The organism is Pseudomonas sp. SCPG-7 (genome assembly GCF_002156405.1).
Lineage (GTDB): Bacteria > Pseudomonadota > Gammaproteobacteria > Pseudomonadales > Pseudomonadaceae > Aquipseudomonas > Aquipseudomonas parakoreensis.
On record NZ_MVOO01000018.1, the window covers coordinates 1 to 55,627 of the forward strand.

At 58.8% G+C, this 55,627-nt stretch carries 55 protein-coding genes, 5 tRNA genes, 1 pseudogene and 1 riboswitch (1 of these 62 cut by a window edge); of the genes and pseudogenes, 40 read left to right on the forward strand and 21 right to left on the reverse strand.

The window, feature by feature from the left end; genetic code table 11:
- Positions 1-59 precede the first annotated feature (59 nt).
- The 3 genes and pseudogenes from B1722_RS30195 to B1722_RS24330 all read right to left on the reverse strand — a co-directional run bounded on the left by B1722_RS30195 (position 60) and on the right by B1722_RS24330 (position 2,219).
- Entirely contained in the window at positions 60-554 is a 495-nt protein-coding gene (locus tag B1722_RS30195) for a methyl-accepting chemotaxis protein (RefSeq protein ID WP_371851402.1), read from the reverse strand.
- A 51-nt stretch (positions 555-605) separates the two neighbouring features.
- Positions 606-1,460: pseudogene (locus tag B1722_RS30200) on the reverse strand (PAS domain-containing protein); the annotation flags it as partial.
- 150 nt (positions 1,461-1,610) lie between these two features.
- Entirely contained in the window at positions 1,611-2,219 is a 609-nt protein-coding gene (locus B1722_RS24330) for a TetR/AcrR family transcriptional regulator (RefSeq protein ID WP_086794662.1), read from the reverse strand.
- A gap of 217 nt (positions 2,220-2,436) precedes the next feature.
- Between B1722_RS24330 and B1722_RS24335 the strand changes: the two genes are divergently transcribed.
- The gene (locus tag B1722_RS24335) at positions 2,437-3,492 is read left to right on the forward strand and encodes an MBL fold metallo-hydrolase (protein WP_086794664.1); all 1,056 of its coding nucleotides are present in this window, start codon (positions 2,437-2,439) and stop codon (positions 3,490-3,492) included.
- Positions 3,493-3,503: 11 nt separating this feature from the next.
- Here B1722_RS24335 and B1722_RS24340 read toward each other — a convergent pair whose 3' ends face one another.
- From B1722_RS24340 to B1722_RS24355, 4 genes are all read right to left on the reverse strand, one after another.
- Entirely contained in the window at positions 3,504-3,824 is a 321-nt protein-coding gene (locus B1722_RS24340; protein WP_041066483.1) for a helix-turn-helix domain-containing protein, read from the reverse strand.
- Positions 3,811-4,179 carry a type II toxin-antitoxin system RelE/ParE family toxin gene (locus tag B1722_RS24345; protein WP_041066486.1) on the reverse strand — a complete coding sequence of 123 codons (369 nt, stop codon included), beginning with the start codon at positions 4,177-4,179 and terminating at the stop codon, positions 3,811-3,813. The genes B1722_RS24340 and B1722_RS24345 overlap by 14 nt, the downstream gene beginning before the upstream one ends.
- Positions 4,180-4,221: 42 nt before the next feature.
- Entirely contained in the window at positions 4,222-4,536 is a 315-nt protein-coding gene (locus B1722_RS24350) for a hypothetical protein (protein WP_086794665.1), read from the reverse strand.
- 93 nt (positions 4,537-4,629) lie between these two features.
- Positions 4,630-5,397 (reverse strand): helix-turn-helix domain-containing protein, encoded by a 768-nt coding sequence (locus B1722_RS24355; protein WP_086794667.1) that lies wholly within the window; start codon positions 5,395-5,397, stop codon positions 4,630-4,632.
- Between the two features lie 112 nt (positions 5,398-5,509).
- Here B1722_RS24355 and B1722_RS24360 point away from each other — a divergent pair, with 112 nt between their 5' ends.
- Both B1722_RS24360 and B1722_RS24365 read left to right on the forward strand, forming a co-directional pair.
- Positions 5,510-6,325 (forward strand): sulfite exporter TauE/SafE family protein, encoded by an 816-nt coding sequence (locus tag B1722_RS24360; protein ID WP_086794669.1) that lies wholly within the window; start codon positions 5,510-5,512, stop codon positions 6,323-6,325.
- A 63-nt stretch (positions 6,326-6,388) separates the two neighbouring features.
- Positions 6,389-7,525 carry a hypothetical protein gene (locus B1722_RS24365; protein ID WP_086794671.1) on the forward strand — a complete coding sequence of 379 codons (1,137 nt, stop codon included), beginning with the start codon at positions 6,389-6,391 and terminating at the stop codon, positions 7,523-7,525.
- A 3-nt stretch (positions 7,526-7,528) separates the two neighbouring features.
- Here B1722_RS24365 and B1722_RS24370 read toward each other — a convergent pair whose 3' ends face one another.
- Complete coding sequence (locus B1722_RS24370) at positions 7,529-8,512, reverse strand: hypothetical protein (protein ID WP_086794672.1); 984 nt, start codon at positions 8,510-8,512, stop codon at positions 7,529-7,531.
- A 261-nt stretch (positions 8,513-8,773) separates the two neighbouring features.
- On the opposite strand from B1722_RS24370, the gene B1722_RS24375 reads away from it, so the two are divergent.
- Positions 8,774-9,586, forward strand: coding sequence for an HNH endonuclease (locus tag B1722_RS24375; RefSeq protein WP_041066501.1), 813 nt, complete (start codon positions 8,774-8,776; stop codon positions 9,584-9,586).
- On the opposite strand, the gene B1722_RS24380 is transcribed toward B1722_RS24375, so the two are convergent.
- The 3 genes from B1722_RS24380 to B1722_RS24390 all read right to left on the reverse strand — a co-directional run bounded on the left by B1722_RS24380 (position 9,552) and on the right by B1722_RS24390 (position 12,523).
- Positions 9,552-10,112: a Bro-N domain-containing protein gene (locus B1722_RS24380; protein WP_084234155.1), complete on the reverse strand. Its 561-nt coding sequence runs from the start codon at positions 10,110-10,112 to the stop codon at positions 9,552-9,554. The genes B1722_RS24375 and B1722_RS24380 overlap by 35 nt on opposite strands.
- Before the next feature lie 346 nt (positions 10,113-10,458).
- Positions 10,459-11,709, reverse strand: coding sequence for a ribonucleotide-diphosphate reductase subunit beta (locus B1722_RS24385; protein WP_027612630.1), 1,251 nt, complete (start codon positions 11,707-11,709; stop codon positions 10,459-10,461).
- Between the two features lie 553 nt (positions 11,710-12,262).
- A complete protein-coding gene (locus B1722_RS24390; RefSeq protein ID WP_003227290.1) occupies positions 12,263-12,523 on the reverse strand; it encodes a DUF2790 domain-containing protein in 261 nt (86 codons plus the stop codon).
- Between the two features lie 475 nt (positions 12,524-12,998).
- Here B1722_RS24390 and acs point away from each other — a divergent pair, with 475 nt between their 5' ends.
- The 14 genes from acs (at position 12,999) to astE (ending at position 29,329) form a co-directional block, all read left to right on the forward strand.
- Positions 12,999-14,954 carry an acetate--CoA ligase gene (gene acs / locus B1722_RS24395; RefSeq protein WP_086794674.1) on the forward strand — a complete coding sequence of 652 codons (1,956 nt, stop codon included), beginning with the start codon at positions 12,999-13,001 and terminating at the stop codon, positions 14,952-14,954.
- 731 nt (positions 14,955-15,685) lie between these two features.
- The gene (locus B1722_RS24400) at positions 15,686-16,459 is read left to right on the forward strand and encodes an ABC transporter substrate-binding protein (RefSeq protein ID WP_027612633.1); all 774 of its coding nucleotides are present in this window, start codon (positions 15,686-15,688) and stop codon (positions 16,457-16,459) included.
- Between the two features lie 91 nt (positions 16,460-16,550).
- A complete protein-coding gene (locus B1722_RS24405) occupies positions 16,551-17,240 on the forward strand; it encodes an ABC transporter permease (protein WP_003227287.1) in 690 nt (229 codons plus the stop codon).
- Positions 17,237-17,935, forward strand: coding sequence for an ABC transporter permease (locus B1722_RS24410; RefSeq protein ID WP_086794676.1), 699 nt, complete (start codon positions 17,237-17,239; stop codon positions 17,933-17,935). The genes B1722_RS24405 and B1722_RS24410 overlap by 4 nt, the downstream gene beginning before the upstream one ends.
- A gap of 1 nt (position 17,936) precedes the next feature.
- On the forward strand, positions 17,937-19,049 hold the full coding sequence (locus B1722_RS24415) for a M14 family metallopeptidase (RefSeq protein ID WP_041066513.1): 1,113 nt from the start codon (positions 17,937-17,939) through the stop codon (positions 19,047-19,049).
- 27 nt (positions 19,050-19,076) lie between these two features.
- Complete coding sequence (locus tag B1722_RS24420) at positions 19,077-19,841, forward strand: ABC transporter ATP-binding protein (RefSeq protein WP_003227281.1); 765 nt, start codon at positions 19,077-19,079, stop codon at positions 19,839-19,841.
- A gap of 246 nt (positions 19,842-20,087) precedes the next feature.
- A complete protein-coding gene (argR, locus tag B1722_RS24425) occupies positions 20,088-21,080 on the forward strand; it encodes a transcriptional regulator ArgR (protein WP_041066519.1) in 993 nt (330 codons plus the stop codon).
- Between the two features lie 410 nt (positions 21,081-21,490).
- A complete protein-coding gene (locus B1722_RS24430) occupies positions 21,491-22,711 on the forward strand; it encodes an aspartate aminotransferase family protein (RefSeq protein ID WP_041066522.1) in 1,221 nt (406 codons plus the stop codon).
- A 203-nt stretch (positions 22,712-22,914) separates the two neighbouring features.
- Positions 22,915-23,934, forward strand: coding sequence for an arginine/ornithine succinyltransferase subunit alpha (aruF, locus tag B1722_RS24435; protein WP_025112905.1), 1,020 nt, complete (start codon positions 22,915-22,917; stop codon positions 23,932-23,934).
- 51 nt (positions 23,935-23,985) lie between these two features.
- The gene (gene astA / locus B1722_RS24440) at positions 23,986-25,011 is read left to right on the forward strand and encodes an arginine N-succinyltransferase (protein ID WP_086794680.1); all 1,026 of its coding nucleotides are present in this window, start codon (positions 23,986-23,988) and stop codon (positions 25,009-25,011) included.
- Entirely contained in the window at positions 25,008-26,477 is a 1,470-nt protein-coding gene (astD, locus tag B1722_RS24445) for a succinylglutamate-semialdehyde dehydrogenase (protein ID WP_174377357.1), read from the forward strand. The genes astA and astD overlap by 4 nt, the downstream gene beginning before the upstream one ends.
- 137 nt (positions 26,478-26,614) lie before the next feature.
- Entirely contained in the window at positions 26,615-27,961 is a 1,347-nt protein-coding gene (gene astB / locus B1722_RS24450) for an N-succinylarginine dihydrolase (protein ID WP_041066531.1), read from the forward strand.
- 57 nt (positions 27,962-28,018) lie between these two features.
- Complete coding sequence (locus B1722_RS24455) at positions 28,019-28,306, forward strand: hypothetical protein (protein ID WP_041066534.1); 288 nt, start codon at positions 28,019-28,021, stop codon at positions 28,304-28,306.
- 12 nt (positions 28,307-28,318) lie between these two features.
- The gene (gene astE, locus B1722_RS24460) at positions 28,319-29,329 is read left to right on the forward strand and encodes a succinylglutamate desuccinylase (RefSeq protein ID WP_041066537.1); all 1,011 of its coding nucleotides are present in this window, start codon (positions 28,319-28,321) and stop codon (positions 29,327-29,329) included.
- 155 nt (positions 29,330-29,484) lie between these two features.
- Here astE and B1722_RS24465 read toward each other — a convergent pair whose 3' ends face one another.
- Positions 29,485-29,994: a 6,7-dimethyl-8-ribityllumazine synthase gene (locus B1722_RS24465; RefSeq protein WP_041066540.1), complete on the reverse strand. Its 510-nt coding sequence runs from the start codon at positions 29,992-29,994 to the stop codon at positions 29,485-29,487.
- A gap of 101 nt (positions 29,995-30,095) precedes the next feature.
- Positions 30,096-30,267: riboswitch (FMN riboswitch) on the reverse strand.
- Positions 30,268-30,544: 277 nt separating this feature from the next.
- Here B1722_RS24465 and ltaE point away from each other — a divergent pair.
- From ltaE to B1722_RS24505, 8 genes are all read left to right on the forward strand, one after another.
- On the forward strand, positions 30,545-31,549 hold the full coding sequence (ltaE, locus tag B1722_RS24470; RefSeq protein ID WP_086794682.1) for a low-specificity L-threonine aldolase: 1,005 nt from the start codon (positions 30,545-30,547) through the stop codon (positions 31,547-31,549).
- A 146-nt stretch (positions 31,550-31,695) separates the two neighbouring features.
- On the forward strand, positions 31,696-34,314 hold the full coding sequence (alaS, locus tag B1722_RS24475) for an alanine--tRNA ligase (RefSeq protein ID WP_086794684.1): 2,619 nt from the start codon (positions 31,696-31,698) through the stop codon (positions 34,312-34,314).
- Between the two features lie 90 nt (positions 34,315-34,404).
- On the forward strand, positions 34,405-35,646 hold the full coding sequence (locus B1722_RS24480) for an aspartate kinase (RefSeq protein ID WP_025112914.1): 1,242 nt from the start codon (positions 34,405-34,407) through the stop codon (positions 35,644-35,646).
- Positions 35,647-35,835: 189 nt separating this feature from the next.
- Positions 35,836-36,024, forward strand: coding sequence for a carbon storage regulator CsrA (gene csrA / locus B1722_RS24485; RefSeq protein ID WP_002554426.1), 189 nt, complete (start codon positions 35,836-35,838; stop codon positions 36,022-36,024).
- Between the two features lie 62 nt (positions 36,025-36,086).
- Positions 36,087-36,177: transfer RNA gene (locus B1722_RS24490), tRNA-Ser, on the forward strand.
- Between the two features lie 107 nt (positions 36,178-36,284).
- Positions 36,285-36,361 (forward strand) — tRNA-Arg (locus B1722_RS24495).
- Between the two features lie 71 nt (positions 36,362-36,432).
- Positions 36,433-36,509: transfer RNA gene (locus B1722_RS24500), tRNA-Arg, on the forward strand.
- 72 nt (positions 36,510-36,581) lie between these two features.
- Positions 36,582-36,658: transfer RNA gene (locus B1722_RS24505), tRNA-Arg, on the forward strand.
- 18 nt (positions 36,659-36,676) lie between these two features.
- On the opposite strand, the gene B1722_RS24510 is transcribed toward B1722_RS24505, so the two are convergent.
- Positions 36,677-37,195: a hypothetical protein gene (locus B1722_RS24510; protein ID WP_041074276.1), complete on the reverse strand. Its 519-nt coding sequence runs from the start codon at positions 37,193-37,195 to the stop codon at positions 36,677-36,679.
- A 321-nt stretch (positions 37,196-37,516) separates the two neighbouring features.
- Here B1722_RS24510 and mgtE point away from each other — a divergent pair, with 321 nt between their 5' ends.
- Positions 37,517-38,959 (forward strand): magnesium transporter, encoded by a 1,443-nt coding sequence (gene mgtE / locus B1722_RS24515; protein WP_007963078.1) that lies wholly within the window; start codon positions 37,517-37,519, stop codon positions 38,957-38,959.
- A gap of 147 nt (positions 38,960-39,106) precedes the next feature.
- Here the strand turns inward: mgtE and B1722_RS24520 are convergent, their stop codons facing one another.
- Entirely contained in the window at positions 39,107-39,433 is a 327-nt protein-coding gene (locus tag B1722_RS24520) for an Arc family DNA-binding protein (protein ID WP_003178899.1), read from the reverse strand.
- A 112-nt stretch (positions 39,434-39,545) separates the two neighbouring features.
- On the opposite strand from B1722_RS24520, the gene B1722_RS29635 reads away from it, so the two are divergent.
- On the forward strand, positions 39,546-39,701 hold the full coding sequence (locus B1722_RS29635; RefSeq protein ID WP_174377054.1) for a hypothetical protein: 156 nt from the start codon (positions 39,546-39,548) through the stop codon (positions 39,699-39,701).
- Between the two features lie 120 nt (positions 39,702-39,821).
- Positions 39,822-40,391: a phosphonate metabolism protein/1,5-bisphosphokinase (PRPP-forming) PhnN gene (gene phnN / locus B1722_RS24525; protein WP_041074279.1), complete on the forward strand. Its 570-nt coding sequence runs from the start codon at positions 39,822-39,824 to the stop codon at positions 40,389-40,391.
- Here phnN and B1722_RS24530 read toward each other — a convergent pair.
- Positions 40,366-40,545, reverse strand: a complete 180-nt coding sequence (locus tag B1722_RS24530; protein WP_041074280.1) for a PA3371 family protein — start codon at positions 40,543-40,545, stop codon at positions 40,366-40,368. The two genes, phnN and B1722_RS24530, sit on opposite strands and share 26 nt — an antisense overlap.
- Before the next feature lie 20 nt (positions 40,546-40,565).
- The gene (locus B1722_RS24535; protein WP_041074282.1) at positions 40,566-40,796 is read right to left on the reverse strand and encodes a hypothetical protein; all 231 of its coding nucleotides are present in this window, start codon (positions 40,794-40,796) and stop codon (positions 40,566-40,568) included.
- Between the two features lie 294 nt (positions 40,797-41,090).
- Here B1722_RS24535 and B1722_RS24545 point away from each other — a divergent pair.
- A tRNA-Arg gene (locus tag B1722_RS24545) sits at positions 41,091-41,167 on the forward strand.
- Positions 41,168-41,249: 82 nt separating this feature from the next.
- Here B1722_RS24545 and B1722_RS24550 read toward each other — a convergent pair.
- Complete coding sequence (locus tag B1722_RS24550) at positions 41,250-42,707, reverse strand: lysozyme inhibitor LprI family protein (RefSeq protein ID WP_256198941.1); 1,458 nt, start codon at positions 42,705-42,707, stop codon at positions 41,250-41,252.
- Positions 42,708-42,839: 132 nt separating this feature from the next.
- Here B1722_RS24550 and B1722_RS24555 point away from each other — a divergent pair, with 132 nt between their 5' ends.
- The 4 genes from B1722_RS24555 (at position 42,840) to B1722_RS24570 (ending at position 48,015) form a co-directional block, all read left to right on the forward strand.
- On the forward strand, positions 42,840-44,444 hold the full coding sequence (locus B1722_RS24555) for a tetratricopeptide repeat-containing response regulator (RefSeq protein WP_003227240.1): 1,605 nt from the start codon (positions 42,840-42,842) through the stop codon (positions 44,442-44,444).
- On the forward strand, positions 44,441-45,133 hold the full coding sequence (locus B1722_RS24560) for a sensor histidine kinase KdpD (protein WP_041074288.1): 693 nt from the start codon (positions 44,441-44,443) through the stop codon (positions 45,131-45,133). Before B1722_RS24555 ends, B1722_RS24560 begins: the two co-directional genes overlap by 4 nt.
- A gap of 200 nt (positions 45,134-45,333) precedes the next feature.
- Entirely contained in the window at positions 45,334-46,575 is a 1,242-nt protein-coding gene (locus tag B1722_RS24565; protein ID WP_174377055.1) for a glutamine synthetase family protein, read from the forward strand.
- A gap of 69 nt (positions 46,576-46,644) precedes the next feature.
- Positions 46,645-48,015 (forward strand): MFS transporter, encoded by a 1,371-nt coding sequence (locus B1722_RS24570; protein WP_041074292.1) that lies wholly within the window; start codon positions 46,645-46,647, stop codon positions 48,013-48,015.
- Positions 48,016-48,245: 230 nt separating this feature from the next.
- Here the strand turns inward: B1722_RS24570 and B1722_RS24575 are convergent, their stop codons facing one another.
- From B1722_RS24575 to flgA, 4 genes are all read right to left on the reverse strand, one after another.
- Entirely contained in the window at positions 48,246-48,992 is a 747-nt protein-coding gene (locus B1722_RS24575; protein WP_041074294.1) for a flagellar brake protein, read from the reverse strand.
- A gap of 92 nt (positions 48,993-49,084) precedes the next feature.
- Complete coding sequence (locus B1722_RS24580; protein ID WP_027612275.1) at positions 49,085-49,552, reverse strand: flagella synthesis protein FlgN; 468 nt, start codon at positions 49,550-49,552, stop codon at positions 49,085-49,087.
- 48 nt (positions 49,553-49,600) lie between these two features.
- Entirely contained in the window at positions 49,601-49,927 is a 327-nt protein-coding gene (gene flgM, locus B1722_RS24585) for a flagellar biosynthesis anti-sigma factor FlgM (protein ID WP_041074296.1), read from the reverse strand.
- 160 nt (positions 49,928-50,087) lie between these two features.
- Positions 50,088-50,849, reverse strand: a complete 762-nt coding sequence (flgA, locus tag B1722_RS24590; RefSeq protein WP_081755196.1) for a flagellar basal body P-ring formation chaperone FlgA — start codon at positions 50,847-50,849, stop codon at positions 50,088-50,090.
- Positions 50,850-50,931: 82 nt separating this feature from the next.
- On the opposite strand from flgA, the gene B1722_RS24595 reads away from it, so the two are divergent.
- The 6 genes from B1722_RS24595 to flgE all read left to right on the forward strand — a co-directional run.
- Complete coding sequence (locus B1722_RS24595) at positions 50,932-51,864, forward strand: chemotaxis protein CheV (protein WP_041074300.1); 933 nt, start codon at positions 50,932-50,934, stop codon at positions 51,862-51,864.
- 46 nt (positions 51,865-51,910) lie between these two features.
- A complete protein-coding gene (gene cheR, locus B1722_RS24600; RefSeq protein ID WP_007963053.1) occupies positions 51,911-52,738 on the forward strand; it encodes a protein-glutamate O-methyltransferase CheR in 828 nt (275 codons plus the stop codon).
- 367 nt (positions 52,739-53,105) lie between these two features.
- The gene (flgB, locus tag B1722_RS24605; protein WP_025112931.1) at positions 53,106-53,513 is read left to right on the forward strand and encodes a flagellar basal body rod protein FlgB; all 408 of its coding nucleotides are present in this window, start codon (positions 53,106-53,108) and stop codon (positions 53,511-53,513) included.
- Positions 53,514-53,516: 3 nt separating this feature from the next.
- Complete coding sequence (gene flgC, locus B1722_RS24610) at positions 53,517-53,960, forward strand: flagellar basal body rod protein FlgC (protein WP_003227217.1); 444 nt, start codon at positions 53,517-53,519, stop codon at positions 53,958-53,960.
- A gap of 15 nt (positions 53,961-53,975) precedes the next feature.
- The gene (flgD, locus tag B1722_RS24615; protein ID WP_086794688.1) at positions 53,976-54,704 is read left to right on the forward strand and encodes a flagellar hook assembly protein FlgD; all 729 of its coding nucleotides are present in this window, start codon (positions 53,976-53,978) and stop codon (positions 54,702-54,704) included.
- A 30-nt stretch (positions 54,705-54,734) separates the two neighbouring features.
- Positions 54,735-55,627, forward strand: partial view of a flagellar hook protein FlgE gene (gene flgE, locus B1722_RS24620; protein WP_041075033.1) — the 5' portion only. It continues 424 nt past the right edge of the window; 893 of the gene's 1,317 nt are visible here — the first part of the coding sequence; its start codon is at positions 54,735-54,737; its stop codon lies off the right edge, out of view.

A 55,627-nucleotide genomic window follows, 5' to 3' on the forward strand; every position in this document is an offset into this window, starting at 1 on the left:
CACCCCTTCAAGTCTAAACATACAAGCGAGCCTGCTCGCGAAAGCCGCGACGCGGTCTCTCAGCCCGGCGCCCGCTCATTGGCAAACATGCTCACCGCCTGCACCGCTTCACTGGCGCCATCGCGGATCTGCAAAATCACACTGCCGGCCTGATCCGCCAGTTCAACGCCTTGTGCCGCCCGCCCGCGGGTGCCTTCCATGCTCTTGATCGCCTGCCGTGTCTCGCTCTGGATCAGGCCGATCATGCTGGAAATCTCCGCCGTCGAGCCGCTGGTGCGCGCCGCCAGTTGCCGCACTTCGTCCGCCACCACGGCAAAACCGCGGCCCTGATCCCCGGCGCGCGCCGCTTCAATTGCCGCGTTGAGCGCCAGCAGGTTGGTCTGGTCGGCAATCGCGCGGATCGTATTGACGATCGCGGTGATCTGCTCCGAGCGCTCGCCAAGTTGCGCGATCAGCGTTGATGACTGCGCGATGTCGTCAGCAATCTCGCGCATTTCACTGGCCGCCTGCTGGATCACCTGAGTGCCTTGCTCGGCGACTTTCCGGGTTTCCACGGAGATGTGGTAAGCGGCGCTGGCGCTACGGGCATCGTGCTCGTGCTGCTCGACGCGGGCGGTGACGTCCGTGGCGAATTTCACCACTTTGCACAAACGCCCGGCGGCGTCGTACACCGGATTGTAGTTGGCCTCCAGCCAAATACTCTGGCCGCGCTTGTCGACGCGTTCGAACTGGCCCTGGAACAGTTCACCCTGATTCAAGCGTCGCCAGAAGTCCTCGTAGGCACTGCTGTTGACCAGCTCCGCGCGGCAGAACAAACGGTGATGTTTACCCTTGAGTTCAGCGAGGGTGTAACCCATGCGTGTCAGAAAATTCTGATTGGCCGTGAGAATGCCGCCGTCGAGGTCGAATTCAATCACTGCCATCGCCCGGTCGATTGCCTGCAGTTTGGCGTTGGCCTCGCTTTCCTGCTGCACCTTGGTCGTCACGTTCATAGCGAACTTGACCACTTTGACCACACGTCCCGACGCATCCTTGATCGGGTTGTAATTGGCTTCCAGCCAGACCGGCTGGCCTTGGCTGTTGATCCGCTCGAAGGTGCCGGACTGGAACTGGCCGTTTTTCAGGCGCGACCACAGTTCGGTGTATTGCGCGCTGCGGCCAAACTCCGGAGTGCAGAACAAGCGATGCGGCTGGCCGATCACCTGTTCGGCGCGGTAACCCATGGTTTTGAGGAAGTTGTCATTGGCCTTTAACACCACACCGTCAAGGTCGAACTCGATCACCGCCATGGAGCGATTGATCGCTTCAAGCAGGCCGTTTTGTTCGGTGAGGGTGTGTTGAAGATCGTTGAGTTCGGCTTGGTGGCGTTTGAAAAACATAGGGGGCAGTACCTGGAAGTAGGGAAAGACGAGGTTTGTGTCCCTGTTTCCGCGCTGGCAGAGCAAATGCCGGGTCAGCATTTGTCATTGACTGCAAAGTGCCAGCATCCAGGCTGACGGCTCGATCTTATACAAACCGAATTAAGTTGTACAAGAAATTGCGCGTCGGTACGTTTCCGGTTTTTTCAAAGTTCGAGTCGGTGACTCCGGGCGGGTGACGAAGAGGCCGGTTCAGAGCTGATAACGTGCCAGAAACATCTCCAATGCCGACTCGGCCACGGCTTTTTGCGTGTCTGCATCCAGCGGCGGCAAACCCATGGAAATCTGCGGCCAGAAACCGAATGACTTCAACAGTCCCTGCACCTGTTGCGCGGCGAAATCGGCATCCACGGTTTTCAACCGACCATCGGCCAGCGCAGCGCGAATCCACACCGTCAGGCCTTCTTCGCGCTCGCCCATGCGCGCCACCATGTCCTGCGCGCGCTCCGGTGAATGAATGGTGGCAGCGATCGCCACCCGCGCCAGTCCGAGAAAATTGTCATCGGCCATCATCTGCAGTTTGGCCAGCAACATGGGCAGCAGTTGCTCGCGCAGCGGCTGATCGGCGCGGTAGCTCACCATCTGCTCTTCGGTAATCCGTGCCCAGAGTTGGTTGAGAATTTCGGCGAACAGCTCTTCCTTGCTGGGGAAATGGTTGTACACCGTGCGCTTCGACACCCCAGCGGTAGCCGCGATCTTGTCCATGCTGGTGATCTCGAACCCGGTGGCCCGGAATTCGGCAATCGCCGCCTGAATGATGGCTTCGCGTTTGCGGTCGGTAAGGCGCTGTGCAGCTGTCATAAGTACGCTTCGGCAGAGAAAGAGGGGGAATTACACTTGGCAGTTTACTTGTCATCCGGTTTGATGCAACCTAGAAACTACACCGTCGAGTGTAATGTTGCGTTAATCCGCGCAACCTAAAAACCAGACAGTTCGGCTGATGCGTGCGTGCCTTGGCCATTTATCGTCCCACCGTGAAAAACCGTGAATTGCGCGGTTTTTCTGGAGTCTCTCAGTCATGGCCAATTCAGATATTTCTGCGGATCAAATTTCCACGCCTGAAGCCTCTCGCCAGGATCAAGGGCTATTCCGTAACCATGCGCCGGTGCAACGTGAAGGTGGGCGCAAAATGCTGCGGATCATGTGGAACATGATTTTCAACAAGCCGCGCAATACCCGTCCCGCCGCTGCGATCCCGGTGCAGTCGCTGACAACTGAAGACCTGCTGGCCGCGCCTGACCACAGCGTCTATCGCCTCGGCCACTCGACCCTGCTGCTGAAAATGCGCGGCAAATTCTGGATCACCGACCCGGTCTTCGCCGAGCGCGCTTCGCCCGTGCAGTGGGCCGGCCCGAAACGCTTTCACCAGCCGCCGATCAGTATCGACCAGTTGCCGCCGATCGAAGCGGTGATCCTCTCGCACAACCACTACGACCACCTCGATTACCAGGCAGTGCTGAAACTGGCGGCCAAAACCAACTACTTCCTGACCCCGCTGGGCGTCGGCGATACTTTGGTCAAATGGGGCATCGATGCCAGCAAAGTCCGCCAGTACGACTGGTGGCAGGGCACCGAAATCGCCGGCATCCGCTTTGTCGCCACGCCCTCGCAGCACTTCTCCGGCCGCGGCCTGTTCGACAGCAACAGCACGCTGTGGGCCTCGTGGGTGATGATCAATGGCGACACCCGCATCTTCTTCAGCGGAGACAGCGGCTACTTCGACGGCTTCAAACGCATCGGCGAACAGTACGGCCCATTCGACCTGACCCTGATGGAAACCGGCGCCTACAACGTCGAATGGCCGCACGTGCACATGCAACCCGAAGAAACCCTGCAGGCGCACATCGATCTCAAGGGCCGCTGGCTATTCCCGATCCACAACGGCACCTTCGACCTGGCCATGCACGCCTGGCACGAACCGTTTGATCGGATCCTGTCACTGGCCTGGGAGCGCAGTGTGGCGATCACCACGCCGCAAATGGGCGAGGCGTTCAACCTGATGCAGCCGCAGCGCGGGAGTGCGTGGTGGTTGGCGGTTGAAGGGGAGAGTGAAGGGGTGGTGCAGAACGCCTGATCAGTTTCAGGTTAAGCAAATACCACTTCAATTCGGCCCTCTTTCCGTGACCGGGGGGCCGATTTCACTACGATCTGAACGTCTCGTCCAAGATGCGAGAGGCACTCCATCATCTTGGCTTCACTGATGCCGCGAAATTTCCCCCGCAGCATGTCGGATAGCTTGGGCTGAGATAATCCAAGAATTTCAGATGCCTGAATTTGAGTGAGATGGCGTGCCTTGATGATCTCGCCGATCTTCGCCGCGAGCTGCGACTTAACCTGCATTTCACTGGCATTGGGTAATTCGAGGTCTCGGTAGACGTTCCCGCTACCTTCTTCAATTTCTATCATTTTCTGATCCTTTCGCGTGATCCTGAGCGGCTCGAAGTCGGTTTCGGATCAGATCAATGTCGGACTGGGCGGTTTTGATTCCGGTATTCGACTTCTTCTGAAAGCAGTGCAATACATAAATGGCACTGCCGAAACGAACCGTATAAATGGCCCGGTAGGTGTTGGTGTCGAAGTCTTCGATCAGCTCCAGCACTCCCGCGCCTCCGAACCCTTTCAGGGGTTTTGCATCCGGATGCTTCAAGCCACTCTGGGCCAAATCCAATGCGTAACCAAATACATCCTGTACGTCTGTGGGCATCTGCTTGAGATCTTTCTTACTACTGCAGACCCACAAGAGCGGCTTCCTTGCACTCATGCGAAAATATACCTATTTAGGGATAAATATCAACTTGCCTGTTCATTCAGCCATCGCATAATCCCCACGCCCCACTGCATCCGATGGCGCACCCATACTCGCACTGCGCCCCGGCGCAAACCCCGGAAAAAACACCAACCCCTGCGCTTCAAACCGGTAAGCCAACGCCAGCCGCGCCGCGTCCGCCACGTCCTGCTGCGCTTCAAACCGCTGGATATCATCCACCGCAACCTGCGCCTCGCGCGACAGTTGTTCCACGCTCCAGCCCAGCATCGCTCGGGCCTGGACGCAGTGCGTCGGGGTGAACTGGAAAAGGGCAATGCGTTCGAGGATGTGGTTCATCGCAAGAGAGGCCATGGTGTGCTCCGGGCTCAAGAGTGCTGATTGAAAATGTACTGGGTTTTTGTACAGTTGTTTTCGACCGGGATCAAACGCATTTTTTGATTTGCCCTAGTTCGCCGCCTCCAACCAGACGGACGGTGCCTGGCCGAGGATGCGCCGGAACATCGTCGAGAACGCCGCCGGGCTCTCATAACCGAAATCCAGGGCGATCCGCGTCACCGCTTCACCGACCGCCAGCCGCGCCAGCGCCAGCACCACGCAGGCCTGTTGCCGCCATTGGCTGAAGCTCAACCCGGTCTGCTGCCGAAACAGTCTGTTGAAGGTGCGCAAGCTTATGTGCAACTGCCCGGCCCAGTGTTGCGGTGACTGATGGGCGTTCGGCTGATGCAGAAAGTTCTGACACAAAGCCAGGAGCTTTCCGTCAGTCGGCAGCGGAATGTGCAAGGGCAGGGGCGCACTGCGCGCCAGTTCATGCAGCAGCAAGTCGATCAGTACGCCATCGCGTCCTTCGAGGTCATAGGCCAGCGGCACTTCCACCGCCTCCATCAACAAGTGCCGCATCAACGGCGAAACGCTGATCACCTGGCAGCGCTGCCCCAAATCCACCGCCCCTGGCTCGATGTACAGACTGCGCGTGCTCACGCCCAGCATCAGCACCTCATGTGCCACTTCCGGCGGAATCCACACTGCCCGTTGTGGCGGCACCACCCAATTGCCGTCATGAGTACGAACCTGCATCACCCCGGTCGCGCCGTACAACAATTGCGCCCGTCGATGCGTATGAAACGGCAACAGATGGCCGTGGGAATAATCCGTTCCGATCGCCACCACCGGGCGCGGTGTGTGATCCAGCAGATTGATCGAAACATTGCGCATCGAGCGTTTCCCGGTAGTTGGCGTAAACGCAAACATTATTGGCTGAGTTGCTGAAGCAGGCCAAGTCGCGTCGCTTTATCGTCGACCGCTCGCCACCACCGGAAGACGCGCCATGTTCTACCTCCTGCTGACTCTCTTCGGCTGCCTGACCGGCATCACCGCCGTGCTCTTCGGTTTCGGCGGCGGCTTCGTCGTCGTGCCGCTGCTCTACCGCATGCTCTCCGCCAGCCACGGTGCCGACGACCCCATCGGCCAATCGGCGATGCACATCGCCGTCGCCACCTCGACCTGCGTGATGATCGTCAACGCCCTGATCGCCACCGACAAACACCGCCGCGCCGGCAACCTGATCCGTCATTACCTGTGGCCGCTCGGCGGCTTCATCGCCCTGGGCGCGATCATTGGTGCGATCGCCGCGGTGTGGGTCAGCGGCGAGGTCATTCGGTACGCCTTCATCGCCTACCTCGGCGTGACCATCATCGACTGCCTGCTCAGGCGCGGCTTCCTCACCCGCAGCGAAGGCGTCATCCCACGCCGACTCCGCAGTACAGAAACATCCGGCGGCGGTGTAGGCATCGGCGCCATCGCCACGTTCCTCGGTGTAGGAGGAAGCGTCATGACCGTGCCGCTATTGCGCCGCTGCGGGCTGAGCATGTCCCAGGCCACGTCCATGGCGAACCCGTTGAGCGTGCCGGTGGCAGTGGCCGGAACGCTGACCTACATGGCACTGGCCAGATTCAGTGCGACGGATCTGGGCGCGTGGTTTGTCGGGTATGTAGATTTGCTGGCGTTTGCAGTGCTGACGCTGGGGTCGTTGGTCGGGATTCGAATGGCCACGCCGTGGATCGGGCGGATACCGGATCGGGTGCATGCTTGGGTGTATATCGGTCTGTTAATCGTCGTGATGCTGGGCATGCTGCTCAAGTAGAGCCTCGATTCCTGCGCGCATCCTCTGCATACTCCGCAGCCTCATTCATTCAGGGATCGATCCATGCTCAAGGGACTGCTGCGCCTGGCGCCATACGCTGCGGCGCTGTTCACACTGATTTCCACCGCCCATGCCGAAGATGGCCGGCGCGTGTTCACCGGTACGCTGGGCAAGATGCCGATTGTGGTGGAGCTCAACACCACGCAGCAGGACGAAGTCACCGGCCGCTACTTCTACGAGAAGTATCACCGCGACCTAGAGCTCAGTGGCTCGCTGCAGGACAGCACGTTGAACCTGGTTGAAGGCAACAACCGCTATGACGACGACAAACCGCTGCCCACCCTGAAGTTGAAATCCATCGCCAATGGCTGGCAGGGCGAATGGCAAAACCCCAAGGGCAAGAAGCTGCCGGTGCAACTGACCGAAGCCAAACTTCCTGCGCCGAGCGCAACTACGCTGCCCTTTATTGCCACTTTGCCGAAGAGCGATCCCTACGAGTATTTGCGCTTACAGGGGCTCAAACTCAAACCGGAGAAGAAAGAAAACTTCATGGGCTACGACCTGCAATGGTGGACGGAGCCTGAGTCGAAGGTTTCGTTGTTCAGTGTCGAGTCCGGCTATACGAAAGAAGAGCAGCAGCGGATTAATAACCACCTGCTCGGACGGCTCTGGACTGAAGTCATCGACTATCACCGCTGCATGATGGATGGCGGGGAATATGCCGAGTTCGATCAAGGGGCTGCCCCCGAGTTTCTCTCGCCCGACGTGGTCAGCCTGGACATCTCCACCGGTTACAGCTGCGGCGGCGCCCACCCGGATTTCGGCAGTTCGCCAATCAACCTCGACGTCCACACCGGCGAATTGTTGAAACTCAAAGATGTGCTGTGGATTGGTGAACCGAATAGCGCGGTCACCGAATACGATCAGATGAAAGTCATGGCGCCGTGGCTGGTCAAACAGTTCACCACGCTCTATCCCGAAGAGATGAAGAAGCCCGCCGAAGACGATGGCAACTGCGATTACACCGATGAAAGCGTCTGGGGTTATTCCAACTGGCACCTCACACCGAAGGGTATTTACCTGGGCGCTTACTTCGCCCGTTACCAACGTAACTGCGACAACCCTGATTGGTCAGTGCTGCCGTACTCGCTGGTCAACCAGCACCGTGGCGCAGCCAAACTGCAATTGCCCAAAGGCTAACCATCACACCAACCCCGGCGCCTCCCGCACAATAAAGTGATCCAGGTTCTCGATGTTGGCACTGAACACCCCGAACGTCTGTTCGGGGTTCTTCTTGCTAGGCACCTGCTTCAACTCCGGCGTCACGCCATAGAAGAAACAGAACAACTCCTTGTCGCTGTCGATCGCATGCTTGATCTCTTCCAGAAACGCCTTGCGCTTGCGGTAGTTGTCGATCAACTTCTTGCTCAAGTAAACGTTCACCGAATACGGCTTCTTCTTCGCCTCATCCGCCTGCTTGAACCAGATCTTCTGCTCGAAATCGATGCGAAAACTCTGGGTGTAATCCTTGATCTCTTTGATCTTGCCCCAGTAAATCAGCCCCTTGTTGTCCGTCAGATACTCGATCTTCTTGAAGAACGAGCCATAAGGCGCCGTGTGCTCGCCGATCTTCAACGGCATGCGCTTGAGCAACTCCTTGTCGGCGAAGTTCGACACAAAACACTCCACCGGATGCGCAAACACACTGGTCTTGTCCGGCGCCGTCTCACGCCCCGGCGACTCCTTGGAACTCACCTGCGCCACCCGCACCGGATCATCGCGCAACACATCCGGCGCCCCCGCAGGCGCAGCAGGCTTGCGCACATACTCACGTCGCGTCAGCAACAACTCCGACGGAAAATGCTCCTCCCGCCCGTCACCCGTTTCTCCATCCACCGCCTCAACCCCGGATGCCGACGCCTTCAAACTCACATACGGACAACCTGCTACATGCTGCGTACCGGGCAAGTTCTTGAAGTGCGGCGTGCGCACGTAATTCACATTCTTGGCGTTGAACGTGCCCAACTCGTTGGAGGCATCAAACGCCGAACGACAGGCATCGTTGGGGCACTGGAAGTGTTCCTTCGCAGAATCGAACGCCACCGTCTCATCGAAATTGAGATCGCGAACGTCATAGATCGACAACTTGTCGTCGAGACTGAGGCAGTAGGCGAGATCGAATTTCATGGCAGGGCTCGGATCCTTGAGTGGGGGAGGGGTATTAATAGCGGGAGGCGCGTGGTGGTGCACCTACTAATTCTTTTTTTGGTGCAGTGATGCGGTCATTTTCTAGGCTCCGTCAAAGCAATTTAAGAGCGAGAGGTGGAACACATGTCTCACCGAAAGGCTGAAAACTTGGCTTGAGTCAGTTGTGAGAGCTTTCTGTAAGTCGTGTAGGACTTTTCTCTAGATTTGGTAATCTCTAGCCTCTGATAAGAGGATGAGTTGATGCCAGCCGTAATTGCCGAGAATGATTTGTCAAAATGGGCCGATCAAACTGGGGTTCTCTACCACTTCCCGAAGCGGTACAAGGAAATCCTTGTCCAGGGAACAGAAGTTCTCTACTACAAGGGGAAACTGAAAAATAAGGCTTTTGCAGCATTACGTTTGAGTTCTGCACCTCATTATTTTGGTTTGGCTCGGATAGGGAGGGTGTATGCAGACAAGAACAGTAAGCGAGGAGACCTGTTTGCCTCCATTGAGGATTTTCGTCAGTTTGAGTCGGCAATCCCAATAAAGCTCGAGGGGGAGTACCTTGAGCAAATTCCCTCAAATCTAAAGAACAATTACTGGCGTAACGGTGTTCGGTCCATTGATCAAACTGTGTTCGACCGGATCTCATCCAATGCTGTGCTGACGCAATCGCAGGCAGATGACTTCAGCCAGGTTGACGGTACAGAGGATTTTGAAACCGTAATCGTTGGTACTGAAGGTAAAAAATCCACTTATTACGGTGTGAGATACGAGCGTTGTCCCAAGCTTAGACGTCAGGCTATCGCTATTCATGGTCTTCTATGCAAAGCATGTGATTTTGACTTTGAGAAAGCCTATGGGGAGCACGCGAAGGGCTTCATTCATGTGCATCACGTGAAGCCCATTTCCGAATTTGAAGAGGAACAGGTTGTCGATCCAGTGACTGACCTTGTTCCTCTCTGTGCAAATTGCCACGCAATTGTTCATAGAAAGCCTCAGCAATTACTGAGTGTTGAGCAATTGAAAGGGCTTCTCAACGGTCGCTGGGTTTTCGATGATTTGACCTAAGTGAATGTGCAGATAACTGCAACGTATTTACGACCCGCCGCCACCAAGGATTAGCTTCGACCGTTCGTCGTCGCGGCTGATCATTTAACAGGTAAGGCATATCCCGAAGCCGAATCCAGCCCTCATCCTGCCAATGCAGCAAACTCAAAGACATCTCCGGCCAATCCAACAAGCTCAACATTGGCCGATTCGAATCTCCTGAATCCCCAGCATCGCGCAACGTCGGCACTACCTCGTTGGTCAGCCACTCACGCAACAAACGATTTCCCGGAACGTAGTGATAGACCAACAGCGCATACACCCCGGATTCACTAAGCATCAGCTGCTGTTCTGGCTCTCGAAAGTACTCAATCCACAAGACGCGACGCTGATCGTTATCCAGCTTGTTGACCACCCGATCATTCAGATGGAAACCCATCAAGCGGCCGACATCGCGAGCGGAGAACCAAGGCTGGTTTTCTAATAGAAGGGCATGGAGAGAAAGGTTGTGGCGAGAGAACACCATTACCGGGAGCGGATCAGACATATCTAGACCTCTACGTTAGATTTTGGGAGGGCCTGACCCCAACGTAGAGCGGACTTAAGAAATCCCAACGAGCAGAGCAGTTGTCACCGACGAATTACACGTCTGTGTCACTGACCGAGCTTTCTACGTTGGGCGTTTCTTAGGCACCTTTGATAGAGCTTAGTAGTGCTTGTAGCGGGCTTCAATGGGACGCAGCTGTAAGTGCTGTAGGAGATTGAGCGCTGTGACGTAGGCGTAAAAAACGATTACCAATCGTCCATAAAAAAGCCCCGATCAAATCGGGGCTTTTGATTTCTCGACTTTTCGACTCAGGCAGCAATCGTCAAAATCGTGCCAAGCGAGACCATTAGTCCCAGCTCAACGCACCACCAGTCTGGTATTCGATCACTCTCGTCTCAAAGAAATTCTTCTCTTTCTTCAAGTCCATGATCTCGCTCATCCAAGGGAACGGGTTAGTCGTCCCTGGGTACTCTTCTTTCAAACCAATCTGCGACAAACGACGGTTAGCGATGAACTTGAGGTAGTCCTCCATCATCGCCGCGTTCATGCCCAGTACGCCGCGAGGCATGGTGTCGCGGGCGTATTCGATTTCCAGTTGCGTACCCTGCAGGATCATTTGGGTCGCTTCTTCCTTCATCTCGGCATCCCACAGGTGTGGGTTTTCGATTTTGATCTGGTTGATCACGTCGATGCCGAAGTTCAGGTGCATGGATTCGTCGCGCAGGATGTATTGGAACTGCTCGGCGACGCCGGTCATTTTGTTGCGGCGGCCCATGGAGAGGATCTGGGTGAAGCCGCAGTAGAAGAAGATGCCTTCCAGAACGCAGTAGTAGGCGATCAGGTTGCGCAGCAGTTCTTTGTCGGTGTCCGGGGTGCCGGTTTCGAACTTCGGATCGGAGATCGAACGGGTGTATTTCAGGCCCCAGGCTGCTTTTTTGGCGACCGACGGGATCTCGTGGTACATGTTGAAGATCTCGCCTTCATCCATGGCCAGCGATTCGATGCAGTACTGGTAGGCGTGGGTGTGGATCGCCTCTTCGAAGGCCTGGCGCAGGATGTACTGGCGGCATTCCGGGTTGGTGATCAGGCGGTACACGGCCAGGACCAGGTTGTTGGCAACCAGGGAGTCGGCGGTGGAGAAGAAGCCGAGGTTGCGCATCACGATGCGGCGCTCGTCGTCGGTCAGGCCTTCCGGGTTTTTCCAGAGGGCGATGTCGGCGGTCATGTTGACTTCTTGCGGCATCCAGTGGTTTGCGCAGCCGTCCAGGTACTTCTGCCAGGCCCAGTCGTACTTGAAAGGTACGAGTTGGTTGAGGTCGGCGCGGCAGTTGATCATGCGCTTTTCGTCAACGGCGACACGGGCGGAGGCGCCTTCGAGTTCGGCGAGGCCTTCGGCGACGTCGAGGGAATCCAGTGCAGCCTTGGCGCGGGCCACGGCGGCCGAGTCGTCGGCGGTCACGGCGCGGGCTTCCAGCGCTGCGGCACCGCCGGCGCTGTCGAGGCGGTCCATGTTGGCTTCAGTAGCGTGGCCGGCGTTGGCGCCTTTCACTGCTGCTACTTCACTGTCTTCTTTGTCGAATTCGTCCCAGCTCAGCATGACGTGTCGTCTCCTGCGTGAGGGCCTGGCGCCCCGTGTGAAACCTGATTGGTTGGTTTTTCACACGGTCGTACAGACCGCGTTGGATCTTAAGGAATCGTTTTTTGCGGCAGCCAAGGCAGGCAATAAAACAGAATTTTGTACGGGTTTCCGAGAGCCTCTGACGGGCGCAGATCAGCGTTTAGGCTGCTGCGGGGCTTCAGAATGGCTTTTGCTCCCTGTAAGGGAATATTGCTGACCCGATTAGGGCGGCATTATAGGGAAAAAAACACGGCTGTGCTGAGGCGAATCCGCGCATGGCGCGGTCGAGGAGGCTGGTTTTTCGATGAGAGTGCGGGTTTACAGGGCTTTGCCGGGGATAGATTTTTTTTCGTAAAAATCTCGCGATTGTGGATTTGCTCAAAAAACGAACAAAAAAACCGTGTTTTCACTACATCTAGTGTTTTGCAAGCATTTTTGACGACTCCAGACACAACTGAGCCCGACCGAAGCCGGGCTGGAATCGACCCTCAAATGAGGCGCTGAGCGATCCGATTCGGTGCAGTCTCGATCATCAATTGGTGCAGCCGTTACCCATCACGCTGTAGCGCAGGATGTGACGCTGACCCTTGGAGTCGTCGTACTCCATTTTCATCGGAACAACTTCGCAGACGTTTGGAACTTCGCTCATGGACACTACGTTGGCGATGTCCAGGTGGGTCGAGTAAGTGTATTCCTCGATAGCCGGTTGTTGCTGTGCGACATCAGTCGGGACCTCGTCTGCCATGGCGGTTGCGCACAGACTGCTGAGGGCCAGAACCAATAAAGCTTTCATTTCAGATTTACCTTTTTGAGGTCGAGTGGGGTCACGCAACCTTTTTAGGGTTGCGTGTGGAACTTCATCATTTGCAGTTATTACTTGAGAGCTGGATTAACGGCCTTCGTGGGGGCTGTAACGTTGTTAATCGCGTTTGCCTTGTCGGCGGAGTGGATTTTAGGCAGGTGGGGTGGGGGTAAACAGGTGGGGTTTTGATAAACACTTTTGGTGGTTTTGGTAACAATCGGTCGAAATTGCCTGGGGCCAGGTTTGCCGGTGATCCGTTTTGCCTGAATATCCGAGTCACCTGAATCGCTGGCAAGCCAGCTCCCACAGGGGTTGTGGAGTATTGGAACAAGCAGCGCAGGGCATGCGTCAGGGGTAACTGGATGTTTTGTAGGGGCTTGTTACTACCATCGTCGAATGGTTCTATGGGCCCGGCCCGGCTACAACGGGGTCATACAAAAACAACTATTCCACCGAGGTAAGAAAGATGAGTGCGGCTTCTCTGTATCCCGTTCGTCCCGAGGTTCTGGCCAATACGCTGACTGACGAGGCGACCTACAAAGCCATGTACCAGCAGTCGGTCGTCAACCCTGACGGTTTCTGGCGCGAGCAAGCCAAGCGCCTCGACTGGATCAAGCCTTTCACCACGGTGAAGCAGACTTCCTTCGACGATCACCATGTCGACATCAAATGGTTCGCCGACGGTACCCTGAACGTATCCTACAACTGTCTCGACCGTCATTTGGCCGAGCGCGGCGATCAAGTCGCAATCATCTGGGAAGGCGACGATCCTTCCGAAAGCCGCAACATCACCTACCGCGAATTGCACGAGCAAGTGTGCAAGCTGGCCAACGCCCTGCGTGGTCAGGACGTACACCGCGGCGACGTGGTGACTATCTATATGCCGATGATCCCCGAAGCCGTGGTCGCCATGCTGGCCTGTACCCGGATCGGTGCGATTCACTCGGTGGTGTTCGGTGGCTTCTCGCCGGAAGCCCTGGCGGGGCGGATCATCGACTGCAAATCGAAAGTGGTGATCACCGCTGACGAAGGCATTCGTGCCGGCAAGAAGATCTCGCTGAAGGCCAACGTCGACGACGCGCTGACCAACCCGGAAACCAGCAGCATCCAGAAAGTCATCGTGTGCAAGCGCACCGGTGGCGACATCAAGTGGAACCAGCATCGCGACATCTGGTACGAAGACCTGATGAAAGTGGCGGGCACCGTCTGCGCGCCGAAAGAGATGGGCGCTGAAGAAGCGCTGTTCATCCTCTACACCTCGGGTTCGACCGGCAAGCCAAAGGGCGTGCAGCACACCACCGGCGGTTATTTGCTGTACGCGGCGATGACCCACGAGCGTGTGTTCGACTACCGTCCAGGTGAAATCTACTGGTGCACCGCCGACGTCGGCTGGGTCACCGGTCACAGTTACATCGTCTACGGCCCGCTGGCCAATGGCGCGACCACCGTGCTCTTCGAAGGCGTGCCGAACTACCCGGACATCACCCGGGTGGCGAAGATCGTCGACAAGCACAAGGTCAACATCCTCTACACCGCGCCGACCGCGATCCGCGCAATGATGGCTTCGGGTGCCGCTGCTGTTGAGGGCGCGGATGGCAGCAGCCTGCGTCTGCTCGGTTCGGTCGGCGAGCCGATCAACCCGGAAGCCTGGGACTGGTACTACAAGAACGTCGGCAAGTCGCGTTGCCCGATCGTTGATACCTGGTGGCAGACCGAAACCGGCGGCAACATGATGAGCCCGCTGCCCGGTGCGCATGCACTGAAGCCGGGTTCGGCGGCACGTCCGTTCTTCGGCGTGGTGCCGGCGCTGGTCGACAATCTCGGCAACATCATCGAGGGCGAGGCCGAGGGCAATCTGGTGATTCTCGATTCGTGGCCGGGTCAGGCGCGCACCTTGTATGGCGACCATGACCGCTTCGTCGACACCTATTTCAAGACCTTCCGCGGCATGTACTTCACCGGTGACGGTGCGCGGCGTGACGCCGATGGTTACTACTGGATCACCGGGCGCGTGGATGACGTGCTCAACGTTTCCGGTCACCGCATGGGTACCGCCGAGATCGAAAGCGCAATGGTCGCCCACCCGAAAGTCGCCGAAGCGGCGGTGGTCGGTGTGCCGCACGACATCAAGGGGCAGGGCATTTATGTCTACGTCACCCTGAAGAATGGCGAAGAGCCGAGCGAGCAACTGCGCCTGGAACTGAAGAACTGGGTGCGCAAAGAGATCGGCCCGATTGCCTCGCCGGACGTGATCCAGTGGGCGCCGGGGCTGCCGAAGACGCGTTCGGGCAAGATCATGCGGCGGATTCTGCGCAAGATCGCCACGGCGGAATACGAAGGGTTGGGGGATATCTCGACCCTGGCGGATCCGGGTGTGGTGCAGCATTTGATTGATACGCACAAGACGATGAATGTGGCTTAAGCCTCTCTGATGCATTGAAAAGCCCTGTCCGGTGATGCCGGGCGGGGCTTTTTTGTGTCAGGTGGGTTTGTGCTGGCTGTGCCGGCCTCATCGCTGGCAAGCCAGCTCCCACAGGTTTCCGAGGTGTGAACGGGATTTCAATCTTAATCGAAATCCCTGTGGGAGCTGGCTTGCCAGCGATAGCCATCTGTCAGACGCCGCAGTATTCCCCTGTCAGAAACACAAACCACCCAACCAATAATTATCGATTTCCTGCGTAAGCCCCTTCCCGCTGTTACCCATGCCTACCTGAGTAACCAAATGTGTAACCGCCCGCCCCGCAGCGGGGCGAGGGGAAACGCATCGCCCCGTTTTAGAGCCTCAAAATCCCCGGTGAAAAATAAGACCCAACGCTGCGCTTGCCGGATTAGAAGGGTTTGCGAATAATAGGCCCGCAATTTGCAGCATAGATCGGTTCACTGTCTTTCGCTCTTGCATGAATTTGCAAGGCTGTCAATGCGCTCAAGCGGGTTTCTCTGTGCATCTGTAATTAGTTGTCGCATTGAAGAAATATCGGCTTCGGGCCTGTCGTTAGAATGCCGATCACTCGCTCATCGTGGCTGACGTTGAAACCCCTGGTGGTTTCACCGGGAAATTCCCACCGATGCTGCACCGCTTTCCCGATTCACCCATTCGCATATTGGGCTGTCGCTCACTCTGCCGTTTTTGCCCTTTACCGATGGAGTCCCAAGATGAAGAAACTTGTGCTGCTTGGCGCCCTGGCACTGTCCGTGCTGTCGCTGAATTCCTTCGCTGATGAAAAACCTCTGAAGATCGGTATCGAAGCGGCTTACCCTCCGTTCGCTTCCAAAGCGCCGGATGGCAGCATCGTTGGTTTCGACTACGACATCGGCAATGCCCTGTGTGAAGAAATGAAGGTCAAGTGCCAGTGGGTCGAGCAAGAGTTCGACGGTCTGATCCCGGCACTGAAAGTGCGCAAGATCGACGCGATCCTGTCGTCCATGTCGATCACCGAAGACCGCAAGAAGTCCGTGGACTTCACCAACAAGTACTACAACACCCCGGCCCGTCTGGTCATGAAGCAAGGCACCGTTGTCAGCGACAACCTGTCCGAGCTCAAAGGCAAGAACATCGGTGTGCAACGTGGTTCGATCCACGAGCGTTTCGCCCGTGAAGTCCTGGCCCCGCTGGGTGCCGAGATCAAGCCATACGGCTCGCAGAACGAAATCTACCTCGACGTGGCCGCCGGTCGTCTCGACGGTACCGTGGCGGACGCCACCCTGCTGCAGGACGGCTTCCTGAATACTGATTCCGGCAAAGGCTTCGCCTTCGTTGGCCCGCAGTTCACCGACGTCAAATACTTCGGCGACGGCGTAGGCATTGCTGTGCGCAAGGGTGACGCGCTGAAAGACAAGATCAACGCGGCCATCGCGGCCATCCGTGAAAACGGTAAATACAAAGCTATCCAGGACAAGTACTTCGCCTTCGATATCTACGGCAAGTAACACGTCTCTGCGACAAGTCAGAAATGGCGCAAGCAACAGGATCTCTGCGGTTTGCGCCATTTTTTCATCCCAACTTTCGAGGACCTGAATCATGTTGAAAGGCTACGGGGCTGTCATCCTCGATGGCGCATGGCTGACGCTTCAGCTCGCCTTGTCGTCCATGGCCCTGGCCATCGTTCTCGGGCTGATCGGGGTCGCGTTGCGCCTGTCGCCGATTCGCTGGCTGGCGTGGCTGGGCGATCTGTATTCCACGGTGATCCGCGGGATTCCCGACCTGGTGCTGATCCTGCTGATTTTCTACGGCGGTCAGGACTTGCTCAACCGCGTCGCGCCGATGCTTGGCTATGACGACTACATCGACCTGAACCCGCTGGCCGCCGGTATCGGCACCCTCGGTTTCATCTTCGGCGCCTACCTGTCGGAAACCTTCCGTGGTGCGTTCATGGCGATCCCCAAGGGCCAGGCCGAAGCGGGCATGGCGTACGGCATGAGCAGTTTTCAGGTGTTCTTCCGGGTGATGGTGCCGCAGATGATTCGCCTGGCGATTCCCGGCTTCACCAACAACTGGCTGGTGCTGACCAAGGCCACCGCGCTGATTTCGGTAGTCGGTCTGCAAGACATGATGTTCAAGGCCAAGCAGGCGGCAGACGCCACCCGCGAGCCTTTCACCTTCTTCCTCGCAGTGGCGGCGATGTACCTGGTGATCACCAGCGTCTCGTTGCTGGCGCTGCGTCACCTTGAGAAGCGCTACTCGGTAGGCGTAAGGGCGGCTGATCTATGATCTTCGACTACAACGTCATTTGGGAGGCCATGCCGCTGTACCTCGGCGGCCTGCTGACCACCCTCAAATTGCTCGCGCTGTCGCTGTTGTTCGGTCTGCTGGCGGCACTGCCGCTGGGCCTGATGCGCGTCTCCAAGAACCCGATCGTCAACGGCGCCGCGTGGCTCTACACCTACGTGATCCGCGGCACGCCGATGCTGGTGCAACTGTTCCTGATCTACTACGGTCTGGCGCAGTTCGAAGAAGTCCGTGAAAGCTTCATGTGGCCGTGGCTGTCCAGCGCGACGTTCTGTGCGTGCCTGGCCTTCGCGATCAACACCAGCGCCTACACCGCCGAAATCATCGCCGGCAGCCTCAAGGCCACGCCGAACGGCGAGATCGAAGCCGCCAAGGCCATGGGCATGTCGCGCTTCAAGATGTACAAGCGCATCCTGTTGCCATCGGCCCTGCGTCGGGCGCTGCCGCAATACAGCAACGAAGTGATCATGATGCTGCAGACCACCAGTCTGGCGTCCATCGTGACCCTGATCGACATCACCGGCGCGGCCCGTACCGTCAACGCGCAGTACTACCTGCCGTTCGAGGCGTACATCACCGCTGGCCTGTTCTATCTGTGCCTGACCTTCATTCTGGTGAAGCTGTTCAAGCTGGCCGAGCGTCGCTGGCTGAGCTACCTGGCCCCGCGGAAGCACTGATATGGAACGCATTGATCACGTATTGCCGTGGAGCCATCTGGGCAGCGAGCGCAAGATCTCGGTCTTCCGTTTTGGCCAGGGCGAGCGCAAGGCTTACATTCAAGCGAGCCTGCACGCTGATGAACTGCCGGGCATGCGCACCGCCTGGGAGCTGAAAAAGCGCTTGGGCGAGCTCGAAGCCCAAGGTCTGCTCAACGGCGTGATCGAGCTGGTGCCGGTCGCCAACCCGCTGGGCCTTGGCCAATTGCTGCAAGGCAATCATCAGGGACGTTTCGAGGCGGGCAGCGGCAAGAATTTCAACCGCGATTTCGTCGAGCTGAGCGCGCCGGTTGCAGCGGCGCTGGCCGAGCGTCTCGGTGACGATCCGCACGCCAACATTCGCCTGATCCGTCAGGCCATGGCTGAGCATCTGGCGGCATTGCCCGAGGCGGGCAGCCAGTTGCAAGGCATGCAGCGCGTGTTGCTCAGCCATGCCTGCACCGCCGATGTGGTGCTGGACCTTCACTGCGATGCCGAAGCCGCGCTGCACATGTATGCGCTGCCGCAGCACTGGCCGCAGTGGCGTTCGCTGGCCGCGCACCTGAATGTGAAGGTCGGTTTGCTGGCGGAAGACTCTGGTGGCAGCTCCTTCGATGAAGCGTGCTCGTTGCCGTGGCTGCGCCTGTCGCGGCAGTTCCCGGACGCGCAGATTCCGCTGGCGTGCCTGGCGACGACTGTCGAGCTGGGCGGTCAGGCCAACACCGACCGCGCCGATGCACTGGCCTGGGCCGAAGGCATTCTGGCGTTCCTCGCCGAGCAAGGCCTGATCACTGGCGAGTGGCCAAAGCCGGCCAATGAACCGTGCGAAGGCATGCCGTTCGAAGGCACTGAATTACTGTTGGCGCCGCACCCCGGTGTGGTGAGTTTTCTGCGTAAACCCGGCGAGTGGGTTGAAGCCGGGGATGAGATTTTCGAAGTGATCGATCCTGTGTCCGATCGGGTCAGCACGGTGTGTGCTGGTACCTCCGGGGTGCTGTTTGCCATTGAACGGCTGCGCTATGCCCAACCCGGTTTCTGGCTGGCCAAGGTGGCGGGGCGCGAAGCGCTGCGTCACGGGCGCTTGCTCAACGACTGACTGACTGTTTTTGTGAGAACCGACCGCATGTACAAACTTGAAGTCCAAGACCTGCATAAACGCTATGGCAGTCACGAAGTGCTCAAGGGCGTGTCCCTGAAGGCGGCAGCCGGCGATGTGATCAGCATCATCGGCTCCAGTGGCTCCGGCAAAAGTACTTTCCTGCGCTGCATCAACCTGCTTGAGCAGCCGCACGCGGGCAAGATTCTGCTCAACAACGAAGAGCTGAAACTGGTGGCCAACAAGGACGGCGCGCTGAAAGCCGCTGATCCGAAACAGCTGCAGCGCATGCGTTCGCGCCTGTCGATGGTGTTCCAGCACTTCAACCTGTGGTCGCACATGACCGCGCTGGAAAACATCATGGAAGCGCCGGTCCACGTGCTGGGCGTGTCCAAGGCCGAAGCCCGCGAGAAAGCCGAGCACTATCTGAACAAGGTTGGCGTGGCCCATCGCAAAGACGCGTTCCCGGGGCACATGTCCGGTGGCGAGCAGCAGCGTGTGGCAATTGCCCGTGCGCTGGCGATGGAGCCGGAAGTGATGCTGTTCGACGAACCGACGTCGGCGCTCGATCCGGAACTGGTGGGCGACGTTCTGAAGGTGATGCAAGCGCTGGCTCAGGAAGGTCGCACCATGGTCGTGGTTACGCACGAAATGGGCTTCGCCCGTGAAGTGTCGAACCAGTTGGTGTTCCTGCACAAAGGTGTCGTGGAAGAGAGCGGCAACCCGCGCGAAGTGCTGGTCAATCCGCAATCCGAGCGTTTGCAGCAGTTCCTCTCGGGCAGCTTGAAGTAATCAGAGCTGCCGATATGCACCGGAATAGTGCATGCTTCGCAGCCTGAAGGCTGGCTCCAATCCCCTGTAGGAGCTGCCGAAGGCTGCGATCTTTTGCCCTTGCTTTTGAAAATCAAAAGATCGCAGCCTCGTTTCACTCGACAGCTCCTACAGTGGGAGCTTTGCAGGTTTCGAGATTTGCGTTCATTTACGGGCTAGCATTGGCCCATGCCTTCATCACCGTTCTTCGTTTCGGATTGCCCGCCCATGACTGCCCATCGAATTGGTTTCCTGATTTGGCCCAGCACTAAAGCTCTGACGCTGGCGCTGGCGGAGGAGGCCTTGCGTGTTGCCCAGCGGGTGCATCCGGAGGTGGTCTACGAATTGTCGTTCCTCCAGGCCGAAGCCGTGACAGACGTTGCAGCCGACGGTGCCTGGCAACTGCCGGGCGAGGCCTGGACCGGCAAGCTGGAAAACTTCCAGAAACTCTTTTTGCTCGCCGACGAGCCGCCTACCACTCTGGCCCCGGCCCTCAGCAGCGCACTCAAGCAACTGGTGCGGGCCGGTTGCGTGATCGGTGGTCTGTCGGCCGGTGTCTATCCGTTGGCGCAGCTCGGTCTGCTCGACGGTTATCGCGCGGCTGTGCACTGGCGCTGGCAGGACGATTTCGCCGAGCGCTTCCCGAAAGTCATCGCCACCAGTCACCTGTTCGACTGGGATCGTGATCGCCTGACCGCGTGTGGCGGCATGTCGGTACTCGACCTGTTGCTGGCGGTGCTGGCCCGTGATCATGGGGCAGAACTGGCCGGTGCGGTGTCCGAAGAACTGGTGGTCGAGCGCATCCGCGAGGGCGGTGAACGCCAGCGCATTCCACTGCAGAACCGCCTCGGTTCCAGCCATCCGAAGCTCACCCAAGCGGTGTTGCTGATGGAAGCCAACATCGAAGAGCCGCTGACCACCGACGAAATCGCCCAGCATGTGTGCGTGTCCCGTCGACAGCTGGAGCGGATCTTCAAGCAATACCTCAACCGCGTGCCGAGCCAGTACTACCTGGAATTGCGCCTGAACAAGGCCCGGCAGATGCTGATGCAGACAAGCAAGTCGATCATCCAGATCGGCCTGTCCTGCGGTTTCTCCTCCGGGCCGCATTTCTCCAGCGCCTACCGCAACTTCTTCGGCGCGACGCCACGGGAAGATCGCAATCAGCGACGCAGCAGCAGTCCTTTCGAACTGTCGTCGGTGCCGCCAGAGCGCGGTTGATCCGCGTCCTGTTCAGGGGCGAGCCGAGTGTTTTGCAGCGTCGACCCTGGCCTCTTTCATCTCGCCTTCGTGGGTGTATCGGGTTGCCCGTTTTTTTCGGCGCGTGGGCGGTTGCCTGCGCTGGAAAAGTCCGCCCGGTAAAAACTGCTCTTCAGGGTGATGTGCGGTACATATATACCGCACTCGCCAATTCGTTCTCGGGTACAAATCAGCAAGCTGCCGCAAACGGCTGCGGCCAGTTAAACTGCGCCTTTGCGACGCTATATGTCGCATTGCCGTAAACCCGGGAAAATCCGGGGTTTGCGCTATAAGAAGTTGTCGCTTGGCGACAAGGCCGGGCTGAAAACTGTCCTTACAATCCCCCCATCGCTCGCCAGTTTCAGGCGGGTGTTCCTCTTCAGGAGACTCCGATGTCCGTTGAGCACGCTGCGGTAGAACGCGCCGATTTCGACCAGGTAATGGTTCCCAACTACGCGCCCGCCGCTTTTATTCCGGTGCGTGGTGCCGGTTCCCGCGTCTGGGACCAGAGCGGCCGCGAGCTGATCGACTTCGCCGGCGGGATTGCCGTTAACGTATTGGGCCATGCGCATCCGGCGCTGGTCGGTGCGCTGACCGAACAGGCGAACAAGCTGTGGCACGTGTCCAACGTGTTCACCAACGAGCCGGCCCTGCGCCTGGCGCACAAGCTGATCGACGCCACGTTCGCCGAGCGCGTGTTCTTCTGCAACTCGGGCGCCGAAGCCAACGAGGCCGCGTTCAAGCTGGCCCGTCGCGTGGCGTTCGACCGTTTCGGCAGCGAGAAGTACGAGATCATCGCCGCGCTCAACAGCTTCCACGGCCGTACCCTGTTCACCGTCAACGTCGGTGGCCAGTCGAAGTACTCCGACGGTTTCGGTCCGAAAATCACCGGCATCACTCACGTTCCTTACAACGATCTGGCCGCGCTGAAAGCGGCGGTGTCCGACAAGACTTGTGCGGTCGTGCTCGAACCGATCCAGGGCGAAGGCGGTGTACTGCCGGCCGAACTGGCTTACCTGCAAGGTGCCCGTGAACTGTGCGACGCGCACCACGCGCTGCTGGTGTTCGACGAAGTGCAGACCGGCATGGGCCGTACCGGCCATCTGTTCGCTTACCAGCACTACGGCGTGACCCCGGACATCCTGACCAGCGCCAAGAGCCTGGGCGGTGGTTTCCCGATCGCGGCAATGCTGACCACCGAAGCGCTGGCCAAGCATCTGGTGGTCGGCACCCACGGCACCACTTACGGCGGCAACCCGCTGGCGTGTTCGGTAGCCGAAGCGGTGATCGACGTGATCAACACCCCTGAGGTGCTGAACGGCGTCAACGCCAAGCACGACAAATTCAAGACTCGCCTGCAGCAGATCGGCGAGAAGTACGGCCTGTTCACTCAGGTGCGTGGCCTCGGTCTGTTGATCGGTTGCGTGCTGAGCGATGCCTGGAAAGGCAAAGCCAAGGACATCTTCAACGCCGCTGAAAAAGAAGGCCTGATGATTCTTCAGGCCGGCCCGGACGTGATTCGTTTCGCACCGAGCCTGGTGGTGGAAGACGCCGATATCGACGCCGGTCTCGACCGCTTCGAACGCGCCGCCGCCGCACTGACGCAAGCCTGATAGACCTTTCGACGCCTGAGGATTCTGGCGTCGAACCCAATTTTGATACCGGGCGAGTTCCATTGTGGGAGCGAGCCTGCTCGCGAAGGCGGCGTGTCAGTCAACATTTTTGCTGACAGATAGACCGCTTTCGCGAGCAGGCTCGCTCCCACAGTCTCCGGTGTTTTTTTCAGTAAATTTTTATAAGAGAAAGGAGTGACACCATGCTGGTGATGCGCCCTGCGCAAATGGCTGATCTGGGCGAGGTACAGCGTCTGGCTGCGGACAGTCCGATTGGTGTCACTTCCTTGCCGGATGACGTGGAACGCCTGAGCGACAAGATCGCTGCAAGCGAAGCCTCGTTCGCTGCCGAAGTGAGCTTCAACGGTGAAGAGAGCTACTTCTTCGTCCTCGAAGACACCGCCACCGGCAAACTGGTCGGCTGCTCGGCCATCGTTGCCTCGGCCGGTTACTCCGAGCCGTTCTACAGCTTCCGCAACGAGACCTTCGTCCATGCTTCTCGCGAGCTGAAAATCCACAACAAGATCCACGTGCTTTCGCAATGCCACGACCTGACCGGCAACAGCTTGCTGACCAGTTTCTACGTGCAGCGTGAGCTGGTGGGGTCGCCGTGGGCCGAGCTCAACTCCCGTGGTCGCCTGCTGTTCGTTGCCAGCCACCCGGAGCGTTTCGCCGATTCGGTGGTGACCGAGATTGTCGGCTACAGCGACGAGAACGGCGACTCGCCATTCTGGGATGCAATCGGTCGCAACTTCTTCGACCTCAACTACGCCGAAGCCGAGCGCCTGTGTGGCCTGAAGAGCCGCACGTTCCTCGCCGAGCTGATGCCGCATTACCCGATCTACGTGCCGCTGCTGCCGGATTCCGCTCAGGAAGCGATGGGCCAGGTGCACCCGCGTGCGCAGATCACCTTCGACATCCTGATGCGCGAAGGCTTCGAGACCGATCACTACATCGACATTTTCGACGGTGGCCCGACCCTGCATGCGCGTGTTTCGGGGATCCGTTCGATCGCCCAGAGCCGTGTGGTGCCGGTGAAGATCGGCGAGCCGGTCAAAGGTGCCGGGCGCCAGTATCTGGTGGCCAACGCGCAGTTGCAGGATTACCGCGCGGTGCTGCTGGAACTCGATTACGCGCCGGGCAAACCGGTGACCCTGGATCTGGAAGCAGCCGAAGCCCTGGGCGTCGGTGAAGGTGCCAGCGTGCGCCTGGTGGCGGTTTAACGCCTTAGCGAGTTTCACGGGTGGCGAAGGCGGCCCGTTTGAGGAGATAGCATGATTGTTCGTCCCGTACGCAGCAGCGATTTATCCGCGCTGATCGACCTGGCCCGCAGCACCGGCACCGGCCTGACCACTTTGCCGGCCAACGAAGAGCGCCTGACCCACCGGGTCGGCTGGGCCGAGAAGACTTTTCGCGGCGAAGCCGGCCGTGGCGATGCGGACTACCTGTTCGTGCTCGAAGATGACAACGGTCGCGTGGTGGGGATTTCCGCCATCGCCGGCGCGGTCGGTCTGCGTGAGCCGTGGTACAACTTCCGCGTCGGCCTGACCGTCAGCGCCTCGCAAGAGCTGAACATCTATCGCGAGATTCCGACGCTGTTCCTCGCCAACGACCTGACTGGCAACTCCGAGCTGTGCTCGCTGTTCCTGCACGCCGATTACCGCACCGGCCTGAACGGCCGCATGCTGTCCAAGGCACGCATGCTGTTCATCGCCGAGTTTCCGGAACTGTTCGGCAACAAGATCATCGCCGAGATGCGTGGTGTTTCCGATGAGGCCGGTCGTTCGCCGTTTTGGGAAAGCCTCGGTCGGCACTTTTTCAAGATGGAATTCAGCCAGGCCGATTACCTGACCGGCGTCGGCAACAAGGCGTTCATCGCCGAACTGATGCCGAAATTCCCGCTGTACACCTGCTTCCTGTCGCCGGATGCGCGCAACGTCATCGGTCAGGTGCACCCGGACACCGAGCCGGCGCTGGCGATGCTCAAGAGCGAAGGTTTCAGCTATCAGGGCTACGTCGACATCTTCGACGCCGGCCCGGCCATCGAGTGCGAAACCAGCAAGATCCGCGCTGTCCGCGACAGCGAAGCGCTGGTGCTGGCGATCGGTACGCCGGGCGAAGACGCCACGCCGTTCATCATCCATAACCGCAAGCGCGAAGACTGCCGCATTACGGCTGCCCCGGCCCGTCTGGCTGCCGGCACGCTGGTGGTCGATCCGCTGACCGCCAAACGTCTTCAACTCAACGCCGGCGATCAAGTGCGCGCCGTGGCGTTGTCTGCTGCTCGGGAGTCGAAATAATGAATTCGCTATACATCGCAGGTGAATGGCTGGCCGGTCAGGGCGAAGCCTTCCAGTCGCTGAACCCGGTGACCCAGCAAGTGCTGTGGTCGGGGGAGGGCGCCACCGCCGCTCAGGTCGAGTCCGCCGTGCAGGCGGCGCGTCAGGCCTTTCCGGGTTGGGCGCGGCGTTCGCTGGACGAGCGCATCAGCGTCCTCGAAGCCTTTGCCGCCGCCCTGAAAAACCACAGCGACGAACTGGCCCGCACCATCGGTGAGGAAACCGGCAAGCCCCTGTGGGAAGCCGCGACCGAAGTCACCAGCATGGTCAACAAGATTGCGATCTCGGTGCAGAGCTACCGCGAACGTACCGGCGAGAAGAGCGGCCCGCTGGGCGACGCCACCGCCGTGTTGCGCCACAAGCCACACGGTGTGGTAGCGGTGTTCGGCCCTTACAACTTCCCGGGCCACTTGCCGAACGGCCACATCGTGCCGGCGCTGCTGGCCGGTAACAGCGTGCTGTTCAAGCCAAGCGAGCTGACGCCGAAAGTCGCCGAGCTGACGGTCAAGTGCTGGATCGAAGCCGGTTTGCCGGCCGGCGTGTTGAACCTGCTGCAAGGCGCTCGCGAAACCGGTATCGCCCTGGCGGCGAACCCGGGCATCGACGGTCTGTTCTTCACCGGCTCGAGCCGTACCGGCAATCACCTGCACCAGCAGTTTGCCGGGCGTCCGGACAAGATCCTCGCGCTGGAAATGGGCGGCAACAATCCGCTGGTGGTCGATCAGGTCGCTGATCTGGACGCAGCCGTTTACACGATCATTCAGTCGGCTTTCATCTCCGCCGGTCAGCGCTGCACGTGCGCGCGTCGTCTACTGGTGCCGCAAGGCGCGTGGGGCGACAGCCTGCTCAAGCGTCTGGTGGACGTCAGCGCGACCCTCGAAGTCGGTGCGTTCGATCAACAGCCGGCGCCGTTCATGGGCTCGGTGATTTCCCTTGGCGCGGCGAAAGCGCTGATGGATGCCCAGCAACATCTGTTGGCCAATGGCGCGGTATCGCTGCTAGCGATGACGCAGCCGCAAGCGCAATCGGCCTTGCTGACCCCGGGCATTCTTGATGTGACCGCCGTGGCCGAGCGTCCGGACGAAGAATTGTTCGGCCCGTTGCTGCAAGTGATCCGCTACGCCGATTTCGCTGCGGCGATCGCTGAGGCCAACGACACCGCTTATGGCCTGGCGGCTGGCTTGCTGTCGGATTCCGAAGATCGTTATCAGCAGTTCTGGCTGGAAAGCCGCGCCGGTATCGTCAACTGGAACAAACAACTGACCGGTGCGGCGAGCAGCGCGCCGTTCGGTGGTGTCGGCGCTTCGGGCAACCATCGCGCCAGTGCCTATTACGCGGCGGATTATTGCGCGTACCCGGTGGCCTCGCTGGAAACCCCGAGCCTGACGTTGCCGGCGGCCCTGACGCCTGGCGTGAAAATGGTGTGATGCCTATCGCTGGCAAGCCAGCTCCCACAAGTGCGATGAGATCCCTGTGGGAGCTGGCTTGCCAGCGATGGCCGCGCCGCGGTCTCAAAGAATAGTTACTGAAGCCTATAACAACAGATTCTCGTGGAGCCTCGCTGATGAAATCCTATGAAGTCAATTTTGACGGTCTAGTGGGGCCGACCCATAACTACGGTGGTCTGTCCTACGGCAACGTTGCGTCCCAGAGCAACAGCCAGCAGTCCTCGAACCCGAAGGAAGCGGCGCTGCAAGGCCTGGCGAAAATGAAAGCGCTGATGGAAATGGGCTTTCAGCAAGGCGTGCTGGCGCCGCAGGAGCGTCCGGACGTGGCCGCGTTGCGCCGTCTGGGTTTCAGCGGCACCGACGCGCAAGTGATCGAACGCGCCGCGAAAGAAGCCATGCCGTTGCTGGTTGCCAGTTGCTCGGCGTCGAGCATGTGGGTGGCCAACGCCGCCACCGTCAGCCCGAGTGCCGATACTGCTGACGGTCGCGTGCACTTCACCGCCGCCAACCTCAACTGCAAATACCACCGCAGTATCGAACACCCGACCACCAGCCGCGTGCTCGGTGCGATGTTCGCCGATCAGCAGCACTTCGCGCACCACGCCGCGTTGCCGGCGGTGGCGCAATTCGGTGACGAAGGCGCGGCCAACCACACGCGCTTCTGCCGTGAGTACGGCGAGGCCGGTGTCGAGTTCTTCGTGTTCGGTCGCAGTGCGTTCGACACTCGCTACCCGGCGCCGCAAAAGTACCCGGCGCGCCAGACGCTGGAAGCGTCGCAAGCGGTGGCGCGTCTGCACGGTCTGCGTGACGAGGGCGTGGTCTACGCGCAGCAGAACCCGGCGGTGATCGACCAGGGCGTATTCCACAACGACGTGATCGCGGTGGGTAACGGCGAGGTGCTGTTCTATCACGAGGACGCGTTCCTCGACACCGAACAGATGCTGGCCGAGTTGCAGGGCAAACTGGCCAAGGTCGGCGGCCAGTTCCAGTCGATCTGCGTGCCGCGTTCGGCGGTCACCGTGGACGATGCGGTGCGCTCCTATCTGTTCAACAGCCAGCTGTTGTCGCGTCCGGATGGCTCGATGCTGCTGATCGTGCCGGAAGAGTGCCGTGGCAACGAGCGTGTGTGGAACTACCTGCAAGGTCTGACCAGCTCCGGCGGGCTAATCCGCGAAGTCAAAGTCTTCGACCTCAAGCAAAGCATGCAGAACGGCGGTGGCCCGGCGTGCCTGCGACTGCGCGTCGCGCTCAACGAAACCGAGCTGGCAGCAGTCAACCCAGGGGTTATCATGACCGCACCGTTGTACGGTTCGTTGACCGCATGGGTTGAAAAGCACTACCGCGACCGCCTGAGCGAAACCGATCTGGCGGACCCGCAATTGCTGCTTGAATGCCGGACGGCACTGGATGAACTGACGCAAATCCTTAAACTGGGCTCGGTTTATCCATTCCAGATCAATTGATGGCCGGCGCGTCGCCTGAACGCGACGCGCGGCTTGTCTCCCCAAGAGAGTAAAAACATGAGCGATTCCCTGCAGCTGATCCTTGAAGACACCGACGGCACGCAACTGCAAACCTCGTGCACCCGCGTCGCGGTCATGTGGCAAGGCAAAGAGCTGTGGATCCAGCAGGACGGCCGTGGCCAGCTGCTGATCGGCGTGGACGTCGAGGAAGGTGACGAAGAGTACGCCAACCTGCTGCTGCGCCCATTGGCAACTAATCTGGTCAGTCTGCAACTGGAGATGGAACCGGCTGACGTCGGCGACGAAGACCATGTGCACGGCCCGGATTGCAACCACGATCACTAAGGAAACCGCTCTATGCTCGCCCTCGGCAAACTGCTTGAACTGACCCTCGCCGGCCGCGAACCGGCGGAGAAGACTCAACTGACTGTCGAAGGCGTGCGCATGCGCTGGTTGAGCGAGGGTGCGCTGGAAGTCCGGCCACCCGAAGCGCGCGACAATGGCCTGGACCTGCTGCTGTCGGCAGGCATCCATGGCAATGAAACAGCGCCGATCGAATTGCTCGACCGGCTGCTGCATGACATCGCTCGCGGCGATCTGAAGCCGCGCGCGCGCATTCTGTTCCTGTTCGGCAACCCGGAAGCGATTCGCAAGGGCGAGCGCTTCGTCGAGCAGGACGTCAATCGGCTGTTCAACGGCCGGCATGAACAAACCAGCGGTTCCGAAGCCATCCGCGCCTGCGAGCTGGAACGCCTGGCGGCGAGTTTCTTCAGCCTGCCGGACCGTCAGCGTCTGCACTACGACCTGCACACCGCGATTCGTGGTTCGAAGATCGAGCAGTTCGCCCTGTACCCGTGGAAAGATGGACGTCAGCATTCGCGCCGCGAACTGGCGCGTCTGCGCGCCGCCGGGATGGAAGCGGTGCTGCTGCAGAACAAGCCGTCGATCGTGTTCAGCTCCTACACCTACGACAAGCTCGGCGCCGAGGCTTTCACTCTTGAGCTGGGCAAGGCACGGCCGTTCGGGCAGAACCAAGGGGTGGATGTCTCACGTCTGGAAACTCGTCTGAAGCAGATCATCGATGGCAATGAGCCGGATCTGGCAGCAGAGGGACTGGAGGGTTTGCAGCTGTTCAGCGTCGCCCGGGAAATTATCAAGCACAGCGATGCGTTCCGCCTGAACCTGCCGGCGGATATCGAGAACTTTTCTGAATTGGATGTGGGTTATCTGCTGGCCGAAGATCTGGCCAATACCCGCTGGATCATCGAGGAAGAGGGCGCACGAATCATCTTCCCGAATCCCAAGGTCAAGAACGGCTTGCGCGCCGGCATCCTGATCGTGCCGGCCACCGACGAACATCTCGCCTGACGCAATTTTCGGTCTGATATATAACCCTGTGGGAGCGAGCTTGCTCGCGAATGCAATCTGGCATTCAACATTTGAGTTGGCTGTCAGTCCGCTTTCGCGAGCAAGCTCGCTCCCACAGGGGAATGAGTGAGACCAAAAGCCTCACTCATGGTCTATCAGACCGCTACTGCACGCGGCTCACTGCGACGCAGTGCGCGAACCTTCTGCAGCGTATCCGCGCAAGTCCGCGCCGCTTCCTGACCCTTGTGCACGAAGTGCTCGAAGAAGAATTTCTGGTGCTCTTCACCGGCATGGAAGTGATGCGGGGTCAGCGATACCGAGAACACCGGCACTTCGGTTTCCAGCTGCACCTGCATCAGGCCGCTGACCACTGACTGGGCAACGAACTCGTGACGGTAGATGCCGCCGTCCACGACCAGAGCAGCCGCGACGATGCCGGCATAACGGCCGGTCTTGGCCAGCAACTTGGCGTGCAGAGGCATTTCAAAGGCGCCGCCGACTTCAAAGAAATCGATGTCCGATTCCTGATAACCCTGAACCAGCATTTCGGCGACGAAGCCCTTACGGCTCTGGTCGACGATTTCCTTGTGCCAGCAGGCCTGGATGAACGCAACGCGTTCGCCGTGGGGGTGTTTGCTTTTGCTGTCGATAGCGGTGGGTTGCATGTTCTGACTCCTGTTTGTGTGAAAAACAGGGCGTTATGAATCGAAAGGGATTCAAGGGTACGCACGAGCACACAAGCGCGCGGGCGGCCCTTTGGCGTCAATCCCGTTCTCTCTTCATCCGGACTATGACCGTCGGCCCCGGAATCACACCGGGTCTGCTGACCTTGCCGCCGATCACAGCCTTTGCCGTGTCCGTCGCCAAGCGCTCGCGGGCTATGCGCGTTGCGCGCAATTACCGCCGGTGGGGAATTGCACCCCGCCCTGAGAACGTTTTTGCCGCCCGTTCTCGGGCGGCGCAGCGTTTTTATCACATATTTTCCGGCCTTGCACAGAACCATGTGGGAGCGGGCCTGCTCGCGAAAGCGGTCTGTCAGTGACACATCTGCTGACTGACACACTGCTTTCGCGAGCAGGCTCGCTCCCACATGGATGGTGTGTTCTCAAGACGTAATCTGACCTTTTCTCATTCAAGGGTTGATTAATCGGCGCCATGACCGCAGTAATTCACTTTCGAAAAGGGATTTCCCCTGCTGACTCTGAGGCCAGGTTCATGAGCATTATCGATCTTCGCAGCGACACCGTTACCCAACCGACTCCTGCCATGCTCGACGCGATGACGGCGGCGGCCACCGGTGACGATGTGTACGGCGAAGATCCGACGGTCAATCGTCTGGAGGCGGAACTGGCGAAGCGCCTGGGGTTCGCCGCTGCGCTGTTCGTGCCGACCGGCACCATGAGCAACCTGCTGGGCCTGATGGCGCACTGCGAACGTGGCGACGAATACATCGTCGGCCAGCAGGCGCACACCTATAAGTACGAAGGCGGTGGCGCGGCGGTGCTCGGCTCGATCCAGCCGCAGCCGCTGGAAGTGCAGGCCGACGGTTCGCTGGATCTGGATCAGGTCGCGGCAGCGATCAAGCCGGACGACTTCCATTTCGCCCGGACCCGTTTGCTGGCGCTGGAAAACACCATGCAAGGCAAAGTGCTGCCGCTGGAGTATCTGGCCCGCGCCCGGCGCTTCACTCAGGATAAAAGCTTGCAACTGCACCTCGACGGCGCGCGCCTTTACAACGCCGCGGTCAAGCTGGGCGTCGATGCACGGGAAATCACTCAGTACTTTGATTCGGTGTCGGTGTGCCTGTCCAAAGGCCTTGGCGCGCCGGTGGGTTCGGTGCTGTGCGGTTCAGCCGAGTTGATCGGCAAGGCCCGCCGCCTGCGCAAAATGGTCGGCGGCGGCATGCGTCAGGCCGGTTTGCTCGCGGCGGCGGGGCTGTACGCGCTGGATCACCACGTCGAGCGTCTGGCGGATGACCATGCCAACGCGCACTATCTGGCCGAAGGCCTGCGCGAGGCCGGGTTCAGCGTCGAGCCGGTGCAGACCAACATGGTCTACGTGCAAATGGGCGACCGTGCCGAAGCGCTCAAAGCGTTTGCCGCCGAGCGCGGGATCAAGTTGAGCGCCGCTGCGCGCTTGCGCATGGTCACGCACATGGACGTCAATCGCTCGCAAATCGAGCAAGTGATCGCGACATTCGTCGAGTTTTCGCGCAAGTGACAGCGTTAGCCGTCCAATTGACCGTTACTATCGTATAAACACGCTGTACCCCGCGCGAAGGGCCGATATAATGCGGCCCTTTGCCGTCGTTTCGTCTGTTGACGTTTCGTACAGGCCTTTGGCCGCAGCCTCCGTGGAAGAACCTAATGAAAAGCGCAGAAATCCGTGAAGCCTTCCTTCGCTTCTTCGAAGAGCAAGGCCACACCCGTGTAGCCTCCAGCTCTTTGATTCCGGGCAACGACCCAACCCTGCTGTTCACCAACGCGGGGATGAACCAGTTCAAGGACTGCTTCCTGGGTCAGGAAAAGCGCGCGTACACCCGCGCAACCAGCAGCCAGAAGTGCGTGCGTGCCGGTGGCAAGAACAGCGACCTGGAAAACGTCGGTTATACCGCTCGTCACCACACCTTCTTCGAAATGCTCGGTAACTTCAGCTTCGGTGACTATTTCAAGCACGACGCGATTACCTTTGCCTGGACCTTCCTGACTGGCGTTCTGAAACTGCCGAAGGAAAAACTCTGGGTCACCGTCTACGCCTCCGACGACGAAGCGTATGACATCTGGACCAAAGAAATCGGTGTGCCGGTCGAGCGCATGATCCGCATCGGCGACAACAAAGGCGCGCCTTACGCCTCCGACAACTTCTGGACCATGGGCGATACCGGCCCGTGCGGCCCCTGCACCGAGATTTTCTACGATCACGGCGACCACATCTGGGGCGGCCCACCGGGTTCGCCGGAAGAAGACGGCGACCGTTACATCGAGATCTGGAACAACGTGTTCATGCAGTTCAACCGCACCGCCGATGGCGTGTTGCATCCGTTGCCAGCGCCGTCGGTCGACACCGGCATGGGCCTGGAGCGGATCAGTGCGGTGATGCAGCACGTCAATTCCAACTACGACATCGACCTGTTCAAGAACCTGCTCAAAGCCTCGGCTGAAGCCATCGGCTGCGAAAACGGCGATCAGTCGTCGCTCAAAGTGGTGTCCGACCACATCCGTTCGTGCGGCTTCCTGATCGCTGACGGTGTACTGCCGTCCAACGAAGGTCGCGGTTACGTGCTGCGCCGGATCATCCGTCGCGCCTGCCGTCACGGCAACAAGTTGGGCGCCACTGGCAGCTTCTTCTACAAGATCGTCGCGGCGCTGGTCGCCGAGATGGGCGAAGCCTTCCCGGAACTGCAGAAGCAGCAGAGCAACATCGAGCGCGTACTCAAGGCTGAAGAAGAGCAGTTTTCCAAGACCCTGGAGCACGGCCTGAAGATCCTCGAACAGGATCTGCTGGAACTCAAAGGCACCGTGGTGCCGGGCGACGTAGTGTTCAAACTCTACGACACCTACGGTTTCCCGATGGACCTGACGGCTGACATCGCTCGCGAGCGTGGCCTGACCGTCGACGAAGTCGGCTTCGAGCGTGAAATGGAAGCCCAGCGTGTGCGTGCGCGTTCGGCCAGCTCGTTCGGTCTGGATTACAACACCCTGGTCAAGGTTGATGTGGCTACCGAGTTCACCGGCTACACCGACACCAGCGGCTCGGCAAAAATCGTCGCTATCTATAAAGATGGCCAGTCGGTCGACGTCTTGAGTGAAGGCGAAGAGGCGGTGATCGTGCTGAACCAGACGCCGTTTTACGCTGAATCCGGCGGCCAGATCGGCGACTGCGGTTTCCTGCAGGCCGGTAACGCACGTTTCGACGTCCGTGACACCACCAAGACCGGCGGCGCGTTCCTGCACCACGGCGTGCTGGATTCCGGCAGCCTGACCATCGGCGCGCCAGTGGAAACCCACGTCGATGCCGAAGTGCGTCACGCGACCTCGCTGAACCACTCCGCGACTCACTTGCTGCACGCTGCGCTGCGTCAGGTGTTGGGCGAGCACGTTCAGCAAAAGGGTTCGTTGGTGGATAGCCAGCGTCTGCGCTTCGACTTCAGCCACTTTGAAGCGATCAAGCCTGAGCAGATCAAAGCGCTGGAAGACATCGTCAACGCCGAGATCCGCAAGAACTCCGCGGTTGAAACCGAAGAAACCGACATCGAAACCGCCAAGCAGAAAGGCGCGATGGCGCTGTTCGGCGAGAAGTACGGCGACAACGTGCGCGTGCTGAGCATGGGCGGCGATTTTTCCGTCGAGCTGTGTGGCGGTATCCACGCCAACCGTACCGGCGACATCGGCCTGCTGAAAATCATCAGCGAAGGCGGTGTGGCATCGGGCGTGCGTCGTATCGAGGCAGTCACCGGTGCTGCAGCACTGGCCTACTTGAACGCTGCTGAAGAACAACTCAAGGAAGCGGCCAACCTGGTCAAGGGCAGCCGCGACAATCTGATCGACAAGCTGTCGGCTGTGCTGGAGCGCAATCGCGCGTTGGAAAAGCAACTCGAGCAGTTGCAGGCCAAGGCCGCCAGCGCCGCCGGCGACGATCTGTCGAACTCGGCAGTCGACGTCAAAGGCGTGAAGGTTCTGGCTGCACGTCTGGATGGTCAGGACGGCAAGGCGCTGCTGGCGCTGGTCGATCAGCTGAAAAACAAACTCGGCCGCGCAGTGATCCTGCTCGGCAGTGTCCATGAGGAAAAGGTCGTACTGGTTGCAGGCGTAACCAAGGACCTGACTGGCCAACTCAAAGCCGGTGATTTGATGAAACAGGCTGCTGCGGCAGTGGGCGGGAAGGGCGGTGGTCGTCCGGACATGGCGCAGGGCGGCGGTGTCGACGCCGGCGCACTGGATGGCGCCCTGGCGCTGACCGTTCCATTCGTCGAGCAGGGTTTATAAGACGGCCCGTCGGGCCCGCAGTCTAGTGGCAGGCCCGGCGGCTGTTCGAGTGATTATTGGGCGCCCTTCATGGGCAGAGGCGGCTTTGAAATGGCTTTGATCGTACAGAAATTTGGAGGCACCTCGGTCGGCACTGTCGAGAGAATCGAGCAGGTCGCCGACAAGGTTAAGAAATTCCGCGATGCCGGCGATGACCTGGTGGTTGTGCTGTCTGCAATGAGCGGCGAAACCAACCGTCTGATCGATCTGGCCAAGCAAATCAGTGGCGACGTGCAACCGGTTCCACGTGAGCTGGACGTGATCGTTTCCACCGGTGAGCAGGTGACGATTGCCCTGTTGGCCATGGCGCTGATCAAGCGCGGTGTGCCGGCGGTGTCGTACACCGGTAATCAGGTGCGGATCCTGACAGACAGTGCGCACAATAAAGCGCGTATCTTGCAGATTGATGACCAGAAGATTCGCGGTGATCTGAAAGCAGGTCGCGTGGTGGTTGTCGCCGGTTTCCAAGGCGTCGACGAGCACGGCAACATCACCACCCTCGGTCGTGGCGGTTCCGACACCACGGGCGTGGCACTGGCGGCTGCATTGAAGGCTGACGAGTGCCAGATCTACACCGACGTCGATGGTGTCTACACCACTGACCCGCGCGTGGTGCCGGTCGCTCAGCGTCTGGACAAGATCACCTTCGAAGAGATGCTGGAAATGGCCAGCCTCGGTTCCAAGGTGCTGCAGATCCGTGCGGTGGAGTTCGCCGGCAAGTACAACGTTCCGCTGCGCGTACTGCACAGCTTCAAGGAGGGTCCGGGCACCCTCATTACTATTGATGAAGAGGAAACCATGGAACAGCCGATCATTTCCGGCATCGCTTTCAACCGCGATGAAGCCAAGCTGACCATCCGTGGCGTGCCAGACACCCCGGGCGTGGCGTTCAAGATTCTCGGCCCGATCAGTGCCGCGAACATCGAAGTCGACATGATCGTGCAGAACGTCGCGCACGATAACACCACCGACTTCACCTTCACCGTGCACCGCAACGACTACCAGGCCGCACAGACCGTGCTGGAAAACACCGCTCGCGAGATCGGTGCCCGTGAAGTCGTAGGCGATACCAAGATTGCCAAGGTCTCGATCGTCGGCGTCGGCATGCGTTCCCACGCAGGCGTGGCCAGCCGCATGTTCGAATCCCTGGCCAAGGAAAGCATCAACATCCAGATGATCTCGACGTCGGAAATCAAGGTTTCCGTGGTGATCGAAGAGAAGTACCTGGAACTGGCTGTGCGCGCCCTGCACACGGCTTTCGAACTGGACGCTCCGGCCCGTCAGGGCGAGTAATCCGGTCACCTGAAGGGCGCGGTCTGACCGCGCCCTTTATTTTTTGAATGGCGCGAGCCCCCTGAACTGTTCTTTTGCTCGCGCTGGTCAATACTCAGGCATGTAGGGCTACGATCGCTCCGGTTGTAGGTCGGGTGCCTTTTTTTTGCAGACTGTTGTCCCTGAAATGAAATGCGTGAGGAGAAAGGTATGCTGATTCTGACTCGTCGGTGCGCAGAAAGCCTGATTATCGGTGATGGCGAAATCACCGTGACCGTGCTCGGCGTCAAAGGAAATCAAGTGCGCATCGGCGTCAACGCCCCGAAAGAGGTTGCCGTGCACCGTGAGGAAATTTACCTGCGTATAAAGAAAGAGAAGGACGAAGAACCAAGCCATTAATTTTTATCGATTTTTATGTTTGCAAACGGGGAAGAAGGTGGTTAATATACGCCCCGTGTTGCGGAGAGCTGGCCGAGTGGCCGAAGGCGCTCCCCTGCTAAGGGAGTACACCTCAAAAGGGTGTCGGGGGTTCGAATCCCCCGTTCTCCGCCATTATTTGCTTAGTACGTTGTAATCTGGCTTTTTCTGTAAGTTGTTGAATTTATTAGAAAAAGTGGTTGGAATAGAGATTAGACGGGCTATAATGCGGCGCAACAAATGCACTCGTAGCTCAGCTGGATAGAGTACTCGGCTACGAACCGAGCGGTCACAGGTTCGAATCCTGTCGAGTGCACCATTTAAGAGTTGTTTATAGCGATATAAAAAACTCGGCTTCAGCCAGTTGTGGTCTGGTCAAAAAACACAAATGCACTCGTAGCTCAGCTGGATAGAGTACGCGGCTACGAACCGAGCGGTCACCGGTTCGAATCCTGTCGAGTGCACCATTTAAGAGTTAGTTGCAGTGATGCAGGTAACTTGGCTTCAGCCAGTTGTGGTCTGGTTTAAAAACACAAAATGCACTCGTAGCTCAGCTGGATAGAGTACTCGGCTACGAACCGAGCGGTCACAGGTTCGAATCCTGTCGAGTGCACCATATTCAAGAAGCCCGCGTTTAACGCGGGCTTTTTGTTGTCTGCGATTTGGTTTTTCCTTTCACGCATCCCCTCTCATCAAAATCGACTTGAGCACTACGGCCTCGTTTCAGGTCATAGCGATAGCTCGTTGTCGACGTTCGAATATTCACCTTGTCCGGTTTGCCGAGAGCGCTCTCGACATCCCGCTGGCTCATTCCGGCGATAACGCGACGATTGATGATCGCTTCGCGGCGCTGCCTGGCATTGATCAGGTTGCCGCATTTGTCCTCCAGGCGGCCAACGATGCCTGGTTCACGTCCCTTGATTGTCATACCGGATATTTCTTCGTGATTGTGTTCCGGCATGATCGGCACGACGGAGCCGGGCATGTAAGGGTGAACCTGCTGCACCGAGAGCTGCTCATCGTTGGCACAACTCAGGCTGGTGAAGGTGATGCCGCCGTCGGGCGCTTCGCATCGGTGAAGGGTGGTAGCGGCCCCGGCGGGTGGCAGGCAGAGCAGGCTGGCGACTACAAAACGGGATGTTCTGGATAGCATTCGACGTCCTCCGTGACGGTCTACGCTCAAGGGTAGTCGCTACATTTTTCAACGCCGGTGTGTTTTCTTTTCAAGATGAGTCGTCGCATCTGCACGGGTCAGGACAGCGCTCAACTTTGTCGCGCAAGCACTTGTTTCGACCGCGATTTTTTAACGTTTAAAACCGTCAGGCGGTGTATCATTGCGCCCGTCAGCCCCGCCGGGGCTTATGGAAAACCTCCATGGACTTACCCAGTAGTTACTCAGTAGCCCGTTTCACCAATCATGAATTGACTGATTGATCCTTCCGGCGTGCCCCGCTGCTGGGAGTGGAGTTCGCCTATGTCCGAAATCGAAGTAAAGAAAACACAGGAAAGCCTGCAGGATCGCCTGGCTCAGGTGGTTGAGCTGCTGCAGCGCCAAAAGGTCGTCGAAGACCTGACTCATCGCCAGGAAGGCGCGCATCACGACCGGGTCGAGAACCTGGTTCACCGGCAGAACCTCGTCGAACTGCAACGCAAACTCGATGATCTGCACTCCGCCGACGTTGCCTACATCCTTGAAGCCCTGCCGCTGGACGACCGTCTGACGCTCTGGCAGCTGGTCAAGGCTGATCGCGACGGCGACATTCTTCTCGAAGTATCCGATTCCGTTCGTGAAACGCTGATCGCCGACATGGACGATCACGAGCTCCTGGCTGCGGCCAAGGACATGGACGCCGACGAACTTGCTGACCTGGCCTCCGAGCTGCCGCGAGACGTCGTCCATGAGCTGATGGAAACGCTCGACCAGCAGCAACGCGAGCGCGTGCGTTCGGCCTTGTCCTATGACGAGGAGCAGGTCGGTGCGCTGATGGACTTCGAGATGGTGACCATTCGTGAGGACGTCAGCCTCGAAGTGGTTTTGCGTTACCTGCGTCGTCTCAAGGAACTGCCGGGCCACACCGACAAATTGTTCGTGGTCGATTACGACGGCGTGCTCAAGGGCGTACTGCCGATCAAGCGTCTGCTGGTCAACGACCCCGAGAAACAGGTTGCTGAAGTCATGGCCAGCGATCCGGTGAGTTTTCATCCGGACGAGGACGCCTATGACGCTGCTCAGGCGTTCGAGCGTTACGACTTGATCTCGGCCCCGGTGGTCGACAAGAACGGCAAACTGATCGGCCGTCTGACCATCGACGAAATGGTCGACCTGATTCGTGAGGAGAGCGAAAGCGAAGTCCTCAACATGGCGGGTCTGCGCGAAGAGGAAGACATCTTCGCCTCCGTCTGGAAATCCCTGCGCAACCGTTGGGCGTGGCTGGCAATCAACCTGATCACTGCCTTTGTCGCGTCGCGGGTGATCGGTCTGTTCGAAGGCTCGATCGAGAAGCTGGTGGCGCTGGCGGCGCTGATGCCGATCGTGGCGGGTATCGGGGGTAACTCCGGTAACCAGACGATTACCATGATCGTGCGCGCCATGGCGCTGGACCAGGTCAGCACCGGCAACACCTCGCGCCTGATGCGCAAGGAGCTGGCGGTCGCGTTGATCAACGGTCTGGTCTGGGGCGGGGTGATCGGTGTGGTCGCCTACCTGCTTTATGGCAGTTGGTCGCTGGGCGTGGTGATGACGGCGGCGATGACCCTCAACCTGCTGCTCGCGGCGCTGATGGGGGTGTTGATCCCAATGACACTGGCCAAGATGGGCCGCGACCCGGCGATGGGCGCCAGCGTGATGATCACGGCCATGACGGACAGCGGTGGCTTCTTCATCTTCCTGGGGTTGGCGACGATCTTTCTGCTCTGATTCGCCACCATGCAAAAGCCCGCCGAAATGGCGGGCTTTTTTGTGCCTGTATAGTTATCTGTGCTTGTGTATTGATCTGTGGCGAGGGGGTAGATTTCAGGCAAAAAAAAGCCAGCACTTAAGCTGGCTTGAGATGTTCGGTGTTACTCAGGACGCGTCTGCGGCCATCTCGGCGTCGTGAGCAATCAGCGACACCAGAGCGTTCTGTTGACGGTGCGACAGCTGACGGAAGCGTTGCAGCAGCTCACGCTCGTGCAGCGACAGCTCCGGACTGTCCAGGCGCATGCTCAGTTCTTCGCCCAGTGCGCCTTCCTGAATAAGACTCTGCTCAAGGCGCGCAATGATTTCGGAGTTCATGCTGCGATGATGATTGCGAGCCACCTCGGCAATGCGTTCACGCATTCCGTCTGGCAGACGTACGACAAACTTGTCAGCCGTACGGCTGGAATAAATTGCCTGTTTCAATGGGCGCATATATTTAACCGGTTAGTTCAGGGGAGCGGTTCTCGGGATTGGCCGCAGGATGTGTGATAGGACAAGCATCCGCGCCAAATGGTTCAACCTGAATTGTTAAGAGGCCCGCATCATGCCTCAAAATTGCCAGATCATTGGCGTCAATTCTGTGACAAATATTGAGCTGGGTAAAGGCGTAATGCCAGCACCAATTATCAGAAATGCGGACTGGTTTGAAAACTTTGCCTTGGCCCGCATCACTGGCCGCTTCCTGTTGCACATCTATTGATGTCCGAAGACGTCAGAACGTGCATGCTATGCGGCTTTCAATCCTTGATCCCTACTTGTACAGGATAGTGGCAATTTGCCGATTTACTAGGGCAAACCCCCATTGGAGGGCGTTTTCAGGATGGATGGCAGGCTTATTTATCTGATGGGACCTTCCGGTTCAGGCAAGGACAGCCTGATCGAGGCCGCGCGTGAGCCATTGCGCCAGTTGAACTGCGAAATCATCCGCAGGGTGATTACCCGATCAGCGGAATCGGTGGGAGAGGATGCCATCGGCGTAACGCCCGAAGAATTCGAACGACGTCAGCAGGTCGGGGATTTCTCGCTTTCCTGGCACGCCAATGGGCTGGCTTATGGGATTCCGGCAGAAATGGATGAACGGTTGCGTGCAGGGCGATCCGTGCTGGTAAATGGCTCACGGGCCAATTTGCGTCAGGCGCATGAGCGCTATCCGACATTGCTGCCGGTGCTGCTGACGGTCAAAGATGAGGTTTTGCGTGAACGCCTGCTCAGGCGCGGCCGGGAAACACCTGAGCAGATTGATGCGAGGCTGGCGCGCAATGCGCAGTTCAAGGATAGAAGGGCCACTGACTTGCCCGTGCATCTGATCGACAATTCGGGCGACTTGGCAGCCGCCGTCAAGCAACTGCTGGACTTGATCCGGCTTAACGCAGTACCGGATCAAACTTGATCTTGCGCCCGGCCACCAGGGCCAGCACAAACAACACTGCAAACACGCCGCAGCCAATCAGCGGCAGGGTGACTTCGGTTTCCTCGAACAGCGAAAAATGCACAACGCCAGTCAATAAGGCGAGGATCAGAAATCCTGCGGCTGATTTGGACATGCTGTACTCCTGAAGATATTTCAAAAAACCAGACGTTCGGTGTCGCGCGTCGGCAGTGCTTGCTCAGGCTCATTGACTGCCTGCGCCGCGAAGTCGCCCTGATCGCTCAGCACCGCCAACTGCGGCGCTCTCTGCACCTGTAAGTAATGCGGCATACGCTGAGCCACCGGTTCAGCACGCTCTGGAACAAAATGAAAGCCAACCAAAACCGCCAGTGCGATTGCGTTTGCAAGCAAGAGAGTGCTGTTCATGGGGCGGACTCCGTTTGTTCTGTTATACGAACAGACAAAGCACCCGGCGTGCCAACAGTCTAACCGCTGTGAAGTCCTTTAAAAACAAGCATTTGCAAGGGTTTTTACCAAGTGTCGGGTTGCAATCTGCAATGAGGGCTTTTTGCGGCAATGCAAATTGCACGGTAAATGTTCCCGCAGCATTGCAAGGCGCCTGCCTACACTTAAAAAACCCATGGACGACATGACAAATCAAGGGCTGGCCGTTAACATGCACGCCGTCCGTCGCGCCGTGTCCGGCCGCGACAACTCAGTGTCTCAGTAGCTCAATTGGATAGAGCATCCCCCTCCTAAGGGGAAGGTTGGCAGTTCGAACCTGCCCTGGGACACCATTATTCAGAGCCTTGCAACGGTTCGAAAAAAGCCCCGCACAGGATGATCTGGCGGGGCTTTTTCATGCTCGTAATAAGTGGCTCAGTTCAGTGCTCCGCCGTCGGCCTTGCCAATTGAGGTGCTGACTTCGATCACATGCCGGCGCCCGTTGACCTCGTAACTGCGCCCATCTGCATCAACGTCCGGTTTTCGCAGTGCCAGTTGTGCAAACAAGCCATGTTTTTCGTCGTAGCTGCCAAACCAGTCAACCAGTTTTCCGATGTAGCATTCGTTACCGATAATCACCGGCAGGTCGAAAACATCTTCCACCGTGTAATGAACCGGGCCGTAGCTGTAGTAATCGCGCTCGCCTGCACCTGTTGCAGGAATCGGGCAAAGAGGCGTGCGCTGAGTGTCCGGTTTGTGGGGGCGTGCTTCGTTCGCCTTGGTGATTGCCTGATTGAGCGTAAGCCGCAGATCAGGTTCCAACTCAAAGGTGCTGGCGCCGTCATCCTTGTGTTGGGTGGTGGGCACGTTCAAGTAGTAGCTATATCGCACCGTCACGGTGGGAACTTCACGGTTGATCTTCAGCGGATTGAGCAAGTAGATGTGATCAACGCCGTAGGCACCGTTGCGGTAGGCGAGGTAAATATTACCCCGAGCCTTGATCCAGTACGCCGATTGGTTGGCTCCGCGATCATTGGTATAGAACAGCGCGCTTTCAGGCTCAGGAGACCTTTTGACAAAATGGTCACCGTCTCGGCGCCATGTTTCCACGTAGGTAAACATGCCGGTGCCACCGGCGTAAGTCTGGACGATCATGTCTCGTTGCCCGTCGCCGTCCATGTCCAGCAACGAGTAGGAGGTTTGACCGGTTTCTGCTGCCGCGTCGATTTCGGTGGCGGTCAATGCCTTCCATTCATCCGGTGTAACGCCTTTGGGAATCGAAGATGGAAAGTGCGTTAGCTCGCTGGGGTTTTCTTTGTCGGAGTCGCCTGAAAACGATGTCTCTTCAGAGTTGAAAGCCAGTGAAGCCAGCACTCGTTCAACCGCCACCTCGCGATTGCCGCCCTCGCTGGCCGCCTGAATGCTGCATTGCAGATCTTCCAGAACCTGTTTGTCGATGCCGGTCGTTCTGTGCGCAATGGCATCCATCTGCTGCGCCTGTAATAACTTCAGCCGATCACGATAACTTTGTTCAAGGCAAGCAATATCCGCTTCGCACTGATTACGTGTCTTGAGCCACAACCGTTGTGTGCGCTTGAGTTCAGATTGCTGATCACCGGAGATCTTCATCAACTCCCGATAAGCCGCACCCATCTGCGCATCCAGCGCATACAACCCTTTATCCGCACAAACAGCCTTCTCCACGGCACTCGCTGCGTTCGCACAATCCATTCCGCCCGCCATTGCCTGCTGGAAAAACAGCAGCGCACAGGCGGACACGATGCAACGTCCTTTGATGTACACGAGATAAACCCTGTAGTGAAAAGATGACCCGGCGCGCAGGGTAATCGCTGCACAAGGAATCTTGAACCCCTCCACTTCAGAGAACCCCACTCCTTGCCGATAACTCCTTCGGCGACCTCAGACTCGCGCGAAATCGCTTGATAGCATTTGGCCTCCAGCTATCATCAGTGCGCCTGTGAAAACGCCCCCGGTTCACCTACTTCAATTGCCTGGAAATCCTCGATGCTGTCGTATCACCAAAAGAGTTTTCTGATCGTCGATGATTTCTCGGATTTCCGCAGTTCCGTACGTTCTATGCTGCGCGAGCTGGGGGTCAAGGATGTGGACACCGCTGATACCGGCGAGCAGGCGCTGAAGATGTGTGCGCAGAAGTCCTATGATTTCATCCTGCAGGATTTCCATCTCGGCGACGGCAAGAAGAACGGGCAGCAGGTGCTGGAAGACCTGATGTCGGAAAAGCTCATCAGCCATGAAGCGGTGTTTGTCATGGTCACGGCCGAGACCAGTCAGGCCATGGTGCTCAGCGCCCTGGAGCACGAGCCGGATGCTTACCTGACCAAGCCGTTCAACCGCTCCGGTCTGGCCCAGCGCCTGGAGCGTCTGGAGCAGCGCAAAACGTTGCTCAAACCGATTCTGCAAGCCCTTGATCGCGGCAAGCCGGTTGAGGTGCTCAATGCCTGCATTGCGCTGTGCAAGCAGGACATCCGTTATTCGCCGCTGTGCCTGCGTTATCGCGCCGATGCGCTGCGCGACATGAACCAGAACGAAGCGCTCGAACGCCTCTATGACAGCATCATCGCTGACCGGCCGTTGCCGTGGGCGTTTGCCGGGCTGGGCAAGTTGCTGTTCAAGCGTGGGCAAGTGGCGCAGGCCAAAGGTGTTTACGAAAAAGCGCTGAAAGTGTTCCCGATGATGCCGGCGCTGTACGACGGCATGGCCGATGTGCTGGTCGCCGAGGGCGATACCAAAGGCGCGCAGCGGGTGCTGGAAGAGGCGATTCGCTTGTCGCCGCTGGCGGTGCGCCGGCAAGCGTTGCTCGGCAAGCTGGCGATGGCCAACGAAGATTTCGACACCGCGTCCCGGGCCTATCGGCAGGCGGTGGCGCAGGGGGCGCAGTCGCGCTTCAAGGACCCGGAAAGCAATCTTGGCCTGGCCCATGCCTTGATCAGCAAGGGCAGTGAACGCGGTCTCGATACGCGCACGCGGCTGGAGATTAACACCACGCTCAGCGCCGTCGCCAAAGAGAACCCGTCGGACCCGGGCCTGCAGATCCGTGCGCGCCTGATGAAGGCCACCAGTCTGTTGCTCAACGATGCCGAAACCGCCGACAAGCTCACCGAACAAGCGCTGATGCGCCTCGACGGCATGGAGCAGTTCATGAGCCCTGAAGCGGCGCTGCTGGTCGCCAAGCAATTGCAGATGCTTGGTCAGGCCGAGGCGGGCACTTCGATGCTCAAGAGCTGTGCGGAGATCTACGGTGACGATCCGGCGGTGATGAAAGACATCGCCAAGCTCACCGACGACCCGACTATCCTCAGTTCGAGCAACGCTGCTGCCGACCTCAACCGGCAGGGTGTGCGCGTGTACAAGACCGGCAACCTGGTGGAAGCCCGCGAGGTGTTCCGCAAGGCGCTGAAGATGCAACCGAAGAACATCAGTATCGCGCTGAACATGGCCCAGTCTCTGCTGCACGGCACCGACACCAGTGTGCCGTCGGCGGAACTGGAAGAATGTCGGGCCTGCCTGAAAATGGTCGGCCTGATGCCCGACACCGACGCGCGTTATGCGCGTTATCAGAAGCTGAAAAGCAAGGCGTTTGGCGAATGAACCAAGACGAGCAGGCGCTGGATTTTTCCACGGTGATCGCCTCCACCGTTCACGACATGAAGAACTCGCTGGCGATGCTGACGCAGGCCCATAGCCAGTGGTTGGCGCGTTTGCCCGAGGGGCAGCGTGGAGGGGCGGAGCAGGGCGTGATCGACTTCGAGTTTGCCCACCTCAACGGCATGCTGGTGCAGTTGCTTGGGCTGTACAAGCTCGGCGTCAACCAGTTGCCGCTGCAACCGGCGTATCACGAGCTGGATGATTTCATCGAGGCGCAACTGGCATCGCACCAAGAGGTGTTCGCCAGTCGCGGGATTATCGCCACCTATGAAGTCGATCCGCTGAGCCCGCTGGGTTTCTTCGATCGTGAGTTGGTTGCGTCGGTGTTGGGCAACTGCATCAACAACGCCATTCGTTATGCCCGCGAGTCGCTGCTGATCACTGTCAGCGACGAAGCCGGGCAGTTGGTGTTGAGCATCAATGATGACGGTGACGGTTACCCGGCCGGGATGCTCGAGCGTCAGGCGGATTACGTGCAGGGCATCAATCACAGCAGCGGCAGCACGGGTCTGGGCCTGTATTTCGCCAACCGCATTGCTGCGTTGCATCAGCGCAACGGCGTGGTCGGGCACACCGAAATTCGTAATGGCGGGCCATTGGGGGGCGGGGTGTTCAGCCTTTACCTGCCGTGACTCGGGTTTTTGTTTGACGCTGCTTGATATTCCGAACAGCCGGAGCCTATTTTGTACGGGTCGCCGTTCGCGGCTCGCACAATAACAAGGATTGCGTCATGACAACCGATGGCCAGCGTTCACTCGCGCAGCGACTGACCGGCATTGATGAGATTGAATGTGTCACGCCGGATTTGAACGGCGTGCCGCGCGGCAAGGTGATGACCGCCGAGGGTTTCCTCGAAGGGCGGCGTTTGCAGATGGCGCGGGGGGTGCTGCTGCAATGCATCATGGGCGGTTATCCGCCGGCTCGCTTTTACGGCAGCGATGACGGCGATCTGGCGCTGGTCGCCGAGCCGAGCATGATTCATCCCTTGCCATGGAGCGACGAGCCACGCGCCCTGGCCATCTGCGATGCTGACGAACTGAGCGGCGAAAGCTCAAACCTGTCGACCCGTGGTCAACTGAAGAAAGTCATCGCCCGTTACGCCGCACGTGGCTTGGCGCCGGTGGTGGCGACCGAGCTGGAATTCTTTGTCTTCGCGCCGAACACCGATCCGACCCAGCCGTTCCGTCCGCCAGTCGGCCTCGACGGGCGCCGCGAGGATGGGCAGTCGGCGTTCAGCGTCAGTTCCAATAACGGTCTGCGGCCGTTCTTCAGCGAAGTCTATAAATGCATGGCGGCCCTCGGTCTGCCGCGCGATACCTTCATGCATGAAATGGGCGTCAGCCAGTTCGAGATCAATCTGCTGCACGGTGATCCGCTGTTGCTGGCCGACCAGACCTTCCTGTTCAAACACCTGCTCAAGGAAGTCGCGCTCAAGCATGGTCTGAACGTGGTGTGCATGGCCAAGCCGCTGGCGCACACACCGGGCAGTTCGATGCACATTCACCAGAGCGTCGTCGAGATCGCGACCGGCAAGAATGTGTTCAGCGACGAAAATGGCCAGCCGACGGCGATGTTCCGCCACTTCATCGGCGGACAGCAGGCGGCCATGGCCGATTTCACCGCGCTGTTTGCGCCGAACGTGAACTCCTATCAGCGTCTGTGTCACCCGTATGCATCGCCCAACAATGCCTGCTGGTCCCATGACAACCGCGCCGCAGGGTTGCGCATTCCGGCCAGTTCGCCAGTGGCTCGACGCGTGGAAAACCGGTTGCCTGGCGCCGATGCCAACCCGTATCTGGCGATTGCCGCAAGTCTGGCCGCCGGCTTGCACGGGATCGAACATGAGCTGGAGCCGAGCGCGGCGATTCAGGGCGAATTCGAAGTGCCGGACAATCTTTCGCTGCCGTGTACCTTGCATGCCGCGCTCGAGCGTCTGAAACGTAGCCAATTGGCCAGGGAACTGTTCGGACAGGAGTTCATCGAAGGCTACATCGCTTCGAAGACCATGGAGTTGACCAGCTTCTTTGATGAAATCACTCCCTGGGAACGGCGTGTTCTAGCAGCCCAGGCCTGACGAACTGTCGCCATCGGGCTATCGTTTGGATAGCCCGATACTCACTGCAAGGAGCCGCTCGGAACGCCGATGCGCCAAATCTGGAAATCCTTTCGAGCGCTGTATTTCGCCTCGCTGATGATGTTGATCGGCTCGGGCCTTCTTTCTACTTACCTGGCATTGCGCCTGGCTGCTGACCATGTCGATGGGCTGTGGGTGGGTGCGCTGATGGCGGCCAACTATTTCGGCCTGGTGCTGGGCGGCAAGATCGGTCACCGCTTGATCGCCCGTGTCGGACACATTCGAGCGTATTCGGCGTGTGCCGGGATCGTCGGCGCGGCGGTGCTCGGGCATGGCCTGGTGGACTGGCTGCCGGCGTGGCTGGTGCTGCGGACCATCGTCGGTCTGGGCATGATGTGTCAGTACATGGTGATCGAGAGCTGGCTCAACGAGCAGGCCGACGCCAATCAGCGCGGGCTGGTGTTCAGCGGTTACATGATCGCTTCTTACTTGGGGCTGGTGCTCGGTCAGTTGATTCTGGTCATGCACCCGGGCCTGGGGTTGGAGCTGCTGATGCTGGTCGCGCTGTGTTTTGCCCTGTGCCTGGTGCCGGTGGCGCTGACCCGACGGATTCACCCGGCGCCGCTGCATCCGGCACCGATGGAGCCGCGCTTCTTTATCAAGCGCGTGCCGCAGTCGTTGAGCACGGTGCTCGGCGCAGGCCTGATCATCGGCTCGTTCTACGGTCTGGCGCCGCTGTATGCGTCGCAGCAGGGGCTGTCGACCGAGCAGGTCGGTCTGTTCATGGGTAGCTGCATTTTTGCCGGACTGCTGGTGCAGTGGCCGTTGGGCTGGTTATCCGACCGTTATGACCGAGCGCTGCTGATTCGTTGTTTTGCCGGATTCCTCGCGGTGGCGGCGTTGCCGTTGGCGATCTTGCCGCAGGTGCCGCTTGAGGTGCTGTTCGTGGTCGGCTTCCTTTGTTCGTTGGTGCAGTTCTGCCTGTATCCGCTGGCGGTGGCGTTCTCCAACGACCATGTCGAGGGCGATCGCCGGGTGTCGCTGACGGCGATGCTGCTGGTGACCTACGGGGTCGGCGCGAGTATCGGTCCGCTGCTGGCGGGCGTGCTGATGAAGCTGTTCGGCAGTCAGAGTTTGTACGCGTTCTTTAGCTTCTTTGCGTTGGTGCTGGTGTGGCGCATTCGGCCGAAAGCGGTGACCAATCTGCATCAGGTCGACGACGCACCGCTGCATCACGTGGCGATGCCCGACAGCATGTCCAGCTCGCCGCTGGTGGCCGCGCTCGATCCGCGGGTGGATGAGCAGGTGGTGCAGGAGCAGATGCAGACCACGGTTACGCCGGAGCCAGAGCCCGAAGTGCAGCCTGAAGCAGTGGCCGAACCTGATCCGGCTGATGAGGGCGATAAACCGACACCGGACATCAGTGGGGCCAGACCCTGAGTCGGATGAGGGTGAGGCTATTCAGAAACAGACACTGTAACGGTGGCGAGGGAGCTTGCTCCCGCTGGACTGCGCAGCAGGCCCCGCTTGTCAGATAAGGGGTGGGGGTGCTTCGCGCCCCAGCGGGAGCAAGCTCCCTCGCCACAGGTTTCCGCTGCTGGCAGAAAGATTTTTGGCATAAAAAAGGGCAGTCCCGCCAGGGACTGCCCTTTTTTATTTGCCTGTGCGAATCACAGATCGTCTTTATCGAACCGGCGTGCTTCACGCTGCAGTTGATAAACGAAGCGCTCGACGTTGCGCGCCGCTTGGCCACTGATGTTGTGGAAGCGCAAGCCGGCGAAGGTGATGTTGAGCTTTTCTTCGAAGTGCAGGTAGCGCAGCTCGACCGAGATCGGTTGATTGCCGAACAGTGGGGTGGCGATCATGCGGTCATAGACCTGACCCAGTTGCAGGCGGTCGGTGATGTCGCCTTCAAAGCGCAGCTTGCACCCGGTGGCGGAAATATCCAGCAGTTTGCCGTTGATCGGCGCCTTGAGTTTTTCGCCGCCAAGTTCGACGCTGACCAGATCGGTCAGCTTCAACGCGGCACGAAAGGCATTACGGCGCTGGTGGTAGACCACTTCGGTTGGCAGTTGACCGGTGTAGAAGCGGTCACCGTCGGATTCTTCGATGTTCAGCGTGCCGGTGCATTCCCAGGCGATGCGCACGCCTTCGTGGAAGCCTTCGACCTTGAACGGTTCGCCCGCCTGCAGAAAACGTTCGCCATCGCGCGGGATCATTTCGTCCAGGGCAATCGTCGCGGTTTCCCGGTCAACCTTGATCAGGTAGCTCTGGAAGCGCTGGCTGCGCTCATGGAAGGTGATGATCAGCGGATCGTGGCTTTCTTGCAGCTGGCGCAGGTTGCTGGAGATTTCCAGGGGCGTGGTCAGCACCTTTGGTGGCTGCGGAGTATCATCCGCGCTTAGGGCGTTTGGCACGTTTTCTCAATCTCCAGACAAAATTTGACTACGACTAGCCAGCATTTTGCCAGCATGTTTCGCGGGTTGATAGTGCAGGCACATCGAATGGCTCACGCCTGGCTGAGCGTACGCGGCTTGGTGGGTTTGGCGAAAGTGCCCGAGGCGTCATACAGCGCTGGCGGTTCGCCCCCGGTGAGGATTTTCAGCTGATTGGCCGTAGCGGCCTGCTGGATCTGGATCGATTGGCCGTTCTTGACGTTGGCCGCCTGGCACTGGGCAATCAGGTCGGTCAGCACATCGCTTTGGGACAGCAACTGGTCGCCAATGCTCGACTGGCTGGCCAATTGCTCCAGGCCCTGGCGGTCGAGCGGCAGGTTGAGGCTGGCAAGGATTTCGCTGCGCTTGCGGCCATGCTGTTCAAGCAGAATGATCAATGCCTGTTTGCGCGCCAGAATATCTTCGAGCAGAGGCATGTCGCGACCGTGCAAGGCGAGGGACTCGGTTTGCAGCAACTCCAGCAATTGTTGAGCTGGAGCAAAGTCGTCGGTGATCAGTTGCAATAAATTAGTGTCGTGCATGGCTGGCCTTGGGTTCTAAGCGTCCAAAAGCCTGGCGCCGGCAAAAGCCTAGCGCTGGGCTTCGAAGTTGAGCAGTTTGCTGGCTACACGGTTGCTGTCGACCTTGTAGCTGCCATCGGCAATCGCTGCTTTCAACTCGGCCACGCGGGCTTTGTCGACGGCAGGCTGATCGCGCAGCTTGTCAGTGACCTTCTGCAACTGTTGAGCCTCATTGCTGAGGTGTACCGATTCCCCGCTTTTTGCGGTACCGGCCGTTTCGGCCTGGGTATTCAGCGGCGCGGAGGTGCCGGTTTCGGCGGTTTCCTTGGCGTTGCTGGTACGCGTACTGCCCGTAAGTGACGAGGAGCTGTTCAAACGGCTGAAATCGATGACCATGTTAAAAACCTCTGGGAATTTGGACGCTTGCCATGTTCTCGGCCATTCCCTGGAAAACTTTAGGCTCACTTTGCAATGAGCTGCATGTGCCGAAGCGTGTCCTGCTGCGGCACAGTTTAGGGAAGCGTCGGGGCTGGCGCCAGTTTTCTGCTCGAGCGTTTTACATGGCGACTTCCACTTGGCCCGGCGCGATGACCTGCGCCTTGATTACCCGGTTGGAATTGAGGTTTTTCACTCGGATCTGTTCTTTCAAACCGCCGTTGGCCAGGGCTTCACCGGGCATGCGCACGGCGAGTGTGCCGCTGCGGGCGATGATGACCACCTGATCGCCCTTGCGCACCACTTCTGCCTGTTCCAGATGCACCAGAGTAATCACCTGATCGGCTACCGTTGGTCGGGTTAATTTCTGCCCGATGGCTTCATCCACCGACGTCAGAAAACCCTGATTGATCTGGCTGATGTCGCGTTCACGCAAGGTCACGTCTTGCGGCTCGATAATGCCGGCGCGTTTCAGCGGTCGGGTGGTGGTGACAATCTCGCGAAACAGGCGGACTTGAGCGGGCACGAACACCGTCCACGGCGAGCTTCCCTCGCACCGGACCTTGACCGTAACCCGGCCCAGCGGACGTGCAGGACTCTCCAGCGACGCTGTCAATTCCTTGTCGCACATAGGCATGCGCATACGCGGGTCGAGCTGGTTGACCTCGATCTCGTAGCGGCCTTCCGTTTGACTGGTAGCCAGATAGTCTTCTACGGTGAACTCAAGAAAGCCCTGAGTGACGCCGATAAGCATGTCAGGCAAGGTAACCGTATCAGCACCGGCAGGGCTGCCAGCGAAAAACAAGCAGACGGCAGACGTCGCGCACAGCGCTTTGCGGGTGCGGGAGGTCAGGCGTCGGAAAAATGTCGTTTGAGCGTTCATACGAGTTAAAAAGCAAGCGCCGTGCCGTTTAGCAATGAATGTGCGTCGCAACAACACTTGGCGTTGGTGTAGGAGTCTGGGCATGGCTGGTGTAATGGATTCGGTGAACCAGCGCACGCAACTGGTAGGGCAGAATCGCCTGGAGCTGTTGTTGTTCCGTCTCGACGGTCAACAGCTCTACGGAATCAACGTGTTCAAGGTGCGGGAAGTGCTGCAATGCCCGTCGCTGACGTTGATGCCCAAGTCCAGTCCTGTCGTGTGCGGGGTGGCGAATATCCGGGGGGCGACCATTCCGATCCTTGATCTGGCAATGGCGACCGGTTCCGGGGCGTTGAAAGACAAGAACAGTCCGTTCGTGATCATCACGGAGTACAACACCAAGACCCAGGGTTTCCTGGTTCGCTCGGTGGAGCGCATCGTCAACATGAACTGGGAAGAGATCCATCCGCCGCCCAAGGGCACGGGGCGCGATCATTACCTGACCGCTGTGACTCGAGTCGACAATCAGTTAGTCGAAATCATCGATGTCGAGAAGGTGCTGGCGGAAGTCGCGCCGACGCCGGAAGCTATTTCGGTCGGCGTGGTCGATGTCGAGACCCAGAGCAAGGCGTTGTCGCTGCGGGTGCTGACGGTCGATGACTCGTCGGTGGCGCGCAAGCAAGTCACGCGCTGCCTGCAGACGGTCGGGGTCGAAGTGGTGGCGCTGAACGATGGCAAGCAGGCGCTGGACTACCTGCGCAAGCTGGTCGATGAGGGCAAGAAGCCGGAAGAAGAGTTCCTGATGATGATTTCCGACATTGAGATGCCGGAGATGGACGGGTACACCCTGACGGCGGAAATCCGCAGCGATCCACGCATGCAAAAGCTTCATATCATCCTGCATACTTCGTTGTCGGGGGTATTCAATCAGGCGATGGTCAAGAAAGTCGGTGCCGATGACTTCCTGGCCAAATTCCGTCCTGATGACCTGGCATCCCGGGTGGTCGACCGGATCAAAGCAGCAGATATCAGCTAGGGGCCTTCTGCCCCTGGCGGTCAACACGATTTAAGAGGCGGCATCATTGTCTACGGGTAATTTGGATTTCGAACAGTTCCGGGTCTTCCTGGAAAAAGCCTGTGGCATTTTGCTCGGTGAAAACAAGCAGTACCTGGTCTCGAGCCGTCTCAACAAACTGATGGAGCAGCAAGGCATCAAGTCCCTGGGTGAGCTGGTACAGCGCATCCAGACCCAGCCGCGCAGCGGTTTGCGCGAGCAGGTGGTCGATGCCATGACGACCAACGAAACCTTGTGGTTTCGCGACACCTATCCGTTTGAAGTCTTGAAGAACAAGGTGCTGCCCGAGGCGATCAAGGCCAGCCCCAACCAGCGTCTGCGGATCTGGTCGGCGGCATGCTCGTCGGGTCAGGAACCGTATTCGCTGTCGATGTCGATCGACGAGTTCGAGCGCAGCAACCTCGGTCAGTTGAAGATGGGCGTGCAGATCGTTGCCACCGACCTGTCCGGCAGCATGCTGACCAACTGCAAGACCGGCGAGTACGACAGCCTGGCCATCGGTCGCGGTTTGTCCGCCGATCGTCTGCAGCGTTACTTCGACCCGAAAGGGCCGGGGCGCTGGGTGATCAAGGCGCCGATCAAGAACCGGGTGGAATTCCGCTCGTTCAACCTGCTCGACAGCTACGCCAGTCTGGGCAAGTTCGACATCGTGTTCTGCCGCAACGTGCTGATCTACTTTTCCGCCGAGGTGAAGAAAGACATCCTGTTGCGTATTCACAGCACGCTGAAGCCGGGCGGGTACCTGTTCCTTGGCGCGTCCGAAGCGCTGAACGGTTTGCCGGATCATTACCAGATGGTTCAGTGCAGTCCGGGGATCATTTACCAGGCGAAGTGATTGCACCGGCAACACAAAAAAACGGGAGGCCCTCAAAGCCTCCCGTTTTTATGTCCGATGAATTTCTCCCTGACACCACAAATCCCTGTGGGAGCGGGCTTGCCCGCGATAGCGTCGTGTCAGTCGATTTAGATTAACCAGACATACCGTCATCGCGGGCAAGCCCGCTCCCACAGGGTTCAGTGTTGGCTGATAGAAGGCAGGCAAGCGGCAGAAAAGCGGCAGGCAGCGGAAACCGGTTGCCGCTTTTCTGGCATTGCCGCTTTGCCGATTCCCCGCAAAGCCCCGGTTTACGTGGGTTTTTGTGTTTGGCACGGCGCTTGCTAAAGCTCAGGTACGAAAAACCGCTCACCCGAAGGTTCCCGACATGAGCATCAGCTTCGATAAAGCGCTCGGCATTCACGAAAAGGCATTGGGTTTCCGTGCCCAGCGCGCTGAAGTGCTGGCCAACAACATCGCCAACGCCGATACCCCGAACTACAAGGCTCGGGATCTGGACTTCTCCAAAGTGCTCGAAGCACAGAGCCAGAAAAACGCCAACGGCACCATCGCCCTGAACATGACCAACAGCCGTCACATCGAAGCTGAAGGCCTGGGCAATGGCGACGAGTCGCTGATGTATCGCACGCCGATGCAGCCTTCGATTGACCAGAACACCGTGGATGCTCAGCTGGAACAGTCCAATTACGCGGAAAACGCCGTGGGCTTCCAGGCCAGCTTCACCCTGCTCAACAGCAAATTCAAAGGGCTGGTATCGGCCCTGCGCGGAGAGTAATCCATGTCCCTGTCCAGCGTTTTCAACATTGCCGGCAGCGGCATGAGCGCACAAACCACGCGTCTGAACACTGTGGCGTCGAACATCGCCAACGCCGAAACCGTTTCGTCGAGCATCGACCAGACCTACCGCGCCCGTCACCCGGTGTTCGCCACCATGTTCCAGGGCGGCCAGAACAGCGGCAGCAACTCGCTGTTCCAGAGCCAGGACGCCGCAGGGCAGGGCGTGCAGGTACTTGGCGTGGTCGAAGACCAGAGCAACCTCGAAGCGCGATACGAGCCGAACCATCCGGCCGCTGACGCCAAGGGCTACGTGTACTACCCGAACGTCAACGTGGTGGAAGAAATGGCTGACATGATTTCCGCGAGCCGGTCGTTCCAGACCAACGCCGAAATGATGAACACCGCCAAAACCATGATGCAGAAGGTACTGACCCTCGGTCAGTAATAAGGGGCGACGGCCATGAGTGTTTCCGATACCACCAGCAGCCTGAGCATGAATGACATCCTGGCGAACTCCTCGAAGAAAACGAGCAGTACGACCACTGATGGCATTGCCTCGGCCACCAACAGCTCCACCGGCGGCAAAGCCCTGGGCAAGGATGCGTTCCTGCAATTGCTGGTCACCCAGCTGAAAAACCAGAACCCGCTCGATCCGCAGGACAACAGCGCCTTCGTTGCGCAGTTGGCGCAGTTCAGCAGCCTTGAGGGTATCACCACCCTCAACAGCACCGTCAGCTCGCTGGCCGGCAATTACAACTCGTCGCAGGCGCTGCAGGCGTCGTCGCTGGTCGGTCGCAACGTGATCGTGCAGACCAACACCGTTCAACTGGACGACCCGAGCAAAGGCATGACCGGTTCGGTCACCGTTCCGTCGTCGATTGCCGGCGGCACCGTCAGCATTACCGACAGCAGCGGCGCGGTGGTCCGCACCATCGATCTGGGCAGTCGCGCCGCAGGCAGCGCGAGCTTCACCTGGGACGGCAAGGACAAGGACGGCAACCTGGTGAAGACCGGTACCTATACCGTCAAGGCCAACGCCTCGATCAATGGCACCTCGACCGATATGGCGACCTACCTGCCAGCCACGGTCAACAGCGTGACCATCAGCCAGACCGGTGGCGAGCTGATGCTCAACCTGTCCGGCAAGGGCACCGTCGCCCTGTCCAAAGTACAAACCATTGGTATATAGAGCCGACCAACCGGCACAAAGGAGTGGAATATGTCTTTCAATATCGGCCTTAGCGGTCTCTATGCAGCCAACAAACAACTGGACGTGACCGGCAACAACATCGCCAACGTCGCGACCGCCGGTTTCAAATCGTCCCGTGCAGAATTCGAAGACGTCTACTCGGCCACTCGCCTGGGTAGCGGCAGCAAGGTCATCGGCAACGGCGTGCGTCTGGCCAACGTGTCCCAGCAGTTCACCCAGGGTGACATCAACAACACCGGTAACGTGCTGGACATGGGCATCAACGGTTCCGGCTTCTTCACCATGAGCAACAACGGCTCGATTTCCTATACCCGTGCCGGTACGTTCAAAGTCGACAATGCCGGTTACATCACCAACACCGACTACACCTCGCGTCTGCAAGGTTATGGTGTGGATGCCAACGGCAAGATCATCAATGGTGTGCTGACCGACCTGAAAATCGATACTTCCAACCTGGCGCCGAAGTCCACCTCGCTGGTGACCTCGACTATCAACCTGAATTCGTCGGCACCGGTGATCGACGACACAGTGGCGGCCGGCAAGTTCGATCCGTCAAAACTTGAGACTTACACCAAGCAGTTCAGTACGCCGATCTATGATTCTCAGGGCAACTCGCACGTCATGGATCAGTACGTGGTGAAGACTGGCCAGAACACCTGGAAGGTCTACACCCTGGTAGACGGTCGTAACCCGGACGCTACCGGCAGCGATCCGAAGGTCACCGCGCCGACACCTTCTACCATGACGTTTGACTCCGCTGGCAAGCTGACCCAGGTCAGCACTCTGCCAGGTCCTGTGATCAGCAGTGACCTGAAGCTCACTGGCTGGGTGCCGGGTACTGTGGTTAATGGGACGTTCACGCCTAACGGCGCTTCGGCGAACCCGGCCGGTATCACCATTTC

Excerpts from the sequence above, each read along its gene's own strand:
- B1722_RS24330 (WP_086794662.1), bottom strand. The coding sequence starts at position 2,219 with ATGACAGCTGCACAGCGCCTTACCGACCGCAAACGCGAAGCCATCATT.
- B1722_RS24335 (WP_086794664.1), top strand. The coding sequence starts at position 2,437 with ATGGCCAATTCAGATATTTCTGCGGATCAAATTTCCACGCCTGAAGCC.
- B1722_RS24340 (WP_041066483.1), bottom strand. The coding sequence starts at position 3,824 with ATGATAGAAATTGAAGAAGGTAGCGGGAACGTCTACCGAGACCTCGAA.
- B1722_RS24345 (WP_041066486.1), bottom strand. The coding sequence starts at position 4,179 with ATGAGTGCAAGGAAGCCGCTCTTGTGGGTCTGCAGTAGTAAGAAAGAT.
- B1722_RS24350 (WP_086794665.1), bottom strand. The coding sequence starts at position 4,536 with ATGGCCTCTCTTGCGATGAACCACATCCTCGAACGCATTGCCCTTTTC.
- B1722_RS24355 (WP_086794667.1), bottom strand. The coding sequence starts at position 5,397 with ATGCGCAATGTTTCGATCAATCTGCTGGATCACACACCGCGCCCGGTG.
- B1722_RS24360 (WP_086794669.1), top strand. The coding sequence starts at position 5,510 with ATGTTCTACCTCCTGCTGACTCTCTTCGGCTGCCTGACCGGCATCACC.
- B1722_RS24365 (WP_086794671.1), top strand. The coding sequence starts at position 6,389 with ATGCTCAAGGGACTGCTGCGCCTGGCGCCATACGCTGCGGCGCTGTTC.
- B1722_RS24370 (WP_086794672.1), bottom strand. The coding sequence starts at position 8,512 with ATGAAATTCGATCTCGCCTACTGCCTCAGTCTCGACGACAAGTTGTCG.
- B1722_RS24375 (WP_041066501.1), top strand. The coding sequence starts at position 8,774 with ATGCCAGCCGTAATTGCCGAGAATGATTTGTCAAAATGGGCCGATCAA.
- B1722_RS24380 (WP_084234155.1), bottom strand. The coding sequence starts at position 10,112 with ATGTCTGATCCGCTCCCGGTAATGGTGTTCTCTCGCCACAACCTTTCT.
- B1722_RS24385 (WP_027612630.1), bottom strand. The coding sequence starts at position 11,709 with ATGCTGAGCTGGGACGAATTCGACAAAGAAGACAGTGAAGTAGCAGCA.
- B1722_RS24390 (WP_003227290.1), bottom strand. The coding sequence starts at position 12,523 with ATGAAAGCTTTATTGGTTCTGGCCCTCAGCAGTCTGTGCGCAACCGCC.
- acs (WP_086794674.1), top strand. The coding sequence starts at position 12,999 with ATGAGTGCGGCTTCTCTGTATCCCGTTCGTCCCGAGGTTCTGGCCAAT.
- B1722_RS24400 (WP_027612633.1), top strand. The coding sequence starts at position 15,686 with ATGAAGAAACTTGTGCTGCTTGGCGCCCTGGCACTGTCCGTGCTGTCG.
- B1722_RS24405 (WP_003227287.1), top strand. The coding sequence starts at position 16,551 with ATGTTGAAAGGCTACGGGGCTGTCATCCTCGATGGCGCATGGCTGACG.
- B1722_RS24410 (WP_086794676.1), top strand. The coding sequence starts at position 17,237 with ATGATCTTCGACTACAACGTCATTTGGGAGGCCATGCCGCTGTACCTC.
- B1722_RS24415 (WP_041066513.1), top strand. The coding sequence starts at position 17,937 with ATGGAACGCATTGATCACGTATTGCCGTGGAGCCATCTGGGCAGCGAG.
- B1722_RS24420 (WP_003227281.1), top strand. The coding sequence starts at position 19,077 with ATGTACAAACTTGAAGTCCAAGACCTGCATAAACGCTATGGCAGTCAC.
- argR (WP_041066519.1), top strand. The coding sequence starts at position 20,088 with ATGACTGCCCATCGAATTGGTTTCCTGATTTGGCCCAGCACTAAAGCT.
- B1722_RS24430 (WP_041066522.1), top strand. The coding sequence starts at position 21,491 with ATGTCCGTTGAGCACGCTGCGGTAGAACGCGCCGATTTCGACCAGGTA.
- aruF (WP_025112905.1), top strand. The coding sequence starts at position 22,915 with ATGCTGGTGATGCGCCCTGCGCAAATGGCTGATCTGGGCGAGGTACAG.
- astA (WP_086794680.1), top strand. The coding sequence starts at position 23,986 with ATGATTGTTCGTCCCGTACGCAGCAGCGATTTATCCGCGCTGATCGAC.
- astB (WP_041066531.1), top strand. The coding sequence starts at position 26,615 with ATGAAATCCTATGAAGTCAATTTTGACGGTCTAGTGGGGCCGACCCAT.
- B1722_RS24455 (WP_041066534.1), top strand. The coding sequence starts at position 28,019 with ATGAGCGATTCCCTGCAGCTGATCCTTGAAGACACCGACGGCACGCAA.
- astE (WP_041066537.1), top strand. The coding sequence starts at position 28,319 with ATGCTCGCCCTCGGCAAACTGCTTGAACTGACCCTCGCCGGCCGCGAA.
- B1722_RS24465 (WP_041066540.1), bottom strand. The coding sequence starts at position 29,994 with ATGCAACCCACCGCTATCGACAGCAAAAGCAAACACCCCCACGGCGAA.
- ltaE (WP_086794682.1), top strand. The coding sequence starts at position 30,545 with ATGAGCATTATCGATCTTCGCAGCGACACCGTTACCCAACCGACTCCT.
- alaS (WP_086794684.1), top strand. The coding sequence starts at position 31,696 with ATGAAAAGCGCAGAAATCCGTGAAGCCTTCCTTCGCTTCTTCGAAGAG.
- B1722_RS24480 (WP_025112914.1), top strand. The coding sequence starts at position 34,405 with ATGGCTTTGATCGTACAGAAATTTGGAGGCACCTCGGTCGGCACTGTC.
- csrA (WP_002554426.1), top strand. The coding sequence starts at position 35,836 with ATGCTGATTCTGACTCGTCGGTGCGCAGAAAGCCTGATTATCGGTGAT.
- B1722_RS24510 (WP_041074276.1), bottom strand. The coding sequence starts at position 37,195 with ATGCTATCCAGAACATCCCGTTTTGTAGTCGCCAGCCTGCTCTGCCTG.
- mgtE (WP_007963078.1), top strand. The coding sequence starts at position 37,517 with ATGTCCGAAATCGAAGTAAAGAAAACACAGGAAAGCCTGCAGGATCGC.
- B1722_RS24520 (WP_003178899.1), bottom strand. The coding sequence starts at position 39,433 with ATGCGCCCATTGAAACAGGCAATTTATTCCAGCCGTACGGCTGACAAG.
- B1722_RS29635 (WP_174377054.1), top strand. The coding sequence starts at position 39,546 with ATGCCTCAAAATTGCCAGATCATTGGCGTCAATTCTGTGACAAATATT.
- phnN (WP_041074279.1), top strand. The coding sequence starts at position 39,822 with ATGGATGGCAGGCTTATTTATCTGATGGGACCTTCCGGTTCAGGCAAG.
- B1722_RS24530 (WP_041074280.1), bottom strand. The coding sequence starts at position 40,545 with ATGTCCAAATCAGCCGCAGGATTTCTGATCCTCGCCTTATTGACTGGC.
- B1722_RS24535 (WP_041074282.1), bottom strand. The coding sequence starts at position 40,796 with ATGAACAGCACTCTCTTGCTTGCAAACGCAATCGCACTGGCGGTTTTG.
- B1722_RS24555 (WP_003227240.1), top strand. The coding sequence starts at position 42,840 with ATGCTGTCGTATCACCAAAAGAGTTTTCTGATCGTCGATGATTTCTCG.
- B1722_RS24560 (WP_041074288.1), top strand. The coding sequence starts at position 44,441 with ATGAACCAAGACGAGCAGGCGCTGGATTTTTCCACGGTGATCGCCTCC.
- B1722_RS24565 (WP_174377055.1), top strand. The coding sequence starts at position 45,334 with ATGACCGCCGAGGGTTTCCTCGAAGGGCGGCGTTTGCAGATGGCGCGG.
- B1722_RS24570 (WP_041074292.1), top strand. The coding sequence starts at position 46,645 with ATGCGCCAAATCTGGAAATCCTTTCGAGCGCTGTATTTCGCCTCGCTG.
- B1722_RS24580 (WP_027612275.1), bottom strand. The coding sequence starts at position 49,552 with ATGCACGACACTAATTTATTGCAACTGATCACCGACGACTTTGCTCCA.
- flgM (WP_041074296.1), bottom strand. The coding sequence starts at position 49,927 with ATGGTCATCGATTTCAGCCGTTTGAACAGCTCCTCGTCACTTACGGGC.
- flgA (WP_081755196.1), bottom strand. The coding sequence starts at position 50,849 with ATGAACGCTCAAACGACATTTTTCCGACGCCTGACCTCCCGCACCCGC.
- B1722_RS24595 (WP_041074300.1), top strand. The coding sequence starts at position 50,932 with ATGGCTGGTGTAATGGATTCGGTGAACCAGCGCACGCAACTGGTAGGG.
- flgB (WP_025112931.1), top strand. The coding sequence starts at position 53,106 with ATGAGCATCAGCTTCGATAAAGCGCTCGGCATTCACGAAAAGGCATTG.
- flgC (WP_003227217.1), top strand. The coding sequence starts at position 53,517 with ATGTCCCTGTCCAGCGTTTTCAACATTGCCGGCAGCGGCATGAGCGCA.
- flgD (WP_086794688.1), top strand. The coding sequence starts at position 53,976 with ATGAGTGTTTCCGATACCACCAGCAGCCTGAGCATGAATGACATCCTG.